Genomic DNA, 54,595 nt, shown 5'->3' on the forward strand with positions numbered 1-54,595 from the left:
AACGGGACACGTCAGCGCCTCCGACGGGCGCGGCACGACGGTGACCTCACGGAAGCGGAAACGTTCGCCGTCGGCGCCCACGGACGCCTCGCGCAGCCAGCGCACCAGCAGATCGAGTGATTCCGGGAAGTCCTTCTCGTACGCCTGTAGGCCGGTGCCGAAGACCTCCAGGTCGACCCAGGGGCCGCCGCGGCCCACGCCGAGCGAGAAGCGTCCGCCGCTCGTGAGATGCAGCAGCGCGGCCTGTTCGCCGAGGGCGACGGGATGGACGGTGGGCAGCACGCTCACCGCGGTGCCGACCCGGATGCGCCGGGTGCGGCCCAGCAGCAGGGCGGCGAGGGTGACCGCCGACGGGCATGTGCCGTACGGCACGAAGTGGTGCTCGGCCAGCCACACCGAGTCCAGACCCGCTTCCTCGGCGACCTCCGCGGAGCGGACCGCGCGGTGCAGCGCCTCCCCCTGGCCCTGTCCGGGGAACTGGGCTCCCAACACGAAACTTCCAACGCGCATGGACTTTTTCCTGCTTCCTCGGCTCCGACGCGGAGCTCCCCCACCCGGCATAACCGTCCGACACGTGCCGAGGACACGGCCTGGCGGAGAGATTTGCCGATTGTCTGCAGAATGGGGTGTCGGAGAGGGGGACTTGGGCGGATCGGTCCGCTACGGGTACCCGTGCCACTGCCGCGTACGCTGGAGGCGAACCGTGCTTCCTGTATAGCCCCGTGAGGTGTCCTGTGTCCCCGCGTCGCAACCGACCCAACGGTGAGGGCTCGTCCGGCCGGAGCGCCGAGGACGACCGCGCGAGCCGTTACGGCGGCTGGCAGTCCACCGTGAGCTGGCAGGGCGAGGAGTGGAGCGTACGGCACGTGGCCGGCGCGAGCGCGCAGGGGAAGACGTACCGGTGCCCGGGCTGCGACCAGATGATCCCGGACGGCGTTCCGCACGTCGTGGCCTGGCCGGAGCACTCGGGGGTCGACGACCGCCGCCACTGGCACAAGGCGTGCTGGAACGCGCGGGACCGCCGCAACCCGGGGGTGCGGCGGTCCCGAAACGCGCCCAAGTTCTGACGGGCACTGTCCGGCTGCTTACACGTCCCGCTTCTCCAGCAGGGCGAACGCGGCGCCGAACACGGCGGCCGTGACGCCGAGCGCGATCCACAGCGGGTCCCAGCCGCTCGGGCCGCTGCCGCTGTCGCTGATCGCGGCGGAGTACCAGACGCCGAGCTGGCTCGGGATCGAGTACTCGAACAGGGCCTCGCGCAGGCCCTGCAGGGACTCCGAGAACATGAAGATCGCGATGACCAGCGGGGCCAGCAGCAGGCCGATCATGATGGTGGTGGCGCCCGCCGAGTGCCGGATGATCGAGCCGACGGCGAGGGACAGCAGGCCGAGCAGCGCGATGTAGAGGGACACCCCGACGGTGGCCTTCAGCCACTCGCCGGCAGAGGGCTCGCGGGCGCGGCTCAGCAGCGAGGCGTCCACCATGGCGACGAAGGCGGTCGACACCAGCGTCACGACGAAGGCGACCGTGAAGAACACGACGCCCTTCGCCGCGAGGACCCGGCCGCGGGACGGGCACGCGACCATCGTGGTGCGGATCATGCCGGTGCCGTACTCGGAGGCGGTGGTGAGCACGCCGAGCGTGATGATCGGCATACAGCCGAGCAGCACACCGAAGAAGCCGTACGACAGCGGGTTCTCGCCCGAGATCTCGTCGCCCGCGTTGGCCTCGACCAGCAGGCCGACCATCATGCCGATGCCGACGACCAGGAGTACGAAGACCCCCAGCGTCCACATCGTCGACCGCACCGACCGGATCTTCGTCCACTCCGAGGCGATGGCATGCCCGAGGTGCGTCCGCACGACGGGGATCGGCGAGGTGTACGACGCCCCGGGCGCCCCCTGCCAAACGGGCGCGGCGGCCTGCGGGGCCGGGGCCTGGTGCTGCGGGCTGCTCATCGGGCGTCCTCGGGCTGACTCGTCTGGGCGTCGGTCTCGACCCCGGCCTTCGCGAGAGAGGCGGGGGCCTGGTCCTGGGGGGCATCGGCGGGCGCCGGAGTGGCGGTTGCGGTGGGCGCCGGGACCCGGTCCTGCGGGGCGCTGGGCGCGGCCACCGGCTGCGGGGCCGGGGTGGCGGCCGCGGTGGGTGCCGGGCTCGTGGCCGTGCCGAACGTCTGCGTCGCGGTGTCGCCGGCCCGGGCCGCCGGAGCCGGGCTTGCCGAGGCGGCGGGGGCCTGGGCGGGGGCCGCCGGGACCCGGTCCTGCGGGGCGGTGGCCAGGCTGGTGGGCGTGGTGACCGGCTGCGGGGCTGGTGCGGCGGCGGCGGTCGGTGCGGGGGCGGCGGCGGCCGGGGCCGACGGCGGCTGGGCGTACGGGTTGGCTCCGTTCGCGCCGGGCGGCGGTGCGCCGTAGGGGCCCTGGGCGGGCTGGGGCGGGGCGTAGCCGTGCTGCGGGGGCGGTGGGGCGTACCAGCCGGGCTGGCCCTGGCCGGGGACCGGCATGGGGGGCTGGAAGCCCGGCGGCATGGGCTGCTGGAGGCCGGCCTTCTGGTCGATGGTGGAGCGGTAGTCGACCGCGGCCTGTGTCATCCGCATGTACGCCTCTTCCAGCGAGGCCTGGTGCGGGGACAGTTCCCACAGCCGGACGTCGCTGTCGTGGGCGATGTCGCTGATCCGGGGGAGTGCCAGACCGGTGATGCGCAGGGCGCCGTCCTGCTCGGGCAGGACATGACCGCCCGCCTCGGTGAGCGCGGCGGCCAGCTTCTCGCGCAGCTGCGGCTCCGTGTGCGGGGTGCGGACCCGGGCGAAGCCGGCGGAGTTCGCCGCGATGAAGTCCTGGACGCTCATGTCGGACAGCAGCTGTCCGCGCCCGATGACGATGAGGTGGTCGGCCGTGAGCGCCATCTCGCTCATCAGGTGGGACGAGACGAAGACCGTCCGGCCCTCCGCCGCCAGCGACTTCATCAGGTTGCGGACCCAGAGGATGCCCTCGGGGTCGAGCCCGTTGACCGGTTCGTCGAACAGCAGCACCTGGGGGTCGCCGAGCAGCGCCGCCGCGATGCCGAGCCGCTGGCCCATGCCCAGGGAGAAGCCCTTGGACCGCCGCCGCGCCACGTCCTGGAGGCCGACCACGCCGAGCACCTCGTCCACCCGCCGCTCGGGGATGCCGGACAGCTGGGCGAGACAGAGCAGATGGTTGCGGGCGTGCCGGCCGCCGTGCACGGCCTTGGCGTCGAGCAGCGCGCCCACCTGCCGGGCCGCGTTCGGCAGCCGGCGGTAGGGGAAGCCGCCGATCGTGACGGAGCCCGCGGTCGGGTTGTCCAGGCCGAGGATCATCCGCATCGTCGTCGACTTGCCGGAGCCGTTCGGTCCGAGGAAGCCGGTGACGGCGCCGGGCCGTACCTGGAAGGACAGGTTGTGCACAGCGGTCTTGTCGCCGTAGCGCTTGGTCAGGCCGACTGCCTCGATCATGCTCCGCACCCATCGACAGGTTCACGACAGCGGGGCACACGCCCCCCGTAAGGGTTAGGAGCTTAGCGAGGCGCTGACGGTTCCGCCCAAATCAAAGTAAAGGCCCGAGCCTCACGCGCCGCGTCCTCCGAGCCTCACGCGTCACGCTTCTTGAGCAGCGCATACCCGCCCGCCAGCGCGGCCAGCACCCACAGCGCCATGATGGCGAGTCCGCCCCAGGGACCGTACGGGGTGTCGTTGTCGACCGGGGTCACCACCTGCATGATCTTGCTGCCGGCCTGGTCGGGCAGATACTGGCCGATCTTCTTCGTCGCGCTGACGTTGCCCAGGATGTTGGAGATCAGGAAGAAGAACGGCATCAGGATGCCGAGGGACAGCATCGGCGAGCGCAGCATCGCGGCCACGCCCATGGAGAACATGGCGATGAGGGTCATGTAGACCCCGCCCCCGATGACCGCCCGCAGCACACCCGGGTCGCCGATCTCCGCCCGGTGCGAGCCCAGCATCGCCTGCCCCAGGAAGAACGTGACGAAGCTGGTGACGAGCCCGACGGCGAGACACAGCCCGGTGGCCACCGCGATCTTGCTCAACAGGAAGACGCCGCGCTGCGGCACGGCGGCCAGCGAGGTGCGGATCATGCCGGTGCTGTACTCGTTGGAGACCACCAGCACCCCGAACACGATCATCGCGAGCTGACCGAGACTCATCCCGGCGAAGCTGATGAACGTCGGGTCGAAGGACAGCCGGTCCTTGTCGCTCATGTTGTCGAACTCGTTGCTCGACAGCGCCGAGATCAGCATGCCGAGCCCGACGGTGACCACCACGGCCAGCGACAGCGTCCACACCGTGGACGCCACCGACCGGATCTTGGTCCACTCGGACCGGACGACCTGGATCGCGCTCATGTTCAGCCCTTCCTCGTCCAGTCGTCGCCCCACTGCTGCCGCTCGGCGGGTGGCGCGTCCGAATGCGCGTGGTACTCCACCGACTCCGCCGTCAGCTGCATGAACGCCTCCTCCAGGGAGGCCTGTTGGGGGCTCAGCTCGTGCAGCACGATGTGGTGCTGGGCGGCCAGCTCCCCGATCCGCTCGGACTTGCCGCCGTCCACCTCCAGCGTCCCGCCGCTCTCGACGACGGTGATCCCGGCCTCGTGCAGGACGTCGAGCAGCCGCTCGCGCTGCGGGGTGCGGATCCGGACGAACGCCCGGGAGTTCTCGGCGATGAAGTCGGCCATCGAGGTGTCGGCCAGCAGCCGGCCCTGGCCGATGACCACCAGATGGTCGGCGGTCAGCGCCATCTCGCTCATCAGGTGGGACGAGACGAACACCGTCCGGCCCTGCGCCGCAAGCGACTTCATCAGATTGCGGATCCAGTGGATGCCCTCGGGGTCCAGCCCGTTGACCGGCTCGTCGAACATCAGGATCCGGGGGTCGCCGAGCAGCGCGCCCGCGATACCGAGCCGCTGCCCCATGCCCAGCGAGAACCCCTTGGCCTTCTTCTTCGCCACCGCCGTGAGGCCGACGGTGTCGAGCACCTCGTGCACCCGGGCACGCGGGATGCCGTTGCTCTGCGCCAGGCACAGCAGGTGGTTGAAGGCGCTGCGCCCGCCGTGCATGGCCTTGGCGTCGAGGAGCGCACCGATGTACTTGATGGGGTCCTTGAGGTGGTCGTAGTGCTTGCCGTCGATACGGACGTCCCCGGAGGTCGGCCGGTCGAGGCCGAGCATCATCCGCATGGTGGTGGACTTGCCGGCACCGTTGGGCCCGAGGAAGCCCGTGACGATGCCCGGTCTGACGGCGAAGGTCAGGTTGTCGACCGCGACCTTCTCGCCGTACCGCTTCGTCAGGCCTTCCAGCTCGATCATGCGGACACGCTATGACCGCTCTCTGCCCGATGCCACCCGGGCGGGCAAACAGAGTCCGAAACCGACGGCAACAATCGTCAAAGCCGTCGCCCAGGCGAACGCGTGGGGGAACGCGGTGACCCCCTGACCGTGGATCAGGATCGCGGCGAGCACGGCGGTGCCGAAGGAGCCGCCGAGCTGCTGCGTGATCCGTACGACGGTACTGGCGTGCGGGACACGGGCGGCCGGGATCCCGGTGTACGCGCCCACCATGACGGCGATGTTGACCGCGCTCATGCCCAGGCCGCGCACCACCAGCGCGGCCGGCAGCAGTGCGGCGGCGGGGTGGACGAAGGCGAAGGGGAGGGTGCCCAGCGCGGTCAGCAGCAGCCCGCCCGTGACGACGGGGCGCGGGCCCAGCCGGTCGGCGAGCGGTCCCGCCGCCCGGGCGAGCACACTGCCCAGCCCCTGGGGCGCCAGCAGCAGCCCGGCCGCCATCACACTCGCGCCGCGCTGCTGCTGGTAGTAGAGGGGCAGCAGGAACATGCCGCCGAAGAGGGTCAGGCCGCTCAGGAACATCAGCGCCGTGGACGCGGCGAGCGAGCGGTCGCGCAACAGCCGCAGATCCACCAGCGGCTCCCGGGAGCGCCGCAGCGCGTGCCGCACGAAGACGGCGGTGAGAACGGCGCCCACGCCGACCGCCGCCGCCCGTCGGACACCGTCCTCGGCGAGGCCGTAGACCAGGGCGGCCACGCCGGGGGAGAGCAGCAGCAGACCGGTGACGTCGAGGCGGCGGGCCGGCTGCGGCTCCTGCCGGGGGACGGTCCGCCAGGCCAGGGCGAGGGCGAGCAGACAGACCGGCAGGTTGACGTAGAAGATCCAGCGCCAGCCGAGATGACCGACGATCACCCCGCCGAGGACCGGCCCGAAGACCGGGCCGACCAGCGCGGGCAGACTGACCGGGGCCATCAGCCGCCCGATGTTCCGCCCGCCGGTCGCCCGCAGGACGACGGTCTGGAGCGTGGGCAGCAGCATCCCGCCGCCCACGCCCTGCACCACCCGGAAGGCGATCAGCGCGCCGATGTCCCAGGCGAGCCCGCACAGCATGGATCCGGCGAGGAAGAGGGCGAGCGCGCCCAGCCAGACCCGCCGGGCGCCGAAGCGGTCCACGGCCCAGCCGCTCACCGGCACGACCGTCGCCAGGGCCAGCAGATACGCCGTACTCACCCACTGCACCGCCCCCGTCGAGGCGGACAGGTCGTGGCCGAGCGTGTGGATCGCGACGGCGACGATCGTGCTGTCGAGCAGCGGCGCGAGAGCGCCCAGGACGAGCACGACGGCGAGCCTGACGACGGCGGGATCGAGGCGTTCGGCGCGCTCGGTGGTCTTCGTGGTGGCCATGGAACCCCCTTTGGAGACGCTCCGTCTCTAAGGCTCACGATAGGCTGGACCGAACAAGAGACGCAAGGTCTCTTATGGAGGTGGTTCGTGCCCGTGCCCGGAGAGAACACCCGGCGGCGCGGCGCCGCCCTGGAGGGCGACATCCTGGACGCCGTGTGGGACGAGCTCGCCGAGGTCGGCTACGCCCGGCTGACGATGGAGGGCGTCGCGGCCCGCGCCCGGACCGGCAAGCAGGTCCTCTACCGGCGCTGGGCCAACCGCGCCCAGCTGGTCAAGGCCGCCCTTCCGCACCGCACCGGCACGATCGTCGACCAGGTGCCGGACACGGGGCGGCTGGACACGGACGTACTGGCCGTGCTGCGGCTGATGGTGGAGCGCCAGCGGGAGATCGGCCCGGACGTGCTGCGCGGCCTGCTGGCGGAGGCGATCGACCTGGACCCGGCGACCTTCGGGATCATGGAGGGCATTCTGCGGACCCTCCTGGAGCGGGCGGCGAAACGCGGCGAGATCCCCACCGCGGACCTCCCCGCGCGCGTGGTCACCCTCCCCGCCGACCTCCTGCGCTACGAGATGCTGCTGTCCCACGAGCCGGTCGAGGACCGGACGTTGACCGCGATCGTCGACGACGTCTTCCTGCCCCTGGTACGCCACAGGCCCGCACCCCCGGCGGGCGGTGCGGGCCTGTGAACGCGCTACTGGTGAATGGGACTGCTGGTTACCGGGACTGCTGGGCCGGCACCCCGCGGGAGATCGGCTCGTCGTCCGCGACCGGCGCGCCGGCGGCGGCCACCGCGGCACCCGTGAGCGTGGCGAGCATCTCGCGCACGTTCGTCAGCTGAGCGTTGATGCTGTCGCGGCGGTTGGTGAGGGCCGCCAGCTCGCGCTCCGATTCCGAACGGATACGGTCGGCCTTGGCGTTGGCGTCGGCCACGATGTCCTCGGCCTGGCGCTGAGCGGTCTCCACCGTCTGGCGGGCGCGGCGCTCGGCGTCCGTGCGCAGCTTCTCCGCCTCCAGGCGCAGCTGCTCCGCGCGGTGCTCGATCTCCGCGAGGCGCTTCTCCGCCTTCTGCTGACGGGACGCCAGGTCGCGCTCGGACTGCTCGCGGCGCTTCGCCAGGTTGGTCTCGAAGTCGGCGGCGGCCTGCGCGGCCTTGGCGCGGGTCTCCTCGAAGAGGGCGTCCGCCTCCTCGCGCTTCGACTGCGCGTCCTTCTGCGCCTCCTGGCGCAGCTGCGACGCGTCGCTCTTGGCCTTCTCGACGATCCGGACGCCCTCGTCCTCGGCCTTGGCCTTGCGCTCCGCAGCGAACGATTCTGCGTCGTTGCGCACCTGCTGGGACGCCGACTCGGCGAGCTCACGGTGCTGCTCGGCCGCCCGACGGGCCTCCTCGCGCAGATCCTTGGCCTCCTCCTCGGCGAGGCGGAGGATCTTCTCGACACGCGCGCCGAGACCGGCGTACGACGGCTCGGCGTCGCTTACCTGGGCCTGGGCGTTCTGCGTCTCGAGGTGGAGCTCCTCGATGCGCTTCTCGAGAGCGGTGATACGAGCCAGAGCGCTGTCACGGTCGGAGGCGAGCTTCGAGATGCGTTCGTCCACCTGAGCGCGGTCGTACCCACGCCGCACAAGCTCGAAGCCGTAGGGGGAAGTGTCGCTCATGGGGTTCCTGTCGAATGAGACCGGTGAGGTGATAGGTGGAATCCTAGGGGCCGGAGCGGTGTGTCATCGAGCGTATGCGTGTTTGATCTGGAGAATGACACCCCTTTTGGGTGGCTGGGCCCCGCACCTCTTGCCAAAGACACAGCCGAAGGCCCGAAGACACAGCCAAAAACACAGTCAAAGTCTCCAGACTTTAACGCAATCCACACTTTCCGCTAGCCCTCCGAGGGCTTCCCACCCGTTCGTGGGGCGCCGATGCTGGCACCGGCCTTGACGCCCCCGTCCTTGTTCCCCGACGGGACCTCGAAGGACTCCAACGCCTCCAGGACGTCCTGGACCCGGGAGATCTCGGCGTTGATGTCCTCGCGCCGGCGCACCAGGACCTCCAGCTCCCGCTTGCCCTCCTCGACCGTGCGCCGGGCCTCGCGGATCGCCTCGGCCTTGAGCTCCTCGGCCTCCTTGATCAGCGTCGCCTTCTTCAGCTCGGCCTCCTTGAGGAGCCCCTCCGCCTTCTTCACCGCGGCGATCCGGACCTTGCCCGCCTCGGAGTTGGCCTCCGACACCAGCTCCTTCGCCTTGGCCTGCGCCTTGCCGAGCTGCTCCTCCGACGCCTTGATGAGCGCGTCGCAGCGGTCGCCCGTCGACTTCATCGTCTCGGCGGCCTCCCGGCGGGCCCGCTCGTGCAGCGACTCGATCTCGCCGGTGAGACGGTCGCGCAGCTCCTCCGCCCGCTCCCTTATGGCCGTCGCGTCCCGGCGGGCGCCGACGAGCAGCTCGTCCGCGTCCGTACGGGCCTTCTCCACACGGGAGTTGCCCTCGCGGGTCGCTTCGGAGACCAGCCGGTCGGCCTCCTTGCGGGCCGCGCCGACCATGGAGTCCGCCTGGTGCTCCGCCTCCGCCGTGGTCTGCTGGGCCTGCTCCTGCGCCTCGACGAGCAGCTTGTCGACCTCGGCCGTGGTCTCCGTGATGAGGGTGTCGACCTGCTCGGCCGCCTCCGAACGCCGTTTGTTGGACTCCTTGCGGGCCTCGTCCAGCGCCGAGTCGGCCTCGTCGCGGGCCACGCTCAGCATCCGGTCGGCGTCCGCCGCCGCCTCCGACCTGACCCGCTCGGACTCGTGACGGATCCGCTCGGCGTGCAGCTGCGCCGCGCCCACCATGTCGGCGGCCTCGGCGCGCAGCCGCTCCGCGTCGCCGGTGGCGTCCTGGATCAGCTTCTCCGCCTTCGCGATCGACTCGGCCCGCACCCGCTCGGCCTCCCTGGCCGTGTCGGACTGGAGCCGCTCCGCCTCGGCGATCGTCTCCGTCTGGAGCCGCTCGGCTTCGTTGCGCGCCTCGGTGATCAGGGTGTCCGCCTGGGTCGCCGCGTCCGACCGGATGCGGTTGGCGTCCTCGCGGGCGTCGGCCCGGGTGCGCGACGCGGCCTGATCGGCCTCGGCGAGCGCGTCCGAGGCCTCGGTGCGCACCCGCTGGGCGTACGCCGAGGACTCCGAGCGCAGCCGCTCCGCCTCCGCGATCGCGTCGCCCACGGTCCGCTCGGCCAGCTCCTGCGCGGCCTGCGACGCCTCGCTCGCCTCGCGCCGGATCCGGCCCGCGTCCTCGCTGGCCCGCTCCCGCTCGGCGTAGGCGTCGGCGCGGACCCGGCCGGACTCCTCCTCGGCCTCCCGCCGGGTACGGTCCGCCGCGTGCTCGGCGGCCGAGCGCAGCCCGATGATCTCGTCCTGGGCCTGCTCGTGCAGCCCCGCCACCGAGTCCCGTACCTGCTGGGCGTGCTGTTCGGCGGCGCCCACCATCTCGCCGGCACGCCGGTCGGCCTCCTCGACCAGCCGGACCGCCTCGGCCTGCGCCTCCTCCACGCGTTTACGCGCGGAAGCCAGCAGTTCCTCGCTCTGCTCGCGGGCCCGCTCCCGCTCCTGGTCGGCCTCCTGCCGGGCGGAGCCGAGGAGCTCCTCGGCCTCACGGCGCCGGCGGACGGCCTCCTCCTGGGCGGCGGCCAGCGTCTCGGACGCCTCGGTGGCCAGCCGCTCGGCGGCGGCCTGCGCCTCCGCGCGCACCCGGTCCGCGGTGTCCTGCGCCTCGTTCTTCAGCCGCTCGGCCTCGGCGACGGCCTCCGACCGCAGCCGTACGGCGACGGACTCGCCCTCGGCCCGGGACGCGGAGGCGTCCGCGGCGGCCTCGGTGCGCAGCCGGTCGGCCTCGTCGGCGGCCTGCTGCTGGAGCGTACGGATCCGGTCGCCGGCCTCGGCCCGCAGCCGGTCGGTGTCCTCGGCGACCTCGCGGCGGATCCGCGCGGCCTCCTCCCGGGCGTCGAGAAGCGCCTGCTCGGCGGAGGCGAGCCGGGACTCCGCCTCGGTGTGCAGCCGGGTCAGCTCCTCGGCGGCCTCCGCGCGCCGGGCCTCGACCCCGCGCTCGGTCTCCTCGCGCAGCTCGAGCGCTTCCCGCTCGGCGCCCGAGGTGATGGTCTCGGCGAGCTCCACCGCCTCGTCGCGCTGGCGCTCGGCCTCCGCGCGGGTGCGCTCCAGGGTCTCCTCGGCCTGCCGGCGCAGCGTGGTGGCCCGCTCGATGGCCTCGGTGCGGACCTTCTCGCTGTCCGACGTCGCCTTCTGGCGCAGGTCGTCCGCGTCGGCCTTCGCCTTGGACAGCAGCTCCTCGGCGGACCGGGCCGCCTCCTCGATCTGCTGGACGGCCTCCCTGCGGGCCTCCGCGCGGATCTTCTCGCCCTCGCCGACCGCGTCGGCGCGCAGCTGCTCGGCCTCGCCGCGCAGCCGGCGGGCCTCCTCCTGGAGCTCGACCGTCTTGGCCCGGTACTCCTTGGTGTCGTCCTTCGCCGAGCCCTTGAGCTGCTCGGCGATGTCGTGCGCCTCGGCCCGCAGCCGGTCCGCCTCGGTCTCGGCCTCACGACGGATCCGCTCGGCCTCCTCGGCGGCGGCCTTCGTGGTGTTCTGCGCGTCCTCCTGCGCCCTGTTCAGGACGTCCTCGGCGGTCTTGGCCGCCTTCGACAGCTGGGTCGCGCTCTCCTCGGCGGTGATCGTACGGGCCTTCTCGGAGGCCTCCGCGACGATCTTCTCGGCCTCGGCGCGGGCGTCGGCGACGACCTGGTCGGCGTCCGACTTGGTGGTCTCGGCCTCCTTGGTGGCCTCGGTGACCAGCCGGGCGACCTGCTCCTTCGCCGTACGGGTGCGCTGCTCGTTGGCCGACTCGGCGCTCGCGAGGGCCTTCTCGGCCTGCGCCTTCGCCTCGGCGAGCACCTTCTCCGCCTCGGACTGCGCCTTGCGCAGCGCGTCGTCCGCGTCGGCCATGCGCTGCTCGGCGGCGCGGCTCAGCTCGCCGGCCTGACGGCGGGCCGAGTCGGACTCGTTCACCGTGGAGCTGCGCAGCGCCTCGGCGTGCTCGTTGGCCTCCTGGGCCTGTGTGGACGCCGCGTTCAGCATCCGCTCGGCGTCCGTGCGGGCGCGCAGCAGCAGCTGCTCGGTCTCCGTCCGGGCCGTCTCCGCGTCGGCCTGGAGGCGCTGGCGGGCCTCGGCGGCCACCCGTTCGGCCTCCGCGCGGGCCGCCGCCAGGGACTGCTCGGCCTCGGCGCGGGACTCCTCCATCAGCCGGCGGGCCTGCGCCTCGCTGCGGGCGCGCAGCTGCTCGGCCCACGCGACGTTCTCGTTGACGTGCGCCTCGACGGTCTGCCGCCGCTCGGCGAGCTCCTGGTCCAGCTGCTGCCGGCGGGAGACCGCCTCCTGGTGCAGCTCCGCCTGGAGGCGGGCCGCCTGCTCGGCGTGCTCCTGGAGGATGCGCTGGGTCTGCGCCCGCACCTGGCTCAGCTCGCGCTCGGCGTCCTGGCGCAGCTGGTCGGCCTGCATCTGCGCGTTACGCAGCATCTGCTCGGCCTGGTACCCGAGGTCGCCGCCGTCGAAGGACGGCCGGGACATGAGTGTGCGGCGCGCCTCGTGCAACTTGGCGCGCAGCACCTCGACCTGGTAGCCGAGGTCCTCGGCATGCTGGATCGCCTTTTCCCGCTCGGTCTTCAGCCGCTTCATCTCGGCTTCGAACCGAGTCAGGTGGTCGACGTCAGCCGCCGGCTCCCGCTCCTGGCTCTCGTAGCCCCGCACTGCGCGGTCCCATCCGTCCCTGGTCGCAAGCTTTCCGAACGAGCTCCGTCCATCCGCCGAACGGGGCCCCCGGGGAATGGTGTCAGATCAACGACGGAGCATGGGCTGCTGCCCCGACGCTCGTCCCCCGAAACCCGGACCCCGGAATGGTCCCGCCGTCCAAGGCAGCAGGACCGGCCGCCCTGGCAAGAGCGACGACCGGCCCCAACCCTACCGGCCCATATGTACGAGGGTCAGTGCTCAGGTGACTCAACTGGTGCCGAAGTGACCAGTTCTGTCAGTACACCGTGACAATCCTTGGGGTGCAGGAACGTGATTCGTGACCCCATGGAGCCGCGTCGCGGCTCTTCGTACAGAACGCGTACGCCCTTGCCCCGAATGTCCGCGGCGTCCTCGTCCACGTCCGCCGTGCCGAAGGCGATGTGATGGACGCCCTCACCGTTCTTCTCGAGCCACTTCCCGACGGCCGAGTCCGGGCGCGTCGGCTCCAGGAGCTGGAGGTACGAGGCGCCGCCGTCCGACGTATCGTTGATCTTGAGCATGGCCTCGCGCACGCCCTGCTCCTCGTTGACCTCCGAGTGGTACACCTCGAAGCCGTAGGTGGCCCGGTAGAACTCGACAGTCGTGTCGAGGTCGTGGCAGGCGATCCCGATGTGGTCGATTCGCGTCAGCATGGAGCCAGTGCAGCGCGACTCGGATGGTTACGCAACGTGCGCGCGATCACACCGAAGGGGCGATGACGGGTCCCAGTACCGGTCAGTACATTCGACGTAAACCCTCGTTCACTCCTCGGCCTGTGCGGGCCGGTAAGGGGAATCGCAGCTCATGACTGGATCGACTGACTCGAATGGCGTGACCTCGGTGATCGTCGCGGGCGCGCGGACGCCCATGGGACGGCTGCTGGGCTCGCTGAAGTCCTTCTCCGGAGCCGACCTCGGCGGCTTCGCGATCAAGGCCGCCCTCGACCGCGCCGGGATCGGCGGTGACCAGGTGCAGTACGTGATCATGGGCCAGGTGCTCCAGGCCGGCGCGGGCCAGATCCCGGCCCGCCAGGCGGCCGTGAAGGCCGGCATCCCGATGAACGTCCCGGCGCTCACCATCAACAAGGTGTGCCTCTCCGGCCTCGACGCCATCGCCCTCGCCGACCAGCTGATCCGCGCCGGCGAGTTCGACGTGGTGGTGGCCGGCGGCCAGGAGTCCATGACCAACGCCCCGCACCTGCTGCCGAAGTCCCGCGAGGGCTTCAAGTACGGCGCGATCGAGATGCTCGACGCGATGGCGTACGACGGTCTCACCGACGCCTTCGAGAACATCGCCATGGGCGAGTCGACCGAGAAGCACAACACCCGCCTGGGCATCGCCCGCGAGCCGCAGGACGAGGTGGCCGCCCTGTCCCACCAGCGCGCCGCCGCCGCGCAGAAGAACGGGATCTTCGAGGCGGAGATCACCCCGGTCGAGATCCCGCAGCGCAAGGGCGAGCCGGTCGTCTTCAGCAAGGACGAGGGCATCCGCGCCGACACCACCGCGGAGTCCCTGGGTAAACTCCGCCCCGCGTTCACCCGGGACGGCACGATCACCGCCGGCTCCTCCTCGCAGATCTCCGACGGCGCCGCCGCGGTCGTCGTCATGAGCAAGGCCAGGGCGCAGGAGCTGGGCCTGGAGTGGATCGCCGAGATCGGCGCCCACGGCAATGTGGCCGGGCCGGACAACTCCCTCCAGTCCCAGCCGTCCAACGCGATCCTGCACGCCCTGAAGAAGGAGGGGCTGGGGGTCGCCGACCTCGACCTGATCGAGATCAACGAGGCCTTCGCCGCCGTCGCCGTCCAGTCAATGAACGACCTCGGCGTGTCCACGGAAAAGGTGAACGTCAACGGCGGCGCGATCGCCCTCGGCCACCCGATCGGCATGTCCGGCGCCCGCCTCGTCCTGCACCTGGCGCTTGAGCTCAAGCGCCGTGGCGGCGGTGTCGGCGCGGCGGCCCTGTGCGGCGGCGGCGGCCAGGGCGACGCGCTGATCGTGCGCGTGCCGAAGGCCTGAGCCGTAGGTTCCCGTACGCCGTTCGCCTGATCGGAGCTGTGATGCAGGACGTCTCCTCGCTGGTCGCCCGGGCCAGGGAAGGCGGGCCACGGGCGGTGGCCCGTCTGATCTCCCTGGTGGAGGGGGCGTCCCCGCAGCTCAGGGAGGTCATGGCGGCCCTGGCCCCGCTCACCGGCAACGCGTATGTGGTGGGCCTGACGGGTTCACCGGGCGTCGGCAAGTCCACGTCGACATCGGCGCTGGTGACGGCATACCGCAAACAGGGCAGACGGGTCGGCGTCCTGGCCGTCGACCCGTCCTCCCCCTTCTCCGGCGGCGCCCTGCTCGGCGACCGCGTCCGGATGTCGGAGCACGCCTCCGACCCCGGCGTCTACATCCGCTCCATGGCCACCCGGGGCCACCTCGGCGGCCTCGCCCGGTCCGCCCCCCAGGCGATCCGGGTCCTGGACGCGGCGGGCTGCGACGTGATCCTGGTGGAGACGGTCGGCGTCGGCCAGTCGGAGGTCGAGATCGCCTCCCAGGCGGACACGTCCGTCGTCCTCCTGGCCCCCGGCATGGGCGACGGCATCCAGGCCGCCAAGGCGGGCATCCTGGAGATCGGCGACGTGTACGTCGTCAACAAGGCCGACCGCGACGGCGCCGACGCCACCGCCCGCGAGCTCAACCACATGCTGGGCCTGGGCGAGTCCCGGGGCCCCGGCGACTGGCGCCCCCCGATCGTCAAGACGGTCGCCTCGCGGGCCGAGGGCATCGACGAGGTCGTGGCCGCGCTGGACAAACACCGCGCGTGGATGGAGAAGAGGGGAGTGCTGACGGAACGCCGTCGCGCCCGCGCCGCCCACGAGGTCGAGGCCATCGCCGTCACCGCCCTGCGCGAACGCATCGGCGACCTCCACGGCGACCGCCGCCTCGACGCCCTCGCGGAACGCATCGTGAGCGGCGAACTGGACCCCTACCGCGCGGCGGACGAACTGGTGGCGGGCCTGACCGGCCGCTGACTCGCGCCCCACGCTGGTAAGTTGACCGGCATGTTCCTCAGCTGTGCGTAGAGCGCACCCCGAGCCGCCACGGCTCCCAGGTGTCCGTCTCACGCCTCCCTTTCGAGGAACTCACCCATGCCTTCTCCGGGTACGTCGCTTTCGTATGCCCGCGTCCTGCGCCTTCCGCATGCCTCCCGCACCTTCGCCGCCGCCCTGGTCGGCCGGCTGGCCTACGGGATCGTCCCGCTGTCCGTGACGCTCGCCGTGACCCGCGCCACCGGCTCGTACATGGTGGCCGGCACCGTGATGGCGCTGTTCGGCGGCGCCGCCGTCTTCCTGTCGCCCGCCCGCGCGGCCCTCGTCGACCGGTACGGTCCGCGCCGTGCGCTCGTCCCGCTGACGGTCGCGCACGTCGCCTTTCTCCTCCTCCTGGCCGCCGCCCTCGCGGCCCCGGCGCTCCCGGCGGCCCCGGCGATGGGTGCGCTCGCCGGAGCCGCCGGCGCCTGTGCGCCACCGCTGGGGCCGACCATGCGGGCGGTGTGGGGGAGGATCGCCCCGGACCGGTCACTCCTCCAGCGCGCCTACAGCCTCGACGGCGTCGCCGAGGAACTGCTCTTCGTCACCGGCCCCCTCCTGGTCGGCACCCTCATCGGCTTCGCACCGCCGACCGCCGGCATCGTCCTGGGAGCGGCACTCATGACCACGGGCGTCACCGGCTTCGTGTCCTCCCCGGCGATCCGAGAGGCAACACCGGGCAAGCCCGCCGGCGCGCGGCGAGAGCGAGGGGGCCCGCGGGGGCTGGGGCGGCGCGAGGGGGGTGGCCCGGGCGGCCTGCGGCGCGAGGGAGGCAGCCCGGGTGGGCTCCGGCGCGAGGATGGTGGGCTGCGCGGGTTCTGGCGGCGGGACGGGGGTGGCCTGGTCGGGCTGCGCCGCACGGGTGGTGGGCTGCGCGGGCCCTGGCGGCGGGACGGGGGTGGCCTGTGGGGGCCCTGGCGGCGGGACGGACGCGGACTGTGGGGGTTCTGGCGGCGGGACGGACGTGGGCTGGGCGGGCTGCGGCGTGAGTGGGGTGGCCCGGGTGGGCTCCGGCGCGAGGGTGGTGGGCTGGGCGGGTTCTGGCGGCTGGGCAAGGGTGGGTTGCGGGCGCCCCGGCGGCGCGAGGTGGGCGGGCTGCGGGGGCTTGGGCGGCCGGTGGTTGCTGTCGGGGGCGTTGGGCTTGCCCTGGGCGCGGTCGCGCTGCTGGTCGTGGCGTTCAGTGAGCGGCGCGGGTACGACGGATCGGGCGTCGCGTGGGTCATGGCCGCTCTGTCCGCGGGCAGCGCCGTCGGCGGACTGCTCAACGGCGCCCTCGACTGGCGGGCGCCGGCCGGAGCACGGCTGCCGCTGCTGACGGCGGGGCTCGGCCTGGCCGTGTGCGGGGCGGGACTGGCCCCGAACCTCGGGACGCTCGCCCTCGCCTGCGCGGCGGCCGGCTTCTTCGTCTCGCCCGCCATCACCACCGCCTACCTGATGGCCGACGAGACCGCGGTCCCGGCGGCCCGGGTACGCGCCGGGGCCTGGGTCAACACGGCCGTCAACGCGGGTTCCACGACGGGCACGGCGGCGGCCGGCGCCCTGGCCGGCCGACTGTCGGTGGGGCTGTGCTTCGGCGCGACGGGGGTGGCGGTGCTGCTGACGGCGGCGGCCGTCGCCGGGAGGGCCCGGCGCGGAGCGGGGACGGCCACGAGGGGTACGAGCGATGTCGTACCCCTCGCCCGACGCCGACCGCGTCAGGCCGATCAGTCGTCCAGGTCCTGTGTGACCTTGCCCGTGCGGGCGTCGACCGTCCACTCGCCGCCCCGCGCGGTGTCCACGCTCCAGACGGTGGTGCGGCGCTCGTCGTCCAGGTCGACGCCGGTCACCGCGCCCTTGGCGGCGACGGCCAGCGCGGCCTCTCGGGCGTCCACGCTCGTGCCCTTCAGCGCGGCGAGGTCCTCGCGGCCGTCGGCGGTGTCGTCGCCGTCGTCGTCCGTGTCGCGGTGGGCGCCGACGACCTTGCCGGTGTCCGGGGAGACGGTGACCGTGTACGCGGTGCCGTCGCCCTTGACGACGTCCACGTGCCACCTGCCCGCGTCGTCGCCGTCGTCCTCCCGGTCGGCGCCGACGGCGGTGCCCGGGGTGTGCTTCAGCGCGGTCGCGATGATCTCGGCGGCGGAGGCCGGCTGAGCGGCGGTCACCTGCGCCCCGGCGCCGGCGCCGGTCTCGGTGTCCGCGGACCGTACCTGCGTCGCGCCGGTGCGCGCCTCGCCGTCCGCGAAGGCGACGGCCGCACCCCCGCCGATCAGGACGGTCGCGGCGACGGCGGCGGTGACGAGCTTGCGCTTCATGAGAGTTCCTCCCGGTTCGGGGTCTGTCGCTTTCGACGTGGACCACGCTGCCGGAGCGGAGCTGAAGGCAGGCTGAAGCCACCTGAAGATCGCTTCAGGTTCGGTTTGGCACCCTGGTGTCCATGCGTCTGCTGATCGTCGAGGACGAGAAACGCCTTGCCCTGTCCCTGGCCAAGGGCCTGACCGCCGAGGGGTACGCCGTGGACGTCGTCCATGACGGCCTGGAGGGCCTGCACAGGGCGGGCGAGTCGCCGTACGACCTGCTGATCCTCGACATCATGCTGCCCGGCATGAACGGCTACCGCGTCTGTTCCACCCTGCGCGCCGCGGGCAACGAGGTCCCGATCCTCATGCTCACCGCCAAGGACGGCGAGTACGACGAGGCGGAGGGCCTGGACACGGGCGCCGACGACTACCTCACCAAGCCGTTCTCGTACGTCGTCCTCGTCGCCCGGATCAAGGCGCTGCTGCGCAGACGCGGCCAGGGGGCCGGGGCCTCGCCCGTGCACACCCTCGGGGAACTGCGGGTCGACACCGCCACGAGGCGGGTCTTCCTGCGGGACGACGAGGTGACACTCACCGCCAAGGAGTTCGCCGTCCTGGAACAGCTCGTCCTGCGGGTGGGCGAGGTGGTGTCGAAGGCCGAGATCCTCGACCACGTCTGGGACTTCGCCTACGACGGCGACCCCAACATCGTCGAGGTGTACGTCAGCACCCTGCGCCGCAAGCTGGGCGCGGGGCTGATCCGCACCGTGCGGGGCGCCGGGTACCGACTGGAGGCGGGGCGGTGAGACGCCGGCTCGGTTCCGTGCGGGCCCGGGCGACGCTCGGCGCCACCCTCGTCGTCGCCGTGGCCCTCCTCGCCGCAGGCACGGCCGTGCTGCTCTCCCTGCGCTCCAGCCTGACCGGTCAGGCGGATGCCCGGGCGGAGCGTTCGGCGCGGGACGTCGCCGCCCAGCTCGCCGTCGGGACGCCCTACGAGGACCTCTCCTCGATGGACGACGACGAGCGGCCGGTGCGGATCGTCGACGCGCGGGGCACGACGGTCGCGGCGAGCGAGGATCTGGAGCGGATCAGCACGCCGGACGCGGACTCCGGCGAGGACTCCGAGGACGCCGGGGACTCCCGGGACGCCGGGGACTCCCGGGACGCCGGGGACTCCGGGGACTCCGGGGACTCCGGGGAGGATCTCGATCCCGGCGAGATCGACGACGAGGCCCGCTACGGCGGCGGCTCCGCGACGGTCGACGGTGAGACGGCCGACTACCGGGTCGCCGCCGTCGTGGTCCGGGACCCGGAGAAGGGCCTGCTCACCGTGTACGCCGGAGCGCCCCTGGAGGCCGAGCAGAGCGCCGTGGGCACCGCGCTCACCGTCATGCTGATCGGCTTCCCGCTGCTGCTCGCCGTCGTCGCGGGTGTGACCTGGCGGGTCACCCGGCGGGCGCTGCGGCCGGTCGAGGGGATCCGGCGGGAGATGGCCGCCATCACCGCCTCCACCGATCTCGCCCGCCGGGTGCCCGAGCCGGACACCCATGACGAGATCGCCCGGCTGGCCCGCACCACGAACGAGACCCTGGCCGCGCTGGAGACCTCCGTGGAACGCCAGCGCCGGTTCGTCGCCGACGCCTCCCACGAACTGCGCAGCCCCATCGCCTCCCTGCGCACCCAACTGGAGGTGGGCGTCGCCCATCCCGAGCTGCTGGACGTGCCGGGCGCGGTCGAGGACACCGTACGGCTCCAGCGGCTCGCCGCCGATCTGCTGCTGCTCGCGCGTCTGGACGCGGGGGAGGGCCCGGCCCCGGGCACGCGGATCGGCCTGGCGGCGCTGGTGCGCGAGGAGGCGGCCGGGCGGGCGGGCGTGACCGTGACCCCGCCCGCCGGGCCCGGGGAAGTGGCCGGATCGCGGGGGCAACTGGGGCGGGTGCTGGCCAACCTGCTGGACAACGCCCAGCGGCACGCCCGCTCGGCGGTGGAGGTGACCGTGCGGCGGGAGGGGGAGTGGCTGGTCGTGGGGGTCGCGGATGACGGGGAGGGCGTGCCCGAGGCGGACCGGGAGCGCGTCTTCGAGCGGTTCGTACGGCTCGACGCGGCCCGCAGCCGGGACGGAGGCGGGGCCGGGCTGGGCCTGGCCATCGCCCGTGACGTGGCCGTCCGGCACGGTGGCACGCTCACGGTCCGGGAGACACCGGCGGGCGGAGCCCTGTTCGAGTTCCGCCTGCCGGTCGTCCGCTGATGGTTACGGGCGTCCCCGGTGCCCGCGCAGGTGCTCCGCGATGGGCTTCAGGGACGCGCTGAGGTCGGTGAGGGCCTCGGGGTCCAGGAGGTCGATGAAGTGTCGCCGCACGGATGCCACATGATGGGGCGCGACCTTCATCATCGTCTCCATGCCGTGCTCGGTCAGCACCGCGTAGAGCCCCCGACGGTCGGACTCGCAGTTCTCACGGCGCACCAGGTTCGCGTTCTCCATCCGGGTGATCTGGTGCGAGAGACGGCTCTTGGACTGGAGGGTGGCGGACGCGAGGTCGCTCATCCGCATCCGGACGTCCTCGGACTCGGAGAGGTTCACCAGGATCTCGTAGTCGTTCATCGTCAGGCCGAACGGCTGGAGATCCTTTTCAAGCTGGTACGTCAACAGCCTGTTGACCTCCAGGTGGGTGCGCCAGGCGCACTGCTCCGCATCGGTCAGCCAGCGCGTGGCCGTTTCGGTCTCCATGAATGAAGTCTACCTAAAATGTTGAAAGGCGAACTAGCGAGGGTTATGTGACGGTGCGCACGCGTTCGAGGTCACACTCCGCAGACTACCGCTCACAGCCCGAAGCGACGCTGGAGGTCTCCCAGCTGTCCGGGAAGGCGCGGTACCCCGCTCTGTCCACCATGCCCACCCGGCGTGCCGGGCATTCCACCCCCGCCGGGTACTCCCGGCTCATGGGGAACGGCCCCCGTGGCCTGTTCGGCCATGAGGACCTCGGAGGACTGCAGCAGCACCGTGCCGGCGCCCACGAACTCGAACTGGTGCTCCTCGCCGGATGCCCCGCCGAGGCCCGTCAGTGCACGTAGACCGCCCATGAGGCCCGTCATGTACCCGTGGTCGTAGTGATGGCACGGGGAGGGGCAGTCGGCCCAGCCGACGAGTGCCTGGGGATCCACCCGGATGGGAGGTTCCATGAACACCACCGGCCCGTTGGATGCGGCCACGAACTTCCCGGTTCCGATCAACGTGAGAAATCCCGGCACGATCGACTGCTTGAGCGACAGACTTGGCTCAAAAGCGAGCAGATTGCCCGAGCGAATGGTCAGATTCCCGTTGTCCAGGTCGTACGAGTTCACATCGAAGGCCCGGTCGGCGAGGAGCATCTTGCCCGAGCCCTCGGCCACCACCCAGTCGCTCGCGTGCAGAGGCGAATGGAACGACGTGCGGACCAGACGGTCCAGCCGGCCGTGCCCGATGCCGTTGAAGTCGATCGAGCCGTAGTAGGCGATCATCTTCCCCTTCTGTAGGAACCACTGGCTCCCCTTGAGCTCCACGCAGAAGGTGTACTTGTTGACGTTGTCGTCGACCGGGAGGGTCATCGGGTCGAAGACCGTGGGACCGCCAGGGGTTCCGTACCCGCTCACAGCTTCTCCTCCGACGCCTGGACGAACACCGCACCGCTGCCGCTGAGCTCCAGCTGGAACCCCTCGCCGGAGCCCCGGCCCACCATGTCCCGCCAGCCCAGCGCGGTCGACAGCTTGTTGCGCACATCGCCGTGGTGGGCGACGTAGGCCTGCGGGTCGACATGGACGGGGCGCTGCGGGGTGATCGGGATCTCGAAGACCCCGCCGTGGGCCATCACCGCGACCGCCCCGTGGCCCTTCAGTGTGGTGGTGAACAGGCCCTGGCCGCTGATCTGGCCGCGGACCATGCCCATGACCCCGCCCTGTGAGCCCAGGAACATCGTGCCCTGCTGGAGGGTGCCCTCGAAGGCGAGCAGCCGGTCCGCCTCCACGTACAGGGTCTCGCCGGTGAGCTGGATGACCTGGACGTGGTGGCCGCCGTGCCCGAACAGGACCGTGCCGCTGCCCTCGACCGTCATCAGGGGCGTGTCCTCGTTGGCCAGCCGCCGCCCGATCATGGACATCACACCGCCCTGGCCGCCCTGCGTATTGGGCGTGAAGGACACCTCGCCGCGGTAGGCGAGCATCGCGCCGCGCTGACTGAAGAGGCGCTGTCCCGGTACGACGGTCGCCTCGACCATCTTGGAGTTGATCTCACGGAAGGGCATGTCACACATCCCCCGCGATCGTGTTCCGCTCACTCGGCTGGACGTACACCAGGCCGTCCCCCTCGAACCGGATCTGGAAGGCCTCGCCGCCGCCCTCACCCATGAACGTGCGGAAGGTCACACCCGACTGGAAGGACTGCCGGACGTTGCCCTGGTGGGCGATGTACGCGCCCGGGTCCACGGTCAGCGGGTACTGGGGGCTGACCCGCAGCACCACGGCCGGACCGTCCGAGGTGATCGCCGCCTGGCCGTGACCCTCGACGGTCGTCGTGAACAGACCGTTGCCCTGGGTGGCCCCGCGCAGGCCGGTGAAGCTGGTCCCGGTCCGCAGTCCCGAGTCCGTCGCGAGCAGATTGCTCGACTCCACGAACAGTTTGTCCCCCTGGAGACTCACGAGATTGATCTCGGAGGCGCGGTCGGCGAACCAGCACGTGCCCTGTCCCCTCACCTCCATCACGGTCATCTGCTCGCCGGTGAGCCGCCGGGTCACCATTCCCCGGATCCCCTCACCGCCGCCACTGAGCTTCTTGAAGGCCATCTGTCCGTCGTACGCGACCATCGAGCCGTTCTTCGCCTTCACGGCGTCGCCGGTCATGTCGACGGCGAGGACCTTGCTGCCTTGCAGTCGGAACATCGCCACGCGACAGAAGGTAACCGGCCGACACCCGCCCCGAACAGCACCCGTAGGTGGACAACGACCCTGAGCGCACCCCTAGGGCCGCCGTTTGCCACAATGGGCGAACCCTTGTGCTCGCGTTCACAAACGATCGTTCACAAACGGCCGGCTCGTCCCAACCCCCCGAAGGTGACCCGTGGACCTCAAGACCGCATCCGCCCTCCGCCGCCTCCGCCTGGTCTCCGCCCCCGAGGCCGTCTCCTTCCTGCTGCTGCTCGTCTGCTCGGTGCTGAAGCGGACCACGGACTTCAACGCGGTACCCGTGATGGGCATGGTCCACGGAGTGCTGTTCATCCTGTACGTGCTCTTCTGGGCCGACGCCTGGAACCGCACCAAGTGGCCCCTGAAGACCGGCGCCCTCTACTTCGTCCTCTCCGTCCTGCCGACCGGCGGCTTCTTCGCCGAGCGCAAGCTGCGCCGGGAGGCCGAGGCCGCGGTGATCGCCTCCCGCGCCCGCAAGGAAGGGGTCGTGAACGCGTGATCGTCGCCTTCTCCGTCACGCCGCTCGGCGTGGGCGAGGACGTCGGGGAGTACGTCGCCGACGCCGTCCGGGTGGTCCGCGAGTCCGGCCTGCCCCACCGCACCGACGCGATGTTCACCTCGGTCGAGGGCGAGTGGGACGAGGTCATGGATGTCGTCAGGCGCGCCGTCGCCGCCGTCGAGGCCCGCGCCCCGCGGGTCTCCCTGGTCCTCAAGGCGGACATCCGCCCGGGTGTGACCGACGGTCTCACCTCGAAGGTGGAGACGGTGGAGCGGTACCTGAGCTCATAGGTGTACGGGTCCCGCTGAACGCATGGATGCTCAGCTGCGGCCCGAGGCCCGGCGCAGGTACTGGCGGACCGCCCGCTGCGCCACCGGCCCGAGTTCCTCGACGGCCGCGACCAGCAGGCCCAGCCGCTCCAGGGCGTCCAGCGCGGCTGTGGCCCCGGACGCGTCGACCCCCTCGTACAGCTCGATGCCCACGAAGGACGCCGCCACCGCGCGGGCCAGCCCCGGCGGGTCGGTGAACTCGCCGAAGGGCGTGCCCGTCAGGACGCGGTCGAGGACCTGTTCGATCTCCGCGATCCACAGGTCGAGGCCCGCCGCCGCGGCCGGGCCCAGCGCCGCGTGGGTCTGGGCGCCGGCCAGCAACTGGCCGAGCAGCGCGACATGCCCGCCGACCCGCTCCTGCTCGTGGATCTCCCGGCCCAGGGCGAGCAGCTCGGTGAGTGAGGTGACGGCGGCGAAGCGCGGGCGGTAGCGCGACACCGTGCGCTCCGCCCCGTACCGGCAGGCCGCCGCGAGCAGTTCGTCCACCGAGCCGAAGTGGTAGAAGACCAGCGCCTGGTTGACCCCGGCCGCCGCCGCCACCGTCCGCGCGGACGTCCTGGCGATGCCCTGCTCGGTGAGCGTGCGCAGGGTGCCCTCCAGGAGTCTGGTCCTGGTGTCGAGGGCGGTCATCGCGGGTCCTTCTGGTCCGGGCCGGTCATCGCCGGCCCTCCGGGGCGCGTGGAACACGGCGGGCCGCCGGTGTCCCGGCCAGGGGCGCCTTGAACAGTGCCACGCACACCGCGACGCTCAGCAGCAGCGGGCACAGATACGCGAGCGACGCCGCGAACGGCCCGAAGAGCCGCAGGCCCGACTCCAGGCCGAAGCCGGTGACGGCGAACGCGACGACACCCGCGCGTACGGCGATCTCCGCCAGCCAGTTGACCAGTGCCCGCTGCGGGGTGATGCCCCGCTCCTGACACACCCTCAGCCGGTCGCGGGACCAGGCCGTCGCCCAGCTGCGCAGCGGGCGGAGGAGCGGCAGATGGTCGATCCGGGTGAAACATGAGCCCCGCCGTTGCCGCCGGAAGGGTCCCTGGGCCGGGGTCCGGACGCCGCCGAGGCCGGCGCAGACGCCCGCCTCGCCACCCGCCTCTCCATGGAGTCCCATGCGAATTCCCCAGGTCCGTCCAGGGTTTGAGCGGTCGCTCAAACGCCTCGGAAGGGACGGTACACCCGTTTGAGCGGTCGCTCAATCGGGCGACCGGGGGCGGGTTTCGAGCCGCCGGGGGTTGGCTAATCTCTCCCGGTGTCGATCAAGTCCTGTGTGATGAGCCGTTGTTCGGCAGCCGTCCTGCTGATGGCGTCCCTGGCGTTGCTGGCGCACCCGGAACCCGGGTCCGCGGCACACGCGCGTGCGGAGGGTTCCGGTCGGCACGCGTGCGTGCTCGCGCCGGGCGAGCTGACCGTCGAGGACCTGCCCGCCGGGACCTCCGTGACCCACTGCCGCGCGGTCGGACGCGTCGTCACCCACGCCGGCGCAGGCCTCACCGTCCCCGAGCCCGGCACGAAGGTCGGCGTCGACGCCCTCACGGCGAACGGCTCCCACCAAGGCTTCACCCTGACGGTCGCCGACGACGGCACGGTGTCCTACGCATATGAAGCCGCCGCCGACGACACGCGCCCCAGGACGCCCGGCAACCGCGCCGACGCCCCCGCCCCCTGCGCCGACACGGCCTACACCACCGCCGACCGCAAGGAGTACGGCACGTACGAGTGGTTCGTCGGCGACGGCCCCCAGCCGGGCAACCTGCCGCGCGTCCAGGTCCGCCGGGCCTTCGAGGACGCCATCACCGCCATCGTCAAGGGCCGCAACGACTGCGGGCTCGACGACACGATCAGGGCGCGGGCGAGGTTCCTGTCCGGCACCGGCCACGAGGCGGGCATCGACCAGGAGGCCCGCTGCACCGCCCGCGACGGGCTCAGCGTCTGGGACGCCGGCGACCTCAGCAGCGACGCCGTCGCCACCACCTGCTCCTGGAGCCGCCCGGTCGCCGGCCGCCCGGACGCACTGATGGAGGCCGACGTCCGCTTCAACATCCACGACTACACCTTCACCGACCACCCCACCGGCACCTGCGACAACGCCTACGACCTCCGCAGCGTCGCCACCCACGAGGCCGGCCATGTCTTCGGCCTCGGCCACTCGGGCGACGGGCACGAGAACCTCACCATGTACGCGAACTCGTACGTCTGCTCGACCACCGCCCGCACCCTCGGCAAGGGAGACGTCCTGGGTCTGCGCAGCCTCTACTGACCCCCCGTCAGCAGTGCCAGCGCCAGCGGGGTCCGCTCGTACAGGACCTGATGGCCGTAGCGCCGCGCGGTGAGCAGTCCGGCGTCGCGCAGGAGGGTCAGATGGGCGGAGACGGACGAGGGGGCGAGCCCCAGCCGGTGGGCGAGGGCGCTGGTGGTGGCGGGTTCGTCGAGCGCGGCCAGCACGGCGGCCCGGCCCCGCCCGAGGAGTCGTACGAGAACCTCCGGCGCCCGCCCCGCGGGGTCCGCCCACAGGCCGCCGATGCCCCGCGCCGGATAGGCGAGCGTCGGCTGCCAGGGAGGCTCGTAGGAGCTGACGACGTCCGGCCAGATGAACACGCTCGGCACCATCACCAGGCCCTGCCCGCCCAGCTGCCGCTCGTGCTCGACCCGGAGCTCGACGGTCAGCGTCCCGGCCCGCCAGTCGAACCGCCGGCTGATCTCCGGCAGCAGTCCGCCGAGCCCGACCTCGGCCAGCCGCCGGGAGTGGAAGGCGACATCGGCCTCCAGCAGGGTGCGCAGCCGGGGCCAGTCGGGCGCGAGGAGGGTGTGCCAGACCTCCTCCAGGGCGTCCGCCAGCTCCCGGACCATCCGCGCCGGATCCCGCAGCCACCGGCGCCCCTGCGGGGAGTCGAGCGCCCCCGGGGTGTCGGCGAGCGACCGGGCCGTCTCGGCGCGGGCCGACTCCGGGTCGCTCGCCCGCACCGCCGCGAGCTCCTCCTCGAACCCGGCGGCCGGACCGATCGGCGGCGGGCACAGCCAGTCCGGGCAGTACCCCGGGTACGGCATCAGCAGCCACAGGTCCGTGAGGTCAAGGCCGGCCGCCGCCTCACCCCTGCGGCGCAGCCAGCGCGCGTGATAGCCCTGCCGCTCGGGGCGCTTGAGCATCCGCACCACCTCCTGCGTCTCCCACAGCGGGGACACGGCGAAGCGGCAGCGCAGGAAGTCGTCCTCCCCGAAGTGCAGACGCGACGGCACGGCTCCCCTCCCTCCTGTCACCAAGAAGCGCCAGGACATTCGGCAGCAGCCGAAACTCTAGGCCGCCCGCCCGCCCCCGAGCACGCTGCTGCCCATGTCACACGTCGTCACGCCCGCGGGCTCCGCGGGGTACGCGCGCGTCCTCGCCGTCCCCGAGTTCCGCGCCGTCTTCGCCGCCCACGCGCTCTCCCTGCTGGGCGTGGTCGTCGCCGAGATCTCCCTGTCCGTCCTCGTCTACGACCTCACCGGCTCCCCGCTGATGAGCGCGCTGGCCTTCGCCCTGGGTTTCCTGCCGTACGTCGTCGGCGGCACCCTCCTCTCGGGCGTCGCCGACCGCTTCCCCGCCCGGCGTGTGCTGGTGGCCTGCGACCTGGTGTGCGCGCTGTGCGTCGCACCGATGGCACTGCCGGGCACCCCCCTGGCCGTCCTGCTCGCCCTGCGCTGCGGCCTCGCGGTCGTCTCGCCGGTGTTCGCGGGCACCAGGATGGCCACGCTCGCCGACATCCTCGGCGACGGCGACCTGTTCGTCCTCGGCCGCTCCCTGCTGCGGATCGTCTCCCAGAGCGCGCTCCTGGCCGGCTACGGCCTCGGCGGCCTGCTCCTCGCCGCCGTGACCCCGCGCCACGCCCTGCTCGTCACGGTCACCACCTTCGTGGGTTCCGCCGCCGTCCTGCGCCTGGGCACCCGCCGCCGCCCCGCCCGCGCCGGAGCCGGCACAACCCTGGTGCGCGACTCCCTCCAGGGAGCCGGACAGGTCCTCGCGGACCGGCGGGTACGGGTCCTGCTGCTCCTGTTCTGGATCCCGCCGATGTTCGCGGTCGCCCCCGAGGCGCTCGCGGCCCCCTACGCCGACGACCTCGGCACCGGCTCCGTCGGCCTGGGCGTGCTGATGTGCGCGCTGCCCGTCGGCACGGTCGCCGGCGAACTCCTCGCGGGCGCCCGTCTGCGCCCCGCCGCCCGCGAACGCGTCACCCTCCCCCTCGTCTGCCTCACCCTCCTGCCCTACCTCGGTTACGCCCTGCACCCCGGACTCCCCGTCTCCCTCCTCCTGCTGCTGCTCGCCGGGGCCGGATCGGCGTACACCCTGGGCCTGGACCAGTGGATCGTCCGGGACGTGCCCGAGGAACTGCGCGGACGGGCCATGACGCTGCTCACCGCCGGGATGATGACGTCCCAGGGCCTCGGCATGGCCCTGGCGGGCGTGGCGGCGGAGGCCGTGGGCGTGGCGGGGGCGGTCACCGGCGCGGGCGTACTGGGCACGGCGTGCTGCGCGGCGCTGGCGCGGGAGGCGCGGCGGACCGCCCCGAAGCCGGGCCCTCACCACGTGGGGCGGCCGGCCGAGGAGTACGCCCCGGGACGCCCCGCAGCACGGCGGACCGAAAGCCGAGACGGGGCTGACCAGGATATGACCGGCGGGTAGGGTCTGATTTCGTGCCGAAGCCGCTCAGTCTTCCCTTCGATCCCATCGCCCGCGCCGACGAGCTCTGGAAGCAGCGCTGGGGCAGCGTGCCGTCCATGGCCGCGATCACCTCGATCATGCGGGCGCACCAGATCCTCCTCGCCGAGGTCGACTCGGTGGTCAAGCCGTACGGGCTGACGTTCGCCCGCTACGAGGCGCTGGTGCTGCTCACCTTCTCCAAGGAGGGCGAGCTGACCATGTCGAAGATCGGCGAGCGGCTCCAGGTGCACCCCACGTCGGTGACGAACACCGTCGACCGCCTGGTCAGGTCCGGTCTGGTCGCCAAGCGCCCCAACCCCAACGACGGCCGCGGCACCCTCGCCTCCATCACCGACAAGGGCCGCGAGGTCGTGGAGGCGGCCACCCGCGACCTGATGGCGATGGACTTCGGGCTCGGGGTGTACGACGCGGAGGAGTGCGGGGAGATCTTCGCGATGCTGCGGCCGCTGCGGGTCGCGGCGCAGGACTTCGACGAGGAGTGACCCGCCCCAAGATCTGCCGGAACGGGCGGTTACGCTCGACGGCATGAAGAAGAGCGTGCTGACCCGCTACCGCGTCATGGCCTACGTCACCGGTGTGCTGCTGGTTCTGCTGACCCTGGGTGTGATCGCCAAGTACGTCCTCGATCTGGACGGCGCCGACGGCTTCACGCGCGCGGTGGGCATCGCGCACGGCTGGCTGTACGTCGTGTACCTGGTGTTCGCCTTCGACCTGGGTTCCAAGGCGAAGTGGCCGGTCGGCAAGCAGCTGTGGGTACTGCTCGCCGGGACCGTCCCGACGGCCGCCTTCTTCGTGGAGCGCAAGGTCACGCGCGAGCTGGAGGCGAAGGTCGCGGACGTCGCGCCCGCCCCTGCGAAGGCCTGACCCCGACCGCCGTACGCATGGTGTGCGGCGGTCCGCCGCTCGCGCTTACTAGGACGTCCAAGTAAATTCGAAGGTATGGACGGTCCGGACGCTGACGCCATCGAGGACGGCCGCCGTCGCTGGCAGGCCCGCTACGACGCCTCGCGCAAGCGTGAGGCGGACTTCACCACGCTCTCCGGGGATCCCGTGGACCCGGTCTACGGCCCTCGCCCGGGCGACACCTACACCGGCTTCGAGCGGATCGGCTGGCCGGGCGAGTACCCCTTCACCCGCGGCCTGTACGCGACCGGCTACCGGGGCCGCACCTGGACCATCCGGCAGTTCGCCGGCTTCGGCAACGCCGAGCAGACCAACGAGCGTTACCGGAAGATCCTGGCGAACGGCGGCGGTGGCCTCTCCGTGGCCTTCGACATGCCGACGCTCATGGGCCGCGACTCCGACGACCCGCGCTCGCTGGGCGAGGTCGGCCACTGCGGGGTCGCCATCGACTCGGCGGCCGACATGGAGGTCCTGTTCGCGGACATCCCGCTGGGGGAGGTGACGACCTCCATGACGATCAGCGGACCGGCCGTCCCCGTCTTCTGTATGTACCTGGTCGCCGCCGAGCGCCAGGGCGTCGACCCGGCGGTCCTCAACGGCACGCTCCAGACCGACATCTTCAAGGAGTACATCGCGCAGAAGGAGTGGCTCTTCCCGCCCGAGCCGCATCTGCGCCTCATCGGCGACCTGATGGAGTACTGCACGACCCGCGTCCCCGCCTACAAGCCGCTGTCGGTCTCCGGCTACCACATCCGCGAGGCGGGTGCGACGGCCGCGCAGGAGTTGGCGTACACGCTCGCGGACGGCTTCGGGTACGTCGAACTCGGCCTGTCCCGGGGCCTGGACGTGGACGTCTTCGCGCCCGGCCTCTCCTTCTTCTTCGACGCGCACGTCGATTTCTTCGAGGAGATCGCCAAGTTCCGTGCGGCGCGCAGGATCTGGGCCCGCCGGCTGCGCGACGTCTACGGCGCGCGGTCCGAGAAGGCCCAGTGGCTGCGCTTCCACACCCAGACCGCCGGCGTCTCGCTGACCGCCCAACAGCCGTACAACAACGTGGTGCGGACGGCGGTGGAGGCGCTCGCGGCGGTCCTCGGCGGCACCAACTCCCTGCACACCAACGCCCTGGACGAGACCCTCGCGCTGCCGAGCGAGCGGGCCGCCGAGATCGCGCTGCGCACCCAGCAGGTGCTGATGGAGGAGACCGGGGTCGCGGGCGTGGCCGATCCGCTGGGCGGTTCGTGGTACGTCGAGCAGCTGACGGACCGGCTCGAGGCCGACGCGGAGCGGGTCTTCGAGCAGATCGGGGAGCGCGGCCTGCGCGCCCACCCCGACGGCCGGCACCCCGTCGGGCCGATGACCTCCGGCATCCTGCGCGGGATCGAGGACGGCTGGTTCACCGGCGAGATCGCCGAGTCGGCCTTCCGCTACCAGCAGTCCCTGGAGAAGGGCGAGAAGCGGATCGTGGGCGTGAACTGCCACCAGGGTTCCGTCACCGGGGACCTGGAGATCCTGCGCGTCGGCCACGAGGTGGAACGGGACCAGGTCCGGGCGCTGGGCGCCCGCAGGACCGCCCGCGACGCCGCCGGCGTCCGCACGGCCCTCGACGGCATGCTCGCCGCCGCCCGCACCGGCTCGAACATGATCGAGCCCATGCTGACCGCCGTACGCGCGGAGGCCACCCTGGGCGAGATCTGCGACGCGTTGCGGGACGAGTGGGGCGTGTACACGGAGCCGCCGGGCTTCTAGGACAGGTGCCGCCGGGCTTCTAGGCCGCGCCCACGAGCCCCAGCAGCAGAACCCGGGTGAAGCCGCGTACCCACTCCTCGTCCGCCGGTTCCGCGCTGACCAGGGTGCGGTGGACCACCGCGCCCGCGACGACGTCGAAGATGAGGTCGGCCGTGCGGGCGGCCTCCTCGGGGTCGGTCTCCGGGGGGAGTTCGCCACGGGCCTGGGCGCGGGCGCGGCCCTCCAGGACGAGATCCTTCTGCGGGTCGACGACGGAGGTGCGGATACGTTCCCTCAGGGCGTCGTCACGGGTGGACTCGGAGACGACGGCCATGAGGCCGCTTCTCGCCTCCGGGCGCGCCAGGATCGCCGCGAACTGCAGGACCACGCCCTCGATGTCGGCGGCCAGGCTGCCGCGGTCGGGGAGTTCGAGTTCGTCGAAGAGTTCGGCGACGGCGTCGACGACGAGTTCGTTCTTGCCGGCCCAGCGGCGGTAGAGGGTGGTCTTCGCGACCCCGGCGCGGGTCGCCACGTCGCCGAGGGTGAGTTTCGACCAGCCGAGCTCGACCAGCGCCTCCCGCGTCGCCGCCAGGATCGCGGCGTCCGCGGCGGCGCTGCGCGGCCGGCCGGTGCGCACGGCGGGGGAGCGGCTCTGCATCGCACGACCATAACCGCCGTTCACCGGGGTGCCGCCGCCCGTACCGCGTGAGGGAGATCACCGAGGACCCCTGTTGCGGAGGCACCCCGTGCCATTACGCTACGACTCGTAGCGAAAGCGTGGGGGCGGCAGCGCGTATCGGACGTGCGCGGGTCGCGACCGCAGGGTGTGGGGTGGGGACCCCGGCGCCTGGGCAGAACCCAAGAGGAATGCTTTCGGATCGGATTCGGACGGGATTCGGATCGCTTTTCACGTACGCGCGCGGACGGGGGAGGATAGACGCATGCAGCCACGGAACATGTCCATGAGCGGAGTCGTCGACCTCGCCGCGGTGAAGGCGGCCCAGGAGGCCAAGGCGAAGGCGGAGCAGGCGCGCGCCGAATCGGCCCGGCAGGGCGGCGCGGGGGCCGTCTCCCCGGCCGATCTCGTCATCGACGTCGATGAGGCGGGGTTCGAGCGGGAGGTACTGCAGCGCTCCGCCGAGGTGCCGGTCGTCATCGACTTCTGGGCCGAGTGGTGCCAGCCCTGCAAGCAGCTGAGCCCGGTCCTGGAGCGGCTCGCCGTCGAGTACAACGGCCGCTTCCTGCTCGCCAAGATCGACGTCGACGCCAACCAGATGCTGATGCAGCAGTTCGGGGTGCAGGGCATCCCGGCCGTCTTCGCGGTCGTCGCGGGGCAGGCGCTGCCGCTCTTCCAGGGTGCGGCGGCGGAGGCACAGATCCGGCAGACCCTCGACCAGTTGGTCGAGGTCGCCGAGCAGCGCTTCGGCCTGACCGGCCTGACCGTCGACCCCGACGCCGAGCCGGGAGAGGGGCAGGGTGGGCAGCCGGCCGACGCCGAGGCTCCGTCCGGTCCGTACGACGGGCTCCTCGAAGCCGCCGTACAGGCTCTGGACGCCGGTGACTTCGGCGGTGCGGTGCAGGCGTACAGCAACGTGCTCGCCGATGACCCGGCGAACACGGAGGCGAAGCTCGGGCTCGCGCAGGCCGAGTTGCTCCAGCGGGTGGGCGACATGGACCCGCAGCAGGTGCGCAAGGACGCGGCCGACAAGCCGGAGGACGCCGGGGCGCAGATCGCCGCCGCCGACCTGGATCTGGTGGGTGGTCATGTGGAGGACGCCTTCGGGCGGCTCATCGACACCGTGCGCCGCGCGGCCGGCGACGACCGGGACGCCGTACGGCTGCGGCTGCTCGAGCTGTTCGAGGTCGTGGGGCCGGACGACCCGCGGGTGGCGGCCGCCCGGCGCGCCCTGGCTCGGGCGCTGTTCTGACCCGTGGTGCTGACCAGTCGCTAAACGTCGGGGGCGTGTGGTTCCCGAGTGAAAGTTCTGCCGAGACAGGCCCCATGCGGCCGCGCTTTACCAAATCTTGGTAATCGCGGCCGCTGTTACTGGAAGTAAGACGAGGCAGTTGGCTTGTCGGGTTCTGTCCGTTGATCAACGTCTTTGTTCCGGGGTCCGTTGACACCCTGCGTCGCCACCCGAGATCTCTGGGTCGTCCTTCGGTTATCCACCCGTTACTAGCCAGTAACGAACCCCCTTGTGCGGGCGGCGAGAATGCACCACGATCGGCCACGCTCGGTCCATTCCCGTACCCCGACAGCCGGTTGGGTCAACGGGTTTTCCTGGGTCCCCACCGAGCAGGGTCGGCGTCTCATGGCGTCGGTCCTTGGGCAGGGGGGTCTTCGCCGTTCGGTGGAGCCTGTCCGGCAGGGTTGTGCGTGATGCGTGTCAGGCGCGACCAGTGGTAGTCGCTCGGGGGTGATCGCCGGTGATCGGTGCGCGGTTCGCGCCTGAGAGACGGGCGCTCCCCTTCCCGAGGACGTAGCACTTCTCCCATCCCTGCCCGGTCGAGCCGCCGCTTACGCGGGGCGGTCCGGGTCAGGAGATGTACGTCCGAGAAGGAGGAAATATGGAGTCCCAGGTGCGTGGCGGGACCAGATGGAAGCGGTTCGCTGTGGTGATGGTGCCCAGCGTCGCCGCCACGGCATGTATAGGTGTCGCCCTCGCGCAGGGCGCGCTCGCCGCTTCGTTCAGCGTGTCGGGGCAGTCGTTCAAGGTCAAAGCCGACTACATCCACGGCGAGGGCTTCTCGCAGTACGGCGCCCTCGACACGGGTAAGACGCTGGACGGCAAGGACTCGCTGCACCCGGTCGCGGTGTCGGCGTTCAGCGATGCCACCATCCAGAACATGTGCCAGTCGGTCGTCACGCCGAACATCCCGATATTCGGTTCTGTCACCCTGACCCTCAAGGCGGGTAACAGCGACGACAAGCAGAAGCAGGTCAGCGCCCACAACCTTTACATCGACGTCGAGAACCTCGAAGCCGAAAAGGCTGTGTTCAACGGCATCGACATCGGCGTCCAGGCCGGTTCGATGACCAACCCGCCCATGAAGGGCGGCAAGGAGCAGGCCAACCCCTACGGCTTCGGCCAGCAGGCCGATTCGGTGGACCTGTACGGAGTGAAGCAGACGGCGTGGGCCACCACCGCCGGAACCTTCACGCTGCCTGGTCTGAGCATGTCGCTCTCCACGGGCTCCAACCCGTGCTACTAGGCACTCGGTGACTGGGCGGGGGAGGCCGTGAGGCGCCCCCGCCCGCATCTCTCCGACCGGGGTCTTCGCATGCGACCCCCATGCGCCGGCGAAGGACCCTCTTACCACAGCAAAACCGCACCAGGGAGCTGTTTTCCATGAGCGCCGAGACTCCTGCCGCAGCCAGTCTGTTCACCCGCTGGAGGCTGCAGTTCCGCGCCTGGCGGGGTACGAGGCCGTTCTGGGCCGGTCTGTTCGTCATGATCGGCGGTGTCCCGATCATGTACTTCCCGTACGCGCACCTCACGATCGGTCAGCTGACGATCCGCATGGCCACGACGGCCGGCGCGGGATCACTGATCATCGGAGTCCTGCTCGTCGTCCTGGGCATCAGCATCTGGTTCCAGAAGCACATCCGTACCTTCGCGGGCGTCGCCGCGATCCTGCTGGCACTGGTCTCCCTCCCCGTCTCCAACTTCGGCGGCTTCATCGTCGGCTTCCTGTTCGGGATGATCGGCGGCGCGTTGGCCGTCTCGTGGGTGCCGGGCACGCCGCCGGACCCGCAGGCCGTGCAGGAGTCCGGTGACGGAGCGGGCGGCGAGCCCGAGAGCGCGACCACGGACCTCACCAAGTCCGACGCCGGGGCGGACCGCTACGACGCCGTGCACGGGACGGACCTCTCCAGGGTCGAGCCCGGGGCGGAAGAGCCGCACGATCTGTCAGTTACGAGCCCGGGGAACGGGGCGAACGGGAGGCACAGTGTCGGCTGACGAGGTGACCCACGGGACGGACGTGGACGCGTCCCGTGCGAGAACCGGGCCACGTCACGCGGCGCCCAGGAAACCGTTGCTCGCGAGGCTGCATGTGCCGGCCGGGAAGGCGATAGCCCTGGCGGCGATGCCGTCGGCGGTCCTCATGGGGATGGGCTTCACGCCGACGCTCGCGCGAGCCGACGACCAGCCGACGTCCAAGTCCCTGACGGCGGACGAGTACAAGGCCTGCGTCGACGCCATGACGGACGACGCGTCCGAGTCGGCCTCGCCGTCTGCCTCCGCGTCCTCGACCGGGTCGAAGGACGACTCCACGGCCGGCTCCAAGGACGACTCGGCGGACTCCACGAGCGGTTCGGACGACTCTTCGTCCTCGTCGGGCTCGTCGGGCTCGTCGGGCTCGTCGGATTCAGGTTCCGACGACAAGACCGAGCCCTCGCCGTCCGCGTCCTCCGCGGCTTCGACCTCGGACGAGGAGTCGACGTCGTCCTCCGGTGACACCGCGACCGCCAGCCCCTCGGCCTCCGAGACGAGCAAGAACGTCCTGGACACCATCGGCGACGCCATCACGGACCTCTTCGACGGGGACAACTCCGGCGACGAGTCGACCGCCGGTGCGAGCCCCTCGCCCAGCGCGAGCGCCTCGGCCTCCGCGTCCGCCTCCGCCGACAGCGGGGATTCCGCCGCGGACTCGGGTTCCTCCGGTTCCTCGGACAGGGGCGACGCGGCCAAGGACACCACCGACGCCCTGAGCAAGGCCCTGGACGGCACGGAGAAGGACGCCACGGAGGCGGCCAAGGACACCACCGACGCGGCGACCGACCAGGCCACGTCCTCCGCCTCTCCGAGCCCCTCCGCCTCCGCGACCACGGACGTCGACGACTGCCCGGCCGTCGCCACGGACGACGAGAGCGGCATCGACAACAAGATCCCGCTGCCCGACGACCCCTGGTACCTGAACGCCACGTCGCTCACCCTCAACGGCGCCGACTACCAGGGCATCGTCAAGGTCAAGACCGCCAGTGGCAAGATCAAGAAGGTCCTGAAGTACGTCATATCCGACGGGACGAAGATCGTCGACCTGCACCAGACCGTGATCGACAAGGACGCGGGCAAGACCTACCACGTCCAGGCGGGCAAGGGCACGGAGTCCACGATCACCGGCGGTCCCACGGTCATGTACACCGAGAGCATCTCCGGCAATCTGCTCGGCCTGATACCTCTCACGTTCACCCCGGACAGCCCTCCGCCGCTGAACATCCCCTGGATCTACTTCACCAACGTCAAGGTCCAGCAGGCCGGCCAGTTCGGCGGCACGCTGACCATCCCCGGCATGAGCCAATACACCAGCTGAGCCGCCCACAGACCTTTCCGGGAGCCGCAACAGACTGTGCCCCGCCGGGTGTCGACCTGGCGGGGCACAGTCGTACGTGGGGGTCGGCGCTCCGGCACGCCTGTCGGCATGACCACCGACCGGCCTCGGCCGACGATTCGTCGTGCCTTCTTCTCGCTCGGACGAGAACGGCAACCTCCAGACCGCGATGCCCGCGAACATCTGGTGAAAGGAAGGAAGAGATGATTGCCTTCGCTCTCGAGCCTCTGGCCGATGACGTCTCCTGGTCCCCCGACTGGCGACCCGAGAACCTGAATCGTCCCCAGCATCCGGACCTGATGGGCTCGGACTTCTGCGTTCTTTTCTTCAATGCGGACGTACAACTCGTCATCCATGGTGTGGACCTCAGCTTGCGCCTGGCGGGAGTGCCGGTGGTCGACTTCGCGCTGATGTTGGAATACGCGACGCGAGAGCTGGAGACCGGGAGTGACATCGCGGTCGAGACCACGTACCAGCACGTGTTCTCCCTCAGTCGGGGTGCGAAGGCCGTCACCCTCACGACGGACTACGCACCGCACGTGGCAGAACTGACCTGGGACGAACTGCTGGAGCTGACCGCCCGCGCCAAGTCCGAGGCGGTGCGGCTGATCACCGCGGCCCACCCGGAACTCCGCGACCATGAGTGGTTGCGGGAGACGGTGGGGGCATAGGAAGTAGCGGAATGGGCCCGGGGCCGACCCCGGGCCCATTCCACCCCGCGAAGAAGTAGCGGCCGTTCGGAGCGGCTGGGGCAGAACAAGGAGGTGACGGTATGAGAGTCGGAGTCAGGCTCACCCGTGACGGCGAGGCGTACCTCGCCCGCTTCACCACGGGGGCAGGCGCTGGCCTGTGTGGAGGCGCTGGCCTTTCTGCGCGACCGGTACGCAGGGTCCGAGACCGCCATCGCGGTCTCTCTCGGGACCACGCGCGAGGCCGTCGACGCGCTCGCGGACCGACTGACGACCGAGAACGGGGAGGCATGCCCCGAACTTCGGCTCACGATGGGCGAGTTGCACACACTGCACAGCGCCTTGACCGCCGCCGCCACCCGGTTCCTGTCCCACGGCGGATTCTTGCAGGAGCCCTTCCGTATCCGGCTGGGCTACTTCCGGGAGAACTTCGACGCACTGGCACGCGACCTCGCCGACGCCGTGAAGGTGACCTCATGAGAAGCCGGCTCCGGATCACCCGTGACGGCGACGCGTTCCTCGCCCGGCTGGCCCCGTCCCAGGCCGAGGCCGCGCACCGGGCGCTGACGGTCCTCCTGAACAGCGGGACGGGGCCCGCCACCCTGGCGGTACGACTGGGCGCCTCCCCGGAGGCCGTGGGCACGCTCGTCGAACGCCTGGGGGGAGAACGGGAGTGTTCAATCGAACTCCGGCTGACGGTCGGCGAGTTGCACACACTGCACAGCGCCTTGACCGCCGCCGCCACCCTGTTCCTGTCCGACGGCAGGTCATCGGAGGAGGAGTTCCACCGGCAGACGACCTTCTACCGGGAGAACTTCGATGCGCTGGCCCTCGGCATCACCGAGGCGGCGGCGGAGGCGCAGGCCAGCCCCGAACGACAACGGGAAAGCACGTGATCACTTTCACCTTCGAGCCACGGGCCGAGGACCCCTCGTGGGACCCGGCCTGGCGAGCGGAGAAATCGGACCGACCGGAGCACCCCGAGCTGACCAACTCGGATTTCTGTTTGGAACTCTTCCAGGCAGATCTGCGGCTTGTCGTCCACGGTGTGGACCTCAGTGTGGACCTGCCGGGCCTACCGGTAGTCGACTTGGCGCTGATGCTCCAGTACGCGACGACGACTCTGGAGACCGAGAGCGCCATCGCGGTCGAGGCCAGTCTGACCCAGCACGTGTACGCCTTCAGTCGTGAGGGGGACTCCGTCACCCTCACGACGGAGTGGCCACCGGCCGTAGCCAAGCTGACCTGGACCGAGTTGCGGGAGCTGACCGCCCGCGCCAAGTCCGAGGCGGTGCGGCTGATCACCACGGCCCACCCGGAACTCCGCGACCATGAGTGGTTGCGGGAGACGGTGGGGGCACCACCGGTGGCGTAGCCCGCGTGGGCGCTACGCGGAGTGGCGCAGCCCCGTAAGGAAGGCGGACCATGCGGCCCGGTGGACGACGACCATCGGGCCGTCGGGGCGCTTACTGTCACGCACGGGGACGGCGGCGGGGGAATGGGGGCTTATTTCGATGCAGTCCCCGCCATTGGCGCCGCTGTAGCTGCTCCTGATCCAGGACTCCGCGCTTGGTTCGTGCTGGCTCATGGTGCTCGTACCCTTCCATCACGTCGCTGATCAGTGCGGCGGACTCGGGGGCTGACAGCGCGTCGGCCCTGAGCACATCATAGGTCTGGCTGTGAGCCAGGAAGACGGTCGGATCGTCGCTGAAGTGGCCATGGTCCAGAGACTCGGAGTAGACCCACTCGTGCCCGTCGGGCAGCCTGATCAACGACAGCGAGGTGTCGGGCCGGTCGATTTCCGGGCGGCCCAACGGGGCCACCTGGATACGGATGTTGGGGAACTTCCCCACCCTCAGCAGATGCGCACACTGTTCCCGCATGACCTCGGGTCCTCCCACGACGTGGCGCAGGCAGTTCTCGTCCAGCACGACGAAGTAGTACGGCCCGTCCTTGGCGTAGAAACGCTGTTGGCGACTGAGCCGAGCCCGGACGCGCTCCTCCACATCGCGGGCCTGCGGAAGACGGCGGGCGAACAGCGCCGCCGCATAGTTCGGAGTCTGCAACAGGCCGGGGACGACCTGCGCCTGATAGGCCCGCAGGGCCACCGCCTCCGCGTCCATCTGTGCCCTGCGTTCGAACCAATCCGGATGCTCCACCTGCGCATACCAGTCGACGCGGCCCCACAACCGGCCCAACGCCCCACCCGTGCCCAGCACTTCGTCGCACTTCTTCGCGAACGCCTCCTGCGGGACCCGGGTGCCCGCCTCCACCCTTGCCACCAGTGACCGGTCGCAGGGGATCCCCCTCGCCAGGGCCTCCTGTGTCATCAGCGCGCCTTCCCGGAAGTGGCGCAGCAGTTCTCCGAACAGGACCGCGTTGGTGGTCACAGGGCGTCCCTCTCCGTGACAGGTGCCGGTGGCACGCGTCGGGCGTTGATACCCAGGGTGCCGGTGAGCGACGCTTTATGCACCCAGAGTGAGGAAAGTGTGCATGAATGAACGACTCAGTGCCGAGGTGCGGGAGGCCAACTCCCGTTCCGTCGCAGCGCTGTCGAGGGCACGGGTGATGTACGACGACATCAGCCGGCCCCCCTCCCCCGTCAGGGACTGTGCCGCCTGTGCCGACCTGGCGATCCTCCGCGACGAGGCCCGTGCCCGGCACGACGGTAGCGCCGAGACCGACGCGAACGTACTGCTTCGCCGCCATCAACGCCGTTACCACGCGGTACTGTTGGGCATCCCGGACGACACCGAAGCCGAGACGGAGTACGAGACGTCGTGCACGGACTGCCTGGCCGGGTCCGGCCCCCGGCAACACCCCGCCGACGTGGAGGAGTGGCAGCGTCGGCATGCCCGGGACACGGGGCACGCCCGCTACCGCCGCGCCCGCGTCGAATACATGGTGGCGAACCGCCCGGAGGGCGATGGCCGGCGTCTCGCATGACATGTCGCGGCTGCGGCAGGCCAGGCCGCAGACCACAGGTCCGTTCCTGCCCTTGCTAGCGCGGGCCACGGATGAGATTTGTGCCGGTTCTCCGGTGAAGCCGACACTCGGTCTGGCGTCCTGCTGCACGGACCGTGGTGATCCAGCTGAAGTACGTCAAGAATCATCCGCAGAAGTTCGTTGTCTATACCGCGTATCCGGAGTGAGGCAGTGATCATGGCCAAGCGGCATGACGAGTTCGGCATCGACTTCGGACTCAGCGGTCTCACGTCGTTCTTCCGCTACCCCACGCCGCTCCCGGGCGAGGCCGAAGCTGTCCGTCTCGTCGCGGCGGTGGCCGGTGAGTACGACGGCGCGTACGCCCGGCAGCTTCTGGAGGACGTTCAGCGGCTGCTGGAGTCTCCGCTGCCCGACGAGGCGATCGTCACCCTGTGGCTGGCCGCGACGCGTGGGTACTTCGACCTGGTCGCCCACGGTTTCGACGGCCGTGGCTGGCTGCGGCGGATCGCGGAGGTGTCCCTCGCGGAGATCCGCGCGGGGGACTCCTCCTTCGTACCGGCCGCTCCGGAGCCCGTGACGGACCCGGAGCTGAGTAGTGCTGTCCTGGCGGAGATCCGCGAGGTCGCGTCGGCCCTGGCCGAGGCGACCGTGACCAGCCTCTACGCCGCTCCACTGCCGGACGTCGTACCGGCACTGGAGCGGATCGTCGCCGACGCCGACGCCGATCTGGGGTTCCGGCTTTTCCTGCGGGTCCTGAAGGCGTACTTCGTGGAGATCGACGAGGGCCGTCTCTACAGGTTCTGTGCGCTCGGTGAGAGGTTCGGTTACCACGAGCTGGTCGTCGAGGATGGAAACCTGAACATCTGGTCCGACCTGACCGACTGACCGCCCCCTGTCACAGCGCTGAGGGCGCCGTCGCAGGGGGCGCCCTCAGTGTCGTCGACGCGGTGTCAGTCGCGGGTTGACTCGCCGATGTGGTGGACGCGGAGCATGTTCGTGGTGCCGGGGACGCCGGGGGTGAGCCGGCGGTGATACTGACCGTCCTCCCGAACAGCGGGTCGGGGCCCGCCACCCTGGCGGGTACGACTGGGCGCCTCCCCGGAGGCCGTGGGCAGCCTCGTCGAACGCCTGGCGGAGGAACGCGAGTACTCTATCGAACTCCGTATAACAGTCGGCGAGTTGCACACACTGCACAGCGCCTTGACCGCCGCCGCCACCCTGTTCCTGTCCGACGGCAGGTTCTTCGACACCTTGGCCCTTGGTATCGCCGAGGCGGCAGCGGCGGAGGCGTAGGCCAGCCCCGAACGACAACGGGAAAGCACGTGATCACTCTTACCTTCGAGCCACGGGCCGAGGACCCCTCCTGGGACCCGGCCCGGCGAGCGGAGAAGCCGGAGCACCCGGAACTGACCAGCGGGGGTGTAGCCCGTGCGGGCGCTACGCGGAGTGGCGCAGCCCCGTAAGGAAGGCGGACCATGCGGCCCGGTGGACGACGACCATCGGGCCGTCGGGGCGCTTGCTGTCACGCACGGGGACGGCGGAGGTGAACTCGGGGGCGATTTCGAGGCAGTTGCCGCCGTTCTCGCCGCTGTAGCTGCTCTTGACCCAGGTCGTCGCGCTGAGTTCGTGCCTGTCCATGCTGTCCGTACCCCTCCATCACGTCGCCGATCAGAACGACGGACTCGCGGGCCGACAGAGCGTCCGCCCTGAGCACATCATAGGCGTGGCCATGGCTCAGGAAGATGGTCGGATCGTCGCTGAAATGGCCACGGTCGACCGACTCCGAGTACACCCATCGGTGCCCGTCGGGCAGTTCGATCAGCGACATGGACACGTTGGGGCGCAGGAGTTCGGGGTAGGCCGCAGGGGCTACTTGGATACGGATGTTCGGACGTCGTCCGACGCTCAGCAAGTGCGCACACTGAGCCCGCATGATCTCCGCGCTTCCTACGACGTTGCGCAGGCAGCTCTCGTCCAGGACGCCGATGTACAACGGCCCGTCCTCCGCGAGGAATCGCTGTTGTCGGCTCAACCGGGCTCGTACGCGCTCCTCCACCTCATGGCCGCTTGCGACACGCGAGAACAGAGCGTGCGCGTACTCGGGCGTCTGCAACAGGCCCGGCACCACACGCTCTTGATACTCCCGCAGGGATACGGCCTCCGCGTCCATCTCCGCCCGCTGCTTGAACCAATCCGGATGCTCCACCTGCGCATACCAGTCCACCCGCCCCCACAGCCGGCCCAACGCCCCACCCGTGCCCAGCACTTCGTCGCACTTCTTCGCGAACGGCTCCTGCGGGACCCGGGTGCCCGCCTCCACCCTTGCCACCAGTGACCGGTCGCAGGGGATTCCCCTCGCCAGGGCCTCCTGTGTCATCAGCGCGCCTTCCCGGAAGTGGCGCAGCAGTTCTCCGAACAGGACCGCGTTGGTGGTCACAGGGCGTCCCTCTCCGTGACAGGTGCCGGTGGCACGCGTCGGGCGTTGATACCCAGGGTGCCGGTGAGCGACGCTTTATGCACCCAGAGTGAGGAAAGTGTGCATGAATGAACGACTCAGTGCCGAGGTGCGGGAGGCCAACTCCCGTTCCGTCGCAGCGCTGTCGAGGGCACGGGTGATGTACGACGACATCAGCCGGCCCCCCTCCCCCGTCAGGGACTGTGCCGCCTGTGCCGACCTGGCGATCCTCCGCGACGAGGCCCGTGCCCGGCACGACGGTAGCGCCGAGACCGACGCGAACGTACTGCTTCGCCGCCATCAACGCCGTTACCACGCGGCACTGTTGGGCATCCCGGACGACGCCGAAGCCGAGACGGAGTACGAGACGTCGTGCACGGACTGCCTGGCCGGGTCCGGCCCCCGGCAACACCCCGCCGACGTGGAGGAGTGGCAGCGCCGGCATGCCCGGGACACGGGGCACGCCCGCTACCGCCGCGCCCGCGTCGAATACATGGTGGCGAACCGCCCGGAGGGCGATGGCCGGCGTCTCGCATGACATGTCGCGGCTGCGGCAGGCCAGGCCGCAGACCACAGGTCCGTTCCTGCCCTTGTTGGTGCAGTTGGGTGCCGCCGGGCTGGACATGCAACGGGTACAGCCGAGAGAGCGCGGGCCACGGATGAGGTATGTGCCGGTTCTCCGGCGGAGCCGACACTCGGTCTGGCGTCCTGCTGTACGGACGGGGACGACGGCTGCGTAGGCCGATCCGGGAACGGTGAAGAGGGTCCGGGACGGGTCACGCCCCGGGCCTACTTCAGGGACTTCGGCGGTGCGGGCCACCGCGAGCGCACGCGCTGCGACGGGCACGGCGAGCCTGGGAACAACCTTGGGGCGTCAGTCGGCGGTACCCGCCGGGACCACCCAGTGGGTCGGCTGCCCCGTCACGCTCGCGATCATGTCGTAGTCACCGTCGTAGTGCAGCACCGTCGCGCCATGGCGCTCGGCGGTCGCCGCGATGACCAGGTCCGAGACCGACAGGGCCTTCCAGTTGCCGACCGAGATGAGCTGCGTCTGCACAGCCAGCGCGCGGTCCCACGCCTCGTCGGGCGTCGGCAGCCAGTCGAATCCACGCATCTCGTCGCGGATCCGCTCCGCGTCCGCCTTGGAACGGGCGCTGTGCAGAATCTCAAGTTCGACGGCACCGCAGACTGCGAGCAGACCCGCGTTGTGAAGAGGATCGATCACGGCACGCACCGCCGGTTTCGGGTAACGGGCAAGCGCGGAGTTGTCGATGAGGTAACGGCCGCTCATGCGGCCTGATGCGGGTCGCCCGCGCTCTCCGGGATCTCGACCGGGCCGGTCAGATCGGGCAGTCCGCCTTCGGCGAGCCAGCCCAGGAACGACGCGCGTTTCCTACGTTTGATCGCGTCCTCCAGAGCGGCGTTGACCGTAGCGACCTTGGTCGTGGTACCGAAGATCGCCGCTGCCTCGGCAAGCATTTCGTCGTCGACATCGATGACGGTTCGAGTCATACGTCCTCCTCGGCTCCGGGGCTCCACGACAATCGACACGATATCAAAAATCGCGACAGTCGATATCGGAAGTGCACCACCTTGAGCGCGATGAGCCGGTACTCAGTGCACCCCCAGGGCGCCCCCTGTCACAGAGGGCGCCCTCACTGTCGTACCGCGGTCGGGTCAGTCGCGGCTTGCCTCGCCGATGTGGTGGACGCGGAGCATGTTCGTGGTGCCGGGGACGCCGGGGGGTGAGCCGGCGGTGATGATGACGATCTCGCCCGGGTTGAAGCGGCTGATCTTGGCGATCTCCTGGTCGACCATGTCGACCATTTCGTCGGTGCTGTTGACGAACGGGACCACGTGCGACTCGACGCCCCAGCTGAGGGACAGCTGGTTGCGGGTGTTCTCGTCCGTCGTGAAGGCGATGATCGGCTGCTGCGCGCGGTAGCGGGAGAGACGGCGGGCCGTGTCGCCGGACTGGGTGAAGGCCACCAGGCCCCGGCCGCCGAGGAAGTCGGCGATCTCGCAGGCGGCGCGGGCGATCGAACCGCCCTGCGTACGCGGCTTCTTGCCGGGGACGAGGGGCAGCAGGCCCTTGCTGAGCAGCTCCTCCTCGGCGGCGGTGACGATCTTCGACATCGTCTTGACCGTCTCGACGGGGTACGCGCCGACCGAGGACTCCGCGGACAGCATGACCGCGTCCGCTCCGTCCAGGATCGCGTTGGCCACGTCGGAGGCCTCGGCGCGGGTCGGGCGCGAGTTGGTGATCATCGACTCCATCATCTGGGTCGCCACGATCACCGGCTTGGCGTTGCGCCGGCACAGCTCGATCAGGCGCTTCTGGACCATGGGGACCCGCTCGAGGGGGTACTCGACGGCCAGGTCGCCACGGGCGACCATGACACCGTCGAAGGCCATCACGACGGCCTCCATGTTCTCCACCGCCTGCGGCTTCTCCACCTTGGCGATGACGGGGACCCGGCGGCCCTCCTCGTCCATGACCCGGTGGACGTCGTCGACGTCCTTGGCGTCCCGGACGAAGGACAGCGCGACCAGGTCGCAGCCCATCCGCAGCGCGAAGCGGAGGTCCTCGATGTCCTTCTCGGACAGGGCGGGGACATTCACCGCCGCGCCGGGCAGGTTGATGCCCTTGTGGTCGGAGATGACACCGCCCTCGACGACGATCGTCCGCACCCGCGGGCCCTCGACCTCCAGCACCTTCAGCTCGACGTTGCCGTCGTTGATGAGGATCTGGTCGCCGGGCGAGACATCGCCGGGCAGGCCCTTGTACGTCGTCCCGCAGATCGTCTTGTCGCCCGGGACGTCCTCGGTGGTGATGGTGAACTCGTCACCGCGCACCAGCTCCACCGGCCCCTCGGCGAAGGTCTCCAGACGGATCTTCGGGCCCTGCAGGTCGGCGAGGACCCCGATGGCCCGGCCGGTCTCCTTGGCGGCGGCCCGGACCCGGTCGTACCGGCCCTGGTGCTCGGCGTGCGTGCCGTGGCTGAAGTTGAAGCGGGACACGTTCATGCCGGCTTCGATCAGCGCGACGAGTTGCTCGTGGGAGTCGACCGCGGGGCCGAGAGTACAGACGATTTTGGAACGGCGCATGGGGCGATCCTATCGGTTTGTTTCGCTACGGAATATTCCGTCTGGCGGAAGATACAAATGGGCGGGTTGGTGCTCAGTTGCTTTCCGGCTCAGTTGCCATCCGGCGGAGTCGCATATCAATGCCGCCCGACCAATGCGTAGGTCTGCGCGGCGATCTCCAGTTCCTCGTCCGTGGGCACCACGGCGACCGCGACCCGCGCGTCCGGGGGCGAGATCAGCCGCGGCTCGTCGCCGCGTACGGCGTTGAGCCCGCCGTCCACCGCGAGGCCCAGACTCTCCAGGTCCGCGACGGCCGCCGCCCGCACCTCGGCCGCGTTCTCCCCGACCCCGGCGGTGAACGCGACCGCGTCCACCCGCCCGAGAACGGCGTAATAGGCGCCGATGTACTTCCGCAGACGGTGAATGTAGATCTCGAAGGCGAGCTTCGCCTGTGCGTCGCCCTCGTCGATCCGCCGCCGGATCTCCCGCATGTCGTTGTCGCCGCACAGTCCGATGAGTCCGCTCTTCTTGTTGAGAAGAGTGTCGATTTCATCGATGGACATTTCGCCAACTCGTGCCAAATGGAAGATGACGGCGGGGTCCAGGTCCCCGGACCGGGTGCCCATCACCAGACCTTCCAGCGGGGTCAGGCCCATCGAGGTGTCCACGCACCGGCCGCCGCGCACGGCGGAAGCGGACGCGCCGTTGCCGAGGTGCAGCACGATCACGTTCACCTCTTCCGGTGTCTTTCCCAGCAGCTTCGCCGTCGCCCGGGAGACGTACGCGTGCGACGTCCCGTGGAAGCCGTACCGCCGGATCCGGTGCGCGTCGGCCGTCTCCACGTCGATCGCGTAGCGGGCGGCGGCCTCCGGCATCGTCGTGTGGAAGGCGGTGTCGAAGACGGCGACCTGGGGGAGGTCGGGCCGCAGCGCCTGCGCGGTGCGGATCCCGGTGAGGTTGGCGGGGTTGTGCAGCGGCGCGACCGGGATCAGCCGTTCGATCTCGGCGAGGACGGCGTCGTCGACGACGGTCGGCCGGGTGAAGCTCTGTCCGCCGTGCACGACACGGTGTCCGATGGCGGCCAGTTCCGGCGAGTCCAGGCCGAGCCCGTCCTTCGCCAGCTCCTCCGCCACGGCCTTCAGCGCGGCGTCGTGGTCGGCGATGGGGCCGGTCCACTCGCGTGACTCCCCGCCGGTGGCCACCGGTGTGTGCTTCAGCCGGGAGGTCTGCTCACCGATGCGCTCGACGAGACCGACCGCCAGCCGGCCGCTGTCGCTCATGTCGAGCAGCTGGTACTTCACCGACGAGGAGCCGGAGTTGAGGACGAGGACGCGGGTGGCGGTCACTGGGTGATTGCCTTCTCTTCGAGGGCCGGGCTCTGGGCCTGGATCGCCGTGATGGCGACGGTGTTGACGATGTCCTGGACCAGGGCGCCCCGGGACAGGTCGTTGACGGGCTTGCGCAGACCCTGGAGCACCGGTCCGACGGCGATAGCGCCTGCCGAACGCTGCACGGCCTTGTAGGTGTTGTTGCCGGTGTTGAGGTCCGGGAAGATCAACACGCTGGCCTGGCCCGCGACTTCGGAGTCCGGCAGCTTGGTCGCGGCCACGGTCGGCTCGACCGCCGCGTCGTACTGGATCGGCCCCTCGATCCTGAGGTCGGGGCGACGGGCGCGCACCAGATCGGTGGCCTCGCGCACCTTGTCGACGTCGGCGCCCGACCCGGAGGTACCCGTCGAGTACGACAGCATCGCGATCCTCGGCTCCACGCCGAACTGGGCGGCGGTGGCGGCCGACTGGACGGCGATGTCGGCGAGTTGCCCGGCGTCCGGGTCGGGGTTCACGGCGCAGTCGCCGTAGACGAGGACCTTGTCGGCGAGGCACATGAAGAAGACGGACGAGACGATGTCAGCGTCCGGCTTGGCCCTCCCGTCTCCCGCCACCACCCTGCCCGACGCGCTGCGCGCGGCCCCCCTCGTCTTGATGATCTCGAAGGCGGGCCGGATGGTGGCGGCCGTGGAGTGCACCGACCCGGACACCATGCCGTCGGCGAGGCCCTCCTGCACCATCAGGGTGCCGAAGTAGTTCACGTCCGAGACGACGTCGTACGCCAGCTCCACGGTGACGCCCTTGTGGGCGCGCAGTGCGGCGTACTTCTCGGCGAAGGAGTCGCGCAGTTCGGAGACGGCGGGGTCGATCAGCTGGGCGTCACCGAGGTCGATGCCGAGGTCGGCGGCCTTCTTGCGGATCTGGTCCACCGGCCCGAGGAGGGTCAGGTCGCAGACGCCGCGGCGCAGCAGCACCTCGGCGGCGTGCAGCACGCGCTCCTCGGTGCCCTCCGGCAGCACGACCCGGCGCTTGTCGGCCCGGGCCCGGTCCAGGAGCTTGTGCTCGAACATCATCGGCGTGACGCGGTCGCTGCTGGGGGCGGAGACCCGGCGCAGCAGATCGGCGGAGTCGACGTGCCGCTCGAACAGGCCGAGCGCGGTCTCCGCCTTGCGCGGGGTGGCCGCGTTGAGCTTGCCCTCCAGGGAGAACAGCTGCTCGGCCGTGAGGAAGCTGTTGCCGGGCACCGAGACGACCGGCGTACCGGGGGCGAGGCGGGCGGCGAGGGTGAGGATCGCGTCGCTCGGGATCTCGTCGAGGGTGAGCAGGACGCCGGCGATCGGCGGGGTGCCGGCGCTGTGCGCGGCGAGCGAGCCGACGACCAGGTCGGCGCGGTCGCCCGGGGTGACGACCAGGCAGCCGGGGGTGAGGGCGTTCAGGAAGTTCGGCAGCATCGCGCCGCCGAAGACGAAGCCGAGGACGTCCCGGGCCAGGCCCGAGTCGTCGCCGAGCAGCACCCTCGCGCCGAGGGCGTGGGTGACCTGGGCGACGGTGGGGGCGGAGAGCGCGGGCTCGTCGGGCAGGACGTAGCAGGGCACCGGGAGGCGGGTGGCGAGCCGCTCGGCTATCTCCTGGCGGTCCTCGGGGACGACCCGGTTCGCCACCATGGCGATGACCTCGCAGCCGAGGGCCGCGTAGGCACGGTAGGCGTTGCGGGTCTCGGCGAGCACCGACTCCGCGGTCTGCTTGCGGCCGCCGACCACGGGGATCACCGAGGCGCCGAACTCGTTGGCGAGCCGGGCGTTGAGGGCGAGTTCGTCGGGGAACTGCGTGTCGGCGTAGTCCGTCCCCAGGACGAGGACGACGTCGTAGTCGCGGGCGACGAGGTGGAAGCGGTCGACGAGGGTGGAGACGAGTTCGTCGGCGCCCTGCTCGGCCTGGAGCGCGGACGCCTCGTGGTAGTCCATGCCGTAGACCGTCGCCGGGTCCTGGGCCAGCCGGTAGCGGGCGCGCAGCAGCTCGAACAGCCGGTCGGGGCCGTCGTGGACGAGGGGGCGGAAGACCCCGACCCGGTCGACCTGCCGGGTCAGAAGCTCCATGACCCCCAGCTCGACGACCTGGCGGCCGTCGCCGCGGTCGATACTGGTGATGTACACGCTGCGGGCCACGCGCGCTCTCCGTTTCGTCTCGTCTCACAAATCGCCTTGACAATACCTGTGCGCGCGGATAAGGCGCCTGTCAGGATCTGTCTGGACCTGTCTGGACCTGTCAAGATCTGCCACGGCACAGTCCGCGCGGCGGCATGGAAGAATCGATGTCGGCTCACCGGTACCCACAGCGAGCAGGAGACACAGCACCATGCGCATCGGAGTTCTCACCGCAGGTGGCGACTGCCCCGGCCTGAACGCAGTGATCCGGTCGGTGGTCCACCGCGCTGTCGACAACTACGGCGACGAGGTCATCGGCTTCGAGGACGGTTACGCCGGTCTTCTCGACGGCCGCTACCGCTCGCTCGACCTCAACGCGGTGAGCGGCATCCTGGCCCGCGGCGGCACCATCCTCGGCTCGTCCCGGCTGGAGCGCGACCGGCTGCGCGAGGCCTGCGAGAGCGCTTCCGACATGATCCACGACTTCGGCATCGACGCGCTGATCCCGATCGGCGGCGAGGGCACGCTGACGGCGGCGCGGATGCTGTCGGACGCCGGGCTGCCGGTGGTCGGCGTCCCGAAGACGATCGACAACGACATCTCGTCGACGGACCGGACGTTCGGCTTCGACACCGCGGTGGGCGTGGCCACGGAGGCGATGGACCGCCTGAAGACGACCGCCGAGTCGCACCAGCGCGTGATGGTGGTGGAGGTCATGGGCCGGCACGCGGGCTGGATCGCCCTGGAGTCCGGGATGGCGGCGGGCGCGCACGGCATCTGCCTGCCCGAGCGCCCCTTCGACCCCGCCGACCTGGTCAAGATGGTCGAGGAGCGGTTCGCGCGCGGCAAGAAGTTCGCCGTCGTGTGCGTGGCGGAGGGCGCTCATCCCGCCGACGACACGATGGACTACGGCAAGGGCGCCATCGACAAGTTCGGCCACGAGCGCTTCCAGGGCATCGGTACGGCGCTGGCGTACGAGCTGGAGAAGCGGCTCGGCAAGGAGGCCCGGCCGGTCATCCTCGGGCACATCCAGCGCGGCGGCGTCCCGACGGCGTACGACCGTGTCCTCGCCACCCGCTTCGGATGGCACGCGGTGGAGGCGGCGCACCGCGGGGAGTTCGGCAGGATGACCGCGCTGCGCGGGACGGACGTGGTGATGGTGCCGCTGGCGGAAGCGGTCACCGAGCTGAAGCGGGTGCCGAAGGACCGCATGGATGAGGCGGAATCCGTTTTCTAGTCCCGCATTCGGGGGAGCGTCGCACCATGGACGGTCTCTACGAGGTGAACGGCACGCTCGACGGTCAGGTACGGGAGCGGGTGCTCGCGCCGAACTTCTGGCACCTCGCGACGGTGGGGCCGGACGGAGCGCCCCAGGTCTCGCCGATGTGGGCGGACCTGGAGGGTGAGTACGTCATGGTCAACACGTCGATCGGCCGCGTGAAGGAACGCAATCTGCGGGCCAACCCCTGGGTGTCCCTCTCCCACCACGACACCGACAACCCCTACGACCGGGTGGAGATCCGGGGACGGGTGGTGCGGTTCGTGGAGGGCGAGGAGGCGGAGCGCGCGATGGACCGCCTGACGCAGAAGTACATCGGGGAGCCGAAGTACCCGTGGCTGCTGGAGGGCGAGCGACGGGTGATGCTGCTGATCGAACCGGTGAAGGTGCGACGGGTGGTGGGGGTGGAGCCGTTCCGGAAGCGGTGAAGGCCCGTTACCGCGAGCTGGACCGCACCCACCGGTACACCAGCTCCGGCCTCCCCACCTGCCCGTACAGCGGTTTCCGCTCCGCCCGCCCCGCCTCCACCAGATGCTCCAGGTAGCGGCGGGCGGTGATCCGGGAGATGCCCACCGCCTCGGCGACCCCCGCCGCGGTGAGGCCGGTCTCCGTCTCCCGCACCGCCTCCGTGACCCGCTCCAGCGTCGGTCCGCTGAGGCCCTTCGGGAGTGCCGCGGGCCCGGGTGCGCGCAACGCCGCCAGGGCGCGGTCCACCTCGTCCTGGCCGCTCGCCTCGCCGGCCGCGCCCCGGAACTCCGCGTACCGCACCAGTCGGTCCCGGAGCGTCGCGAAGGTGAACGGTTTCAGGACGTACTGGACGACACCGAGCGAGACGCCCTCCCGGACCACCGTCAGATCCCGTGCCGAGGTGACCGCTATCACATCGGCGTGGTAGCCCGCCGCCCGTAGGGAACGGGCCAGTTGCAGGCCGTGGCCGTCCGGCAGGTGCAGGTCGAGGAGGAGCAGGTCCACGTGCGTACGGTCCAGCAGGCGCCGCGCCTCCGCGCCCGTGTGCGCCTTTCCGACCGCGACGAAGCCCGGTACCCGGCCGACGTACAGCACATGGGCGTCCGCGGCCACCGGATCGTCCTCGACGACCAGCACTCTGATCGGCTCTTCGCCCGGGCCTGAGCCCGACACTTCCGCCATGTCCCTAGCCTCTCGAGCCTCTCGATACCGCCGTTGCCCGCAATGGCAGCCGTACCACGAACTCGGCCCCGCCGCCCTCGGCCTCCGCCACTGACAGCGTGCCCTCGTGGCGCTGGACGGCCTGGCGGACCAGGGCGAGACCCAGGCCACGGCCCCCGGGGCCGGCCGGTTTGGTCGAGAAGCCGCGTTCGAAGACGTGCGAGGCGTGCGCGGGATCCACCCCCGCCCCCGTGTCCGCCACCCGCAGCAGCAGCTTCTCGCCCTGCGTGCGGGCGGTCACCGTGACCCGTGCCCGGACACTGCCCTGCGCCGCGTCCACCGCGTTGTCGATGAGGTTGCCGAGCATGGTGACCAGATCCCGGGGCGGGAGGGACGGCGGGAGGAGGCCGTCGTCCAGGCCGCTGTCCTCCGACACCACGAGTTCCACGCCCCGCTCGTTCGCCTGGGCCGTCTTGCCCAGCAGGAGGGCGGCGAGGACCGGCTCGTTCACCGCCGCGACCACCTGGTCCGTCAGCGCCTGGGCCAGTTCCAGTTCGGCCGTGGCGAACTCGACCGCCTCGTCCGCGCGGCCCAGTTCGATCAGGGACACGACCGTGTGCAGGCGGTTGGCGGCCTCGTGCGCCTGGGAGCGCAGGGCCTGGGTGAAGCCGCGCTCCGAGTTCAGCTCGCCCATCAGGGACTGGAGCTCGGTGACGTCGCGCAGGGTCACCACCGTGCCCCGGCGCTCGCCGCCCGACACCGGTGAGGTGTTCACCACCAGGACGCGTTCCGCCGTGAGGTGCACCTCGTCGACCCGGGACTCGGAGGCCAGCAGCGCGCCGGTCAGAGGGGCCGGGAGACCGAGGTCCGCCACCGAGGAGCCGACGACCTCTCCGGAGACGCCCAGCAGCTCCCGGCCGCCGTCGTTCATCAGCGCCACCCTGTACTGCCCGTCCAGCATCAGCAGCCCCTCGCGCACCGCGTGCAACGCCGCCTGGTGGTAGTCGTGCATATGGCTGAGCTCGGCGGCGTTCATACCGTGGGTGTGACGTCGTAGGCGTGCGTTGATGACGTACGTGCCCACCGCGCCCAGTGCCAGCGCGCCGGCCGCCACCGCGAACAGGGCCGTGACCTGGTCCTGCACCCGCTTGCTGATCGCCGCGACCTTGATGCCCGCGCTGACCACGCCGACGACCCGGCCGTCCGGAGTCTCGATCGGCGTGACCGCGCGGACCGACGCGCCCAGGGTGCCGGTGTAGGTCTCGGTGAACGACTCGCCTTTCAGGGCGCGCGCGAAGTGCCCGAGGAACTTCTGGCCGATCTCGCTCTCCACCGGGTGCGTCCAGCGGATGCCCCGCGGGTTCATGATCGTGACGAAGTCGACCCCGGTGTCCTTCATGATCAGCAACGAGTACGGCTGGAGCTCGGCTGTCGGGTTCGCGGTGCCGATCGCCGCCAGCACGGACGGGGAGTCGGCCACCGAGCGGGCCACCGCCGTGGCCTGCCGGCCGGCCGCGTCCTCGGCCTGGCTGCGGTCACTGACGTAGGTGAACAGCGAGTACCCGGCGACGACGACCGCTATCAGCACCGCCTGCATGGCGAAGAGCTGGCCGGCCAGGCTGCGGGGCCGCGGCACACGGATGGGGAGACGCATGTCGTCAGTGTGCCCTCCGCGTTAAGCGTGAACTAAATGAACGGAAGGGTGACCGCCCTCACAGGCCGGGAGATAGTCACCGCATTCCCCATATCTCCCCGGACGTGAGCCGCACGCCGGTGTGATGCCGACGAAGACGTCAAGGAGGGCAGCCGTGGCCGCCAGCACCCCCGATACCGCACCCGCAGTGAAACGGGACCGCACCCACTACCTGTACATCGCGGTGATCGTCGCGGTCGCCATCGGCATCGCCGTGGGTCTGATCGCCCCCGACTTCGCCGTCGAGCTGAAGCCGATCGGTACCGGCTTCGTCAACCTGATCAAGATGATGATCTCGCCGATCATCTTCTGCACGATCGTCCTGGGTATCGGCTCGGTACGGAAGGCCGCCAAGGTCGGCGCGGTCGGCGGCATCGCCCTGCTCTACTTCACGATCATGTCGCTGGTCGCGCTCGGCATCGGCCTGGTCGTCGGCAACATCCTGGAGCCGGGCACCGGTCTCGCGGTGACCGACGCGATCAAGGACGCCGGACACGCCCAGGTCAACGCCGAGGCGAAGGACACCACGGAGTTCCTGCTGGGGATCATCCCGGCCACGATGGTGTCCGCCTTCACCGAGGGCGAGGTCCTGCAGACCCTGCTCATCGCCCTCCTGGCCGGCTTCGCGCTCCAGGCCATGGGCTCCACCGGCCAGCCGATCCTGCGGGGTGTCGAGCACATCCAGCGGCTCGTCTTCCGCATCCTCGCCATGGTGATGTGGGCCGCCCCGGTCGGTGCCTTCGGCGCCATGGCCGCCGTGGTCGGCTCCGCGGGCCTGGACGCGCTCAAGAGCCTCGCCGTCCTGATGCTCGGCTTCTATGTCACGTGCTTCCTGTTCGTCTTCCTCGTGCTCGGCGCGCTGCTGCGGATCGTGGCCGGCATGAACATCCTCACGCTCTTCAAGTACCTGAGCCGTGAGTTCCTGCTGATCCTGTCGACCTCCTCCTCCGAGTCCGCGCTGCCGCGGGTCATCGCGAAGATGGAGCACCTGGGCGTCAGCAAGCCGGTGGTCGGCATCACCATCCCGACCGGCTACTCCTTCAACCTCGACGGCACCATGATCTACATGACCATGGCCTCGCTGTTCATCGCCGACGCAATGGGCACCCCGATGTCGATCGGCGAGCAGATCCCGCTGCTGCTCTTCCTCTTCGTCGCCTCCAAGGGCGCCGCCGGTGTCACCGGCGCCGGTATGGCGACCCTGGCCGGCGGTCTGCAGTCGCACAAGCCCGCCCTGGTCGACGGCATCGGTCTGATCGTCGGCATCGACCGCTTCATGAGCGAGGCGCGCGCCCTGACCAACTTCGCGGGCAACGCCGTCGCCACGGTCCTGATCGGTACCTGGACCAAGGAGATCGACAAGGAGCGCGTCGAACTCGTGCTCGCGGGCGGCCTGCCCTTCGACGAGAAGACCCTCCTGGACAAGGACGACGACGGCGCGGCCGGCGACGTCCCCGAGCAGCGCGAGGACGGCGAGAAGGAACTCGCCAAGGCCTGACGGCCCCCACCCACTCCGGGTGCCCGGTCCCTCCTGAACCGGGACCGGGCATCCGGACACCAGCCCCCCTTCTCCGGGCGGCCGAGCACTCCCCCGTGGCT

57 protein-coding genes and 2 pseudogenes (1 of these 59 running past the window's edge) are annotated in these 54,595 nt (G+C 70.8%); 30 read left to right on the forward strand and 29 right to left on the reverse strand.

What is annotated here, in order from left to right; genetic code table 11:
- Positions 1–510, reverse strand: the 5' end (the start) of a protein-coding gene (locus ACFPIH_RS32285; protein ID WP_381180480.1) for an LLM class flavin-dependent oxidoreductase. The gene continues 549 nt to the left of window position 1, outside the view; 510 of the gene's 1,059 nt are visible here — the first part of the coding sequence; its start codon is at positions 508–510; its stop codon lies beyond the left edge, outside the window.
- A 224-nt stretch (positions 511–734) separates the two neighbouring features.
- Between ACFPIH_RS32285 and ACFPIH_RS32290 the strand changes: the two genes are divergently transcribed.
- Positions 735–1,067 (forward strand): ATP/GTP-binding protein, encoded by a 333-nt coding sequence (locus tag ACFPIH_RS32290; protein WP_381180478.1) that lies wholly within the window; start codon positions 735–737, stop codon positions 1,065–1,067.
- A gap of 18 nt (positions 1,068–1,085) precedes the next feature.
- On the opposite strand, the gene ACFPIH_RS32295 is transcribed toward ACFPIH_RS32290, so the two are convergent.
- The 5 genes from ACFPIH_RS32295 to ACFPIH_RS32315 form a co-directional block, all read right to left on the reverse strand.
- Entirely contained in the window at positions 1,086–1,958 is an 873-nt protein-coding gene (locus ACFPIH_RS32295) for an ABC transporter permease subunit (protein WP_381180476.1), read from the reverse strand.
- Complete coding sequence (locus ACFPIH_RS32300) at positions 1,955–3,469, reverse strand: ATP-binding cassette domain-containing protein (protein ID WP_381180474.1); 1,515 nt, start codon at positions 3,467–3,469, stop codon at positions 1,955–1,957. Before ACFPIH_RS32300 ends, ACFPIH_RS32295 begins: the two co-directional genes overlap by 4 nt.
- A gap of 134 nt (positions 3,470–3,603) precedes the next feature.
- Positions 3,604–4,374 (reverse strand): ABC transporter permease, encoded by a 771-nt coding sequence (locus ACFPIH_RS32305; RefSeq protein ID WP_381180472.1) that lies wholly within the window; start codon positions 4,372–4,374, stop codon positions 3,604–3,606.
- Positions 4,375–4,376: 2 nt separating this feature from the next.
- Positions 4,377–5,333 (reverse strand): ABC transporter ATP-binding protein, encoded by a 957-nt coding sequence (locus ACFPIH_RS32310; protein ID WP_381180470.1) that lies wholly within the window; start codon positions 5,331–5,333, stop codon positions 4,377–4,379.
- Positions 5,334–5,342: 9 nt separating this feature from the next.
- Complete coding sequence (locus ACFPIH_RS32315; protein WP_381180468.1) at positions 5,343–6,713, reverse strand: MDR family MFS transporter; 1,371 nt, start codon at positions 6,711–6,713, stop codon at positions 5,343–5,345.
- An 87-nt stretch (positions 6,714–6,800) separates the two neighbouring features.
- Here ACFPIH_RS32315 and ACFPIH_RS32320 point away from each other — a divergent pair, with 87 nt between their 5' ends.
- Positions 6,801–7,400: a TetR/AcrR family transcriptional regulator gene (locus tag ACFPIH_RS32320; protein ID WP_381180467.1), complete on the forward strand. Its 600-nt coding sequence runs from the start codon at positions 6,801–6,803 to the stop codon at positions 7,398–7,400.
- Between the two features lie 28 nt (positions 7,401–7,428).
- Here the strand turns inward: ACFPIH_RS32320 and ACFPIH_RS32325 are convergent, their stop codons facing one another.
- From ACFPIH_RS32325 to mce, 3 genes are all read right to left on the reverse strand, one after another.
- On the reverse strand, positions 7,429–8,367 hold the full coding sequence (locus tag ACFPIH_RS32325) for a coiled-coil domain-containing protein (protein ID WP_381180465.1): 939 nt from the start codon (positions 8,365–8,367) through the stop codon (positions 7,429–7,431).
- A 215-nt stretch (positions 8,368–8,582) separates the two neighbouring features.
- On the reverse strand, positions 8,583–12,464 hold the full coding sequence (gene scy, locus ACFPIH_RS32330) for a polarized growth protein Scy (protein ID WP_381180464.1): 3,882 nt from the start codon (positions 12,462–12,464) through the stop codon (positions 8,583–8,585).
- Between the two features lie 233 nt (positions 12,465–12,697).
- A complete protein-coding gene (gene mce / locus ACFPIH_RS32335) occupies positions 12,698–13,138 on the reverse strand; it encodes a methylmalonyl-CoA epimerase (RefSeq protein WP_381180463.1) in 441 nt (146 codons plus the stop codon).
- Between the two features lie 151 nt (positions 13,139–13,289).
- Here mce and ACFPIH_RS32340 point away from each other — a divergent pair, with 151 nt between their 5' ends.
- The 4 genes and pseudogenes from ACFPIH_RS32340 to ACFPIH_RS56465 all read left to right on the forward strand — a co-directional run.
- Entirely contained in the window at positions 13,290–14,501 is a 1,212-nt protein-coding gene (locus tag ACFPIH_RS32340) for an acetyl-CoA C-acetyltransferase (RefSeq protein ID WP_381180462.1), read from the forward strand.
- A 41-nt stretch (positions 14,502–14,542) separates the two neighbouring features.
- Entirely contained in the window at positions 14,543–15,499 is a 957-nt protein-coding gene (gene meaB / locus ACFPIH_RS32345) for a methylmalonyl Co-A mutase-associated GTPase MeaB (protein WP_381180461.1), read from the forward strand.
- 117 nt (positions 15,500–15,616) lie between these two features.
- Positions 15,617–16,279, forward strand: a pseudogene (locus ACFPIH_RS32350) (MFS transporter); the annotation flags it as partial.
- A 423-nt stretch (positions 16,280–16,702) separates the two neighbouring features.
- Positions 16,703–17,203 (forward strand): annotated as a pseudogene (locus tag ACFPIH_RS56465) (MFS transporter); the annotation flags it as partial.
- Between the two features lie 56 nt (positions 17,204–17,259).
- Here ACFPIH_RS56465 and ACFPIH_RS32360 read toward each other — a convergent pair.
- Complete coding sequence (locus ACFPIH_RS32360; protein WP_381180460.1) at positions 17,260–17,847, reverse strand: PepSY domain-containing protein; 588 nt, start codon at positions 17,845–17,847, stop codon at positions 17,260–17,262.
- Between the two features lie 122 nt (positions 17,848–17,969).
- Between ACFPIH_RS32360 and ACFPIH_RS32365 the strand changes: the two genes are divergently transcribed.
- Both ACFPIH_RS32365 and ACFPIH_RS32370 read left to right on the forward strand, forming a co-directional pair.
- On the forward strand, positions 17,970–18,638 hold the full coding sequence (locus tag ACFPIH_RS32365; protein WP_381180459.1) for a response regulator transcription factor: 669 nt from the start codon (positions 17,970–17,972) through the stop codon (positions 18,636–18,638).
- The gene (locus tag ACFPIH_RS32370; protein WP_381180458.1) at positions 18,635–20,080 is read left to right on the forward strand and encodes a sensor histidine kinase; all 1,446 of its coding nucleotides are present in this window, start codon (positions 18,635–18,637) and stop codon (positions 20,078–20,080) included. The genes ACFPIH_RS32365 and ACFPIH_RS32370 overlap by 4 nt, the downstream gene beginning before the upstream one ends.
- A 3-nt stretch (positions 20,081–20,083) precedes the next feature.
- On the opposite strand, the gene ACFPIH_RS32375 is transcribed toward ACFPIH_RS32370, so the two are convergent.
- From ACFPIH_RS32375 to ACFPIH_RS32390, 4 genes are all read right to left on the reverse strand, one after another.
- Entirely contained in the window at positions 20,084–20,560 is a 477-nt protein-coding gene (locus ACFPIH_RS32375) for a MarR family winged helix-turn-helix transcriptional regulator (protein ID WP_381180456.1), read from the reverse strand.
- 92 nt (positions 20,561–20,652) lie between these two features.
- On the reverse strand, positions 20,653–21,462 hold the full coding sequence (locus tag ACFPIH_RS32380) for an AIM24 family protein (RefSeq protein WP_381180454.1): 810 nt from the start codon (positions 21,460–21,462) through the stop codon (positions 20,653–20,655).
- Positions 21,459–22,109 carry an AIM24 family protein gene (locus tag ACFPIH_RS32385; RefSeq protein ID WP_381180452.1) on the reverse strand — a complete coding sequence of 217 codons (651 nt, stop codon included), beginning with the start codon at positions 22,107–22,109 and terminating at the stop codon, positions 21,459–21,461. The genes ACFPIH_RS32380 and ACFPIH_RS32385 overlap by 4 nt, the downstream gene beginning before the upstream one ends.
- 1 nt (position 22,110) lies before the next feature.
- Positions 22,111–22,743, reverse strand: coding sequence for an AIM24 family protein (locus ACFPIH_RS32390; RefSeq protein ID WP_381180661.1), 633 nt, complete (start codon positions 22,741–22,743; stop codon positions 22,111–22,113).
- A 178-nt stretch (positions 22,744–22,921) separates the two neighbouring features.
- Between ACFPIH_RS32390 and ACFPIH_RS32395 the strand changes: the two genes are divergently transcribed.
- Positions 22,922–23,266: a DUF3817 domain-containing protein gene (locus ACFPIH_RS32395; RefSeq protein WP_381180450.1), complete on the forward strand. Its 345-nt coding sequence runs from the start codon at positions 22,922–22,924 to the stop codon at positions 23,264–23,266.
- Positions 23,263–23,556: an MTH1187 family thiamine-binding protein gene (locus ACFPIH_RS32400; protein ID WP_381180449.1), complete on the forward strand. Its 294-nt coding sequence runs from the start codon at positions 23,263–23,265 to the stop codon at positions 23,554–23,556. The genes ACFPIH_RS32395 and ACFPIH_RS32400 overlap by 4 nt, the downstream gene beginning before the upstream one ends.
- 30 nt (positions 23,557–23,586) lie before the next feature.
- On the opposite strand, the gene ACFPIH_RS32405 is transcribed toward ACFPIH_RS32400, so the two are convergent.
- The gene (locus ACFPIH_RS32405; RefSeq protein ID WP_381180447.1) at positions 23,587–24,225 is read right to left on the reverse strand and encodes a TetR/AcrR family transcriptional regulator; all 639 of its coding nucleotides are present in this window, start codon (positions 24,223–24,225) and stop codon (positions 23,587–23,589) included.
- Positions 24,226–24,250: 25 nt separating this feature from the next.
- Positions 24,251–24,703 (reverse strand): hypothetical protein, encoded by a 453-nt coding sequence (locus ACFPIH_RS32410; RefSeq protein ID WP_381180446.1) that lies wholly within the window; start codon positions 24,701–24,703, stop codon positions 24,251–24,253.
- 138 nt (positions 24,704–24,841) lie between these two features.
- Here ACFPIH_RS32410 and ACFPIH_RS32415 point away from each other — a divergent pair, with 138 nt between their 5' ends.
- Complete coding sequence (locus ACFPIH_RS32415; RefSeq protein ID WP_381180445.1) at positions 24,842–25,849, forward strand: matrixin family metalloprotease; 1,008 nt, start codon at positions 24,842–24,844, stop codon at positions 25,847–25,849.
- Here ACFPIH_RS32415 and ACFPIH_RS32420 read toward each other — a convergent pair.
- On the reverse strand, positions 25,843–26,826 hold the full coding sequence (locus ACFPIH_RS32420; protein ID WP_381180443.1) for an ArsR/SmtB family transcription factor: 984 nt from the start codon (positions 26,824–26,826) through the stop codon (positions 25,843–25,845). The two genes, ACFPIH_RS32415 and ACFPIH_RS32420, sit on opposite strands and share 7 nt — an antisense overlap.
- Before the next feature lie 94 nt (positions 26,827–26,920).
- Between ACFPIH_RS32420 and ACFPIH_RS32425 the strand changes: the two genes are divergently transcribed.
- From ACFPIH_RS32425 to ACFPIH_RS32440, 4 genes are all read left to right on the forward strand, one after another.
- On the forward strand, positions 26,921–28,246 hold the full coding sequence (locus ACFPIH_RS32425) for an MFS transporter (protein ID WP_381180441.1): 1,326 nt from the start codon (positions 26,921–26,923) through the stop codon (positions 28,244–28,246).
- 11 nt (positions 28,247–28,257) lie between these two features.
- Positions 28,258–28,767 carry a MarR family winged helix-turn-helix transcriptional regulator gene (locus tag ACFPIH_RS32430; protein ID WP_381180439.1) on the forward strand — a complete coding sequence of 170 codons (510 nt, stop codon included), beginning with the start codon at positions 28,258–28,260 and terminating at the stop codon, positions 28,765–28,767.
- 43 nt (positions 28,768–28,810) lie between these two features.
- Positions 28,811–29,149 (forward strand): DUF3817 domain-containing protein, encoded by a 339-nt coding sequence (locus ACFPIH_RS32435; protein ID WP_381180438.1) that lies wholly within the window; start codon positions 28,811–28,813, stop codon positions 29,147–29,149.
- Between the two features lie 75 nt (positions 29,150–29,224).
- Positions 29,225–30,934, forward strand: a complete 1,710-nt coding sequence (locus ACFPIH_RS32440) for an acyl-CoA mutase large subunit family protein (protein WP_381180436.1) — start codon at positions 29,225–29,227, stop codon at positions 30,932–30,934.
- A gap of 19 nt (positions 30,935–30,953) precedes the next feature.
- Here the strand turns inward: ACFPIH_RS32440 and ACFPIH_RS32445 are convergent, their stop codons facing one another.
- Positions 30,954–31,571, reverse strand: a complete 618-nt coding sequence (locus ACFPIH_RS32445; RefSeq protein WP_381180434.1) for a TetR/AcrR family transcriptional regulator — start codon at positions 31,569–31,571, stop codon at positions 30,954–30,956.
- A 283-nt stretch (positions 31,572–31,854) separates the two neighbouring features.
- Between ACFPIH_RS32445 and ACFPIH_RS32450 the strand changes: the two genes are divergently transcribed.
- The 8 genes from ACFPIH_RS32450 to ACFPIH_RS32485 all read left to right on the forward strand — a co-directional run bounded on the left by ACFPIH_RS32450 (position 31,855) and on the right by ACFPIH_RS32485 (position 38,311).
- The gene (locus tag ACFPIH_RS32450; RefSeq protein ID WP_381180432.1) at positions 31,855–32,841 is read left to right on the forward strand and encodes a tetratricopeptide repeat protein; all 987 of its coding nucleotides are present in this window, start codon (positions 31,855–31,857) and stop codon (positions 32,839–32,841) included.
- 640 nt (positions 32,842–33,481) lie between these two features.
- Positions 33,482–34,126, forward strand: a complete 645-nt coding sequence (locus tag ACFPIH_RS32455; protein WP_381180430.1) for a DUF6230 family protein — start codon at positions 33,482–33,484, stop codon at positions 34,124–34,126.
- Between the two features lie 137 nt (positions 34,127–34,263).
- Positions 34,264–34,875, forward strand: a complete 612-nt coding sequence (locus ACFPIH_RS32460; RefSeq protein ID WP_381180428.1) for a DUF6114 domain-containing protein — start codon at positions 34,264–34,266, stop codon at positions 34,873–34,875.
- Positions 34,865–36,229: a hypothetical protein gene (locus tag ACFPIH_RS32465; RefSeq protein WP_381180426.1), complete on the forward strand. Its 1,365-nt coding sequence runs from the start codon at positions 34,865–34,867 to the stop codon at positions 36,227–36,229. Before ACFPIH_RS32460 ends, ACFPIH_RS32465 begins: the two co-directional genes overlap by 11 nt.
- A gap of 221 nt (positions 36,230–36,450) precedes the next feature.
- A complete protein-coding gene (locus ACFPIH_RS32470) occupies positions 36,451–36,918 on the forward strand; it encodes a hypothetical protein (RefSeq protein WP_381180424.1) in 468 nt (155 codons plus the stop codon).
- 126 nt (positions 36,919–37,044) lie between these two features.
- Positions 37,045–37,416 carry a hypothetical protein gene (locus ACFPIH_RS32475; RefSeq protein ID WP_381180423.1) on the forward strand — a complete coding sequence of 124 codons (372 nt, stop codon included), beginning with the start codon at positions 37,045–37,047 and terminating at the stop codon, positions 37,414–37,416.
- On the forward strand, positions 37,413–37,832 hold the full coding sequence (locus ACFPIH_RS32480; protein WP_381180421.1) for a hypothetical protein: 420 nt from the start codon (positions 37,413–37,415) through the stop codon (positions 37,830–37,832). The genes ACFPIH_RS32475 and ACFPIH_RS32480 overlap by 4 nt, the downstream gene beginning before the upstream one ends.
- The gene (locus tag ACFPIH_RS32485) at positions 37,829–38,311 is read left to right on the forward strand and encodes a hypothetical protein (protein ID WP_381180419.1); all 483 of its coding nucleotides are present in this window, start codon (positions 37,829–37,831) and stop codon (positions 38,309–38,311) included. Before ACFPIH_RS32480 ends, ACFPIH_RS32485 begins: the two co-directional genes overlap by 4 nt.
- A gap of 12 nt (positions 38,312–38,323) precedes the next feature.
- On the opposite strand, the gene ACFPIH_RS32490 is transcribed toward ACFPIH_RS32485, so the two are convergent.
- On the reverse strand, positions 38,324–38,452 hold the full coding sequence (locus tag ACFPIH_RS32490; RefSeq protein ID WP_385878055.1) for a DUF397 domain-containing protein: 129 nt from the start codon (positions 38,450–38,452) through the stop codon (positions 38,324–38,326).
- Positions 38,409–39,308 (reverse strand): helix-turn-helix domain-containing protein, encoded by a 900-nt coding sequence (locus tag ACFPIH_RS32495; protein WP_381180657.1) that lies wholly within the window; start codon positions 39,306–39,308, stop codon positions 38,409–38,411. The genes ACFPIH_RS32490 and ACFPIH_RS32495 overlap by 44 nt, the downstream gene beginning before the upstream one ends.
- Positions 39,309–39,429: 121 nt before the next feature.
- Between ACFPIH_RS32495 and ACFPIH_RS32500 the strand changes: the two genes are divergently transcribed.
- From ACFPIH_RS32500 to ACFPIH_RS32510, 3 genes are all read left to right on the forward strand, one after another.
- Positions 39,430–39,882, forward strand: coding sequence for a DUF7848 domain-containing protein (locus tag ACFPIH_RS32500; protein ID WP_381180417.1), 453 nt, complete (start codon positions 39,430–39,432; stop codon positions 39,880–39,882).
- Between the two features lie 216 nt (positions 39,883–40,098).
- Positions 40,099–40,767 carry a hypothetical protein gene (locus ACFPIH_RS32505; RefSeq protein WP_381180415.1) on the forward strand — a complete coding sequence of 223 codons (669 nt, stop codon included), beginning with the start codon at positions 40,099–40,101 and terminating at the stop codon, positions 40,765–40,767.
- Between the two features lie 222 nt (positions 40,768–40,989).
- Positions 40,990–41,175: a hypothetical protein gene (locus tag ACFPIH_RS32510; RefSeq protein WP_381180413.1), complete on the forward strand. Its 186-nt coding sequence runs from the start codon at positions 40,990–40,992 to the stop codon at positions 41,173–41,175.
- Between the two features lie 144 nt (positions 41,176–41,319).
- On the opposite strand, the gene ACFPIH_RS32515 is transcribed toward ACFPIH_RS32510, so the two are convergent.
- Both ACFPIH_RS32515 and ACFPIH_RS32520 read right to left on the reverse strand, forming a co-directional pair.
- The gene (locus ACFPIH_RS32515; protein ID WP_381180655.1) at positions 41,320–41,442 is read right to left on the reverse strand and encodes a DUF397 domain-containing protein; all 123 of its coding nucleotides are present in this window, start codon (positions 41,440–41,442) and stop codon (positions 41,320–41,322) included.
- The gene (locus tag ACFPIH_RS32520) at positions 41,405–42,319 is read right to left on the reverse strand and encodes a helix-turn-helix domain-containing protein (protein WP_381180412.1); all 915 of its coding nucleotides are present in this window, start codon (positions 42,317–42,319) and stop codon (positions 41,405–41,407) included. Before ACFPIH_RS32520 ends, ACFPIH_RS32515 begins: the two co-directional genes overlap by 38 nt.
- A gap of 103 nt (positions 42,320–42,422) precedes the next feature.
- Between ACFPIH_RS32520 and ACFPIH_RS32525 the strand changes: the two genes are divergently transcribed.
- Entirely contained in the window at positions 42,423–42,875 is a 453-nt protein-coding gene (locus ACFPIH_RS32525) for a DUF7848 domain-containing protein (protein WP_381180410.1), read from the forward strand.
- A 336-nt stretch (positions 42,876–43,211) separates the two neighbouring features.
- Here the strand turns inward: ACFPIH_RS32525 and ACFPIH_RS32530 are convergent, their stop codons facing one another.
- From ACFPIH_RS32530 to pta, 5 genes are all read right to left on the reverse strand, one after another.
- Positions 43,212–43,628: a PIN domain nuclease gene (locus tag ACFPIH_RS32530; protein ID WP_381180408.1), complete on the reverse strand. Its 417-nt coding sequence runs from the start codon at positions 43,626–43,628 to the stop codon at positions 43,212–43,214.
- Positions 43,625–43,849 carry a type II toxin-antitoxin system VapB family antitoxin gene (locus tag ACFPIH_RS32535; RefSeq protein WP_381180407.1) on the reverse strand — a complete coding sequence of 75 codons (225 nt, stop codon included), beginning with the start codon at positions 43,847–43,849 and terminating at the stop codon, positions 43,625–43,627. The genes ACFPIH_RS32530 and ACFPIH_RS32535 overlap by 4 nt, the downstream gene beginning before the upstream one ends.
- A gap of 165 nt (positions 43,850–44,014) precedes the next feature.
- Entirely contained in the window at positions 44,015–45,445 is a 1,431-nt protein-coding gene (gene pyk / locus ACFPIH_RS32540) for a pyruvate kinase (RefSeq protein WP_381180405.1), read from the reverse strand.
- A 116-nt stretch (positions 45,446–45,561) separates the two neighbouring features.
- Positions 45,562–46,770 carry an acetate kinase gene (locus tag ACFPIH_RS32545; RefSeq protein ID WP_381180403.1) on the reverse strand — a complete coding sequence of 403 codons (1,209 nt, stop codon included), beginning with the start codon at positions 46,768–46,770 and terminating at the stop codon, positions 45,562–45,564.
- Positions 46,767–48,917, reverse strand: a complete 2,151-nt coding sequence (gene pta, locus ACFPIH_RS32550) for a phosphate acetyltransferase (protein ID WP_381180401.1) — start codon at positions 48,915–48,917, stop codon at positions 46,767–46,769. Before pta ends, ACFPIH_RS32545 begins: the two co-directional genes overlap by 4 nt.
- Before the next feature lie 190 nt (positions 48,918–49,107).
- On the opposite strand from pta, the gene ACFPIH_RS32555 reads away from it, so the two are divergent.
- Together ACFPIH_RS32555 and ACFPIH_RS32560 are read left to right on the forward strand one after the other, a co-directional pair.
- Positions 49,108–50,133: an ATP-dependent 6-phosphofructokinase gene (locus tag ACFPIH_RS32555; RefSeq protein ID WP_381180399.1), complete on the forward strand. Its 1,026-nt coding sequence runs from the start codon at positions 49,108–49,110 to the stop codon at positions 50,131–50,133.
- Positions 50,134–50,159: 26 nt separating this feature from the next.
- Positions 50,160–50,603 (forward strand): PPOX class F420-dependent oxidoreductase, encoded by a 444-nt coding sequence (locus tag ACFPIH_RS32560; protein WP_381180397.1) that lies wholly within the window; start codon positions 50,160–50,162, stop codon positions 50,601–50,603.
- A gap of 7 nt (positions 50,604–50,610) precedes the next feature.
- Here ACFPIH_RS32560 and ACFPIH_RS32565 read toward each other — a convergent pair whose 3' ends face one another.
- Entirely contained in the window at positions 50,611–51,324 is a 714-nt protein-coding gene (locus ACFPIH_RS32565) for a response regulator (RefSeq protein ID WP_381180395.1), read from the reverse strand.
- 4 nt (positions 51,325–51,328) lie between these two features.
- Positions 51,329–52,957, reverse strand: a complete 1,629-nt coding sequence (locus ACFPIH_RS32570; protein WP_381180393.1) for a sensor histidine kinase — start codon at positions 52,955–52,957, stop codon at positions 51,329–51,331.
- A 124-nt stretch (positions 52,958–53,081) separates the two neighbouring features.
- On the opposite strand from ACFPIH_RS32570, the gene ACFPIH_RS32575 reads away from it, so the two are divergent.
- The gene (locus ACFPIH_RS32575) at positions 53,082–54,494 is read left to right on the forward strand and encodes a cation:dicarboxylate symporter family transporter (protein WP_381180391.1); all 1,413 of its coding nucleotides are present in this window, start codon (positions 53,082–53,084) and stop codon (positions 54,492–54,494) included.
- Positions 54,495–54,595: the final 101 nt, after the last annotated feature.

Source organism: Streptomyces vulcanius, from assembly GCF_042653945.1.
GTDB lineage: Bacteria > Actinomycetota > Actinomycetes > Streptomycetales > Streptomycetaceae > Streptomyces > Streptomyces mangrovi.

Bases quoted from the DNA above. Each gene is read 5' to 3' on its own strand.
- ACFPIH_RS32295 (WP_381180476.1), bottom strand. From the start codon at position 1,958: ATGAGCAGCCCGCAGCACCAGGCCCCGGCCCCGCAGGCCGCCGCGCCC.
- ACFPIH_RS32300 (WP_381180474.1), bottom strand. From the start codon at position 3,469: ATGATCGAGGCAGTCGGCCTGACCAAGCGCTACGGCGACAAGACCGCT.
- ACFPIH_RS32305 (WP_381180472.1), bottom strand. From the start codon at position 4,374: ATGAGCGCGATCCAGGTCGTCCGGTCCGAGTGGACCAAGATCCGGTCG.
- ACFPIH_RS32310 (WP_381180470.1), bottom strand. From the start codon at position 5,333: ATGATCGAGCTGGAAGGCCTGACGAAGCGGTACGGCGAGAAGGTCGCG.
- ACFPIH_RS32315 (WP_381180468.1), bottom strand. From the start codon at position 6,713: ATGGCCACCACGAAGACCACCGAGCGCGCCGAACGCCTCGATCCCGCC.
- ACFPIH_RS32325 (WP_381180465.1), bottom strand. From the start codon at position 8,367: ATGAGCGACACTTCCCCCTACGGCTTCGAGCTTGTGCGGCGTGGGTAC.
- mce (WP_381180463.1), bottom strand. From the start codon at position 13,138: ATGCTGACGCGAATCGACCACATCGGGATCGCCTGCCACGACCTCGAC.
- ACFPIH_RS32340 (WP_381180462.1), top strand. From the start codon at position 13,290: ATGACTGGATCGACTGACTCGAATGGCGTGACCTCGGTGATCGTCGCG.
- meaB (WP_381180461.1), top strand. From the start codon at position 14,543: ATGCAGGACGTCTCCTCGCTGGTCGCCCGGGCCAGGGAAGGCGGGCCA.
- ACFPIH_RS32360 (WP_381180460.1), bottom strand. From the start codon at position 17,847: ATGAAGCGCAAGCTCGTCACCGCCGCCGTCGCCGCGACCGTCCTGATC.
- ACFPIH_RS32365 (WP_381180459.1), top strand. From the start codon at position 17,970: ATGCGTCTGCTGATCGTCGAGGACGAGAAACGCCTTGCCCTGTCCCTG.
- ACFPIH_RS32375 (WP_381180456.1), bottom strand. From the start codon at position 20,560: ATGGAGACCGAAACGGCCACGCGCTGGCTGACCGATGCGGAGCAGTGC.
- ACFPIH_RS32385 (WP_381180452.1), bottom strand. From the start codon at position 22,109: ATGCCCTTCCGTGAGATCAACTCCAAGATGGTCGAGGCGACCGTCGTA.
- ACFPIH_RS32390 (WP_381180661.1), bottom strand. From the start codon at position 22,743: ATGTTCCGACTGCAAGGCAGCAAGGTCCTCGCCGTCGACATGACCGGC.
- ACFPIH_RS32405 (WP_381180447.1), bottom strand. From the start codon at position 24,225: ATGACCGCCCTCGACACCAGGACCAGACTCCTGGAGGGCACCCTGCGC.
- ACFPIH_RS32410 (WP_381180446.1), bottom strand. From the start codon at position 24,703: ATGGGACTCCATGGAGAGGCGGGTGGCGAGGCGGGCGTCTGCGCCGGC.
- ACFPIH_RS32425 (WP_381180441.1), top strand. From the start codon at position 26,921: ATGTCACACGTCGTCACGCCCGCGGGCTCCGCGGGGTACGCGCGCGTC.
- ACFPIH_RS32435 (WP_381180438.1), top strand. From the start codon at position 28,811: ATGAAGAAGAGCGTGCTGACCCGCTACCGCGTCATGGCCTACGTCACC.
- ACFPIH_RS32440 (WP_381180436.1), top strand. From the start codon at position 29,225: ATGGACGGTCCGGACGCTGACGCCATCGAGGACGGCCGCCGTCGCTGG.
- ACFPIH_RS32445 (WP_381180434.1), bottom strand. From the start codon at position 31,571: ATGCAGAGCCGCTCCCCCGCCGTGCGCACCGGCCGGCCGCGCAGCGCC.
- ACFPIH_RS32450 (WP_381180432.1), top strand. From the start codon at position 31,855: ATGCAGCCACGGAACATGTCCATGAGCGGAGTCGTCGACCTCGCCGCG.
- ACFPIH_RS32455 (WP_381180430.1), top strand. From the start codon at position 33,482: ATGGAGTCCCAGGTGCGTGGCGGGACCAGATGGAAGCGGTTCGCTGTG.
- ACFPIH_RS32460 (WP_381180428.1), top strand. From the start codon at position 34,264: ATGAGCGCCGAGACTCCTGCCGCAGCCAGTCTGTTCACCCGCTGGAGG.
- ACFPIH_RS32470 (WP_381180424.1), top strand. From the start codon at position 36,451: ATGATTGCCTTCGCTCTCGAGCCTCTGGCCGATGACGTCTCCTGGTCC.
- ACFPIH_RS32480 (WP_381180421.1), top strand. From the start codon at position 37,413: ATGAGAAGCCGGCTCCGGATCACCCGTGACGGCGACGCGTTCCTCGCC.
- ACFPIH_RS32500 (WP_381180417.1), top strand. From the start codon at position 39,430: ATGAATGAACGACTCAGTGCCGAGGTGCGGGAGGCCAACTCCCGTTCC.
- ACFPIH_RS32505 (WP_381180415.1), top strand. From the start codon at position 40,099: ATGGCCAAGCGGCATGACGAGTTCGGCATCGACTTCGGACTCAGCGGT.
- ACFPIH_RS32525 (WP_381180410.1), top strand. From the start codon at position 42,423: ATGAATGAACGACTCAGTGCCGAGGTGCGGGAGGCCAACTCCCGTTCC.
- ACFPIH_RS32530 (WP_381180408.1), bottom strand. From the start codon at position 43,628: ATGAGCGGCCGTTACCTCATCGACAACTCCGCGCTTGCCCGTTACCCG.
- ACFPIH_RS32535 (WP_381180407.1), bottom strand. From the start codon at position 43,849: ATGACTCGAACCGTCATCGATGTCGACGACGAAATGCTTGCCGAGGCA.
- pyk (WP_381180405.1), bottom strand. From the start codon at position 45,445: ATGCGCCGTTCCAAAATCGTCTGTACTCTCGGCCCCGCGGTCGACTCC.
- ACFPIH_RS32555 (WP_381180399.1), top strand. From the start codon at position 49,108: ATGCGCATCGGAGTTCTCACCGCAGGTGGCGACTGCCCCGGCCTGAAC.
- ACFPIH_RS32560 (WP_381180397.1), top strand. From the start codon at position 50,160: ATGGACGGTCTCTACGAGGTGAACGGCACGCTCGACGGTCAGGTACGG.
- ACFPIH_RS32565 (WP_381180395.1), bottom strand. From the start codon at position 51,324: ATGGCGGAAGTGTCGGGCTCAGGCCCGGGCGAAGAGCCGATCAGAGTG.
- ACFPIH_RS32570 (WP_381180393.1), bottom strand. From the start codon at position 52,957: ATGCGTCTCCCCATCCGTGTGCCGCGGCCCCGCAGCCTGGCCGGCCAG.
- ACFPIH_RS32575 (WP_381180391.1), top strand. From the start codon at position 53,082: ATGCCGACGAAGACGTCAAGGAGGGCAGCCGTGGCCGCCAGCACCCCC.